Raw genomic sequence first — 57671 nt, 5'->3', positions numbered from 1 at the left:
AAGGCGCCGGCCACGCCATCCGTGCAGCAGGCCGCAATGAAGTGCTGACCGGGGGCATCCATCATTCGCCGCAGATCCAGCGGCGAAGTACGATAGTGAGCGCCGGAAAGCAGTTGATAGACGGCCTCCGGTAGCGACGACCGCTCGCGCCAGGCTCGCTGGTTCAGCGTTTCCAGTTGCGGTTCGCCCTGCGGCGCGTGGAGAAATGCCTCATCGCTAAACAGCAATAACCGGGAGATGGCCGACTCCAGCGGACAGCCCGGCGCCCAGCGAATCGGCGTCGTCAGGTGGTAACGGTATAACTGCGGAAAACCCGCGCAAAATTTCAGTAAGAAACCACGGCCGGTCCCTTCATACCCCTGAACGGTCGTCGTTAATAACGTGTGGGGAAAACGCGCCGCCAGCTGCCGCAACAGCGGCGCCGGGATCGCGGCGGCCTCATCGACGACCAGCCAGCCGGCCCTGGTCTCACTGGCCAGAAGCGCATCCGGCGCCATAAAACGCATGCGCTCACCCGCAAAAGCGGCAATCACCTCTGCCGCGCCGCGCGTCGGCGCGGTAACAATAGCATTGCCGGCAAGCTTAGCAATCAGCATGCCCGCCAGCGCAGATTTACCACGTCCGCGTTCGGCGGTGACGGCGGCAATCCCCGGCGGCGAGGTGATAAGCGCCGCGAGAATCGCCGCCTGCTCAACTTGCGGGTGACCATCGGCGGGGTGCCAGTCATCGCGCGGCGCGGCGCTCGGCAGCCGTAAGTCGCTTCCCTGTCGCCAGAGCGCAACCTCAGCGTCGGCAGTAATCTGCCGACAAAAACGGTGGACAAAGTTGGGGGTAGCGATAGGTTCCGCCGCATCGCTCCAGCGTAGCGAATCGGCATCCGGCTGCGTGGGCCAGCGCGTAAAATCGGCGACCATCAGCACCAGCCAGCTACCAGCCCGTAGCGTACCGCCTAACGCGGCGAATGCAGCCACGTCAAAACCATGCCGGGCGTCAAAAAAGGCGTGCTGGAACTCTCGTCCTAACAACGTTTTCAGCGCGCCTGGCGCCACACAGGGTTCCTGCTGCGGCTGCGGCCCAACCCACAGACCGTCACCGGCTAATCGTGCGCGTAAATCAAGCGCCTGCGCCAGACACCAGCGTTCGTCGCCGCTGAGCACCAGCAGGCGACGAATACCCTCGCGCGCCATCTGTGCGGTCAGGTGAAGCAATGATTCCATCGGCAAGCGTTAGCGAAGCGAACTGCCGAAGGTGTTGCACTGCGCCGGATCGCCGCTGTCGAAACCGCGTTTGAACCATGTATAGCGCTGCTGAGAGGTACCATGGGTGAAGCTGTCCGGCACCACGCGGCCCTGGCTCTGCTCCTGCAGGCGGTCGTCGCCAATCGCCTCGGCGGCGTTCAGCGCTTCCTGCAGGTCGCCCGTTTCCATGATGTCCTGCTTTTGCATGTTATTTCCCCAGACGCCTGCGAAGCAGTCAGCCTGCAGCTCCATTTTCACTGACAGGCGGTTCACTTCGGTCTGCGAGGCCTGCTGTTGCAGTTGGCGTACCTTCGGCTCGATGCCGAGCAGTTTCTGCACGTGGTGGCCGACTTCATGAGCGATCACGTAACCCTGCGCAAAGTCGCCGCCAGCGCCGAGTTTGTTTTTCATTTCATCGTAGAATGACAGGTCGATATAGACCGTACTGTCCGTCGGGCAGTAGAACGGACCCATCACTGATTGCCCGGTACCACAGCCGGTACGCGTCGCGCCGCGATACATAACCAGTTTCGGCTGGACATATTGACGCCCCATCTTCTCAAAGATAGGTCCCCAGGTATCTTCGGTTGTCGCCAGAATAACAGAGGTAAACTTCGCCGCTTCATCATCTTTCGGGCTGATGGAGCGTTGCGTCGACGTCTGCTGCTGAGGCATGGGTTCGCCGGTCAGCATGCCGGTTAAATCCACGCCGTAATAGCCCGCAACCAGCACGATAATCAGCAGGACAATACCGCCTTTACCGCTTGGAATACGGAAACCACCGCCACCGCCGCCCAGCGGCGAACCCGAATCACTACGTCTGTCTTCCACATTGTCGCTTTCGCGACGCCCTTGCCAGCGCATAAGCACCTCTAATCCATTATACCCGTCATACTTCAAGTTGCAGGGGATTCCCTGCGTCGCCGCGTGACTCGGCCTTCGGCCTCGCCCCTACGGGGCCAGCGCAAGCACTGTTCAAAACGGCTAGCCGTTTTGTCCTGCAACTCAAATTATTTAGGGTATATATTCACGAATAAGAGAGATCGTAGGCGGTTCAGCGCAGGATTACCACAGGAAACAACAAGAAGAGCGCCAGAAGATGCTGAATCTTCCGGCGCGGGGGGAATTAGTCCAGTTTAACGCCCAGGCGGTGGGCCACTTCTTCGTAAGCTTCAATCAGGCCGCCGAGGCTCTGGCGGAAGCGATCTTTGTCCATTTTATCAAGGGTGTTTTTATCCCACAGACGGCTGCCGTCCGGGGAGAACTCGTCGCCGAGCACCACTTCGCCGTTGAACAGACCGAACTCCAGCTTGAAGTCGACCAGGATTAGACCGGCGTCATCGAACAACTTTTTCAGTACGTCGTTGGCTTTGTAACTGAGCGCTTTCATGCGCGCCAGGTTTTCTTCGTTCACCCAGCCGAAAGTCTCGCAGTAGGATTCGTTGACCATCGGGTCGTGCATGGCGTCGTTTTTCAGGAACAGGTCGAACAGCGGAGGAGTCAGTTCGATGCCTTCTTCGATACCCAGGCGCTTAACCAGCGAACCGGCAGCGCGGTTACGGATCACACACTCAACCGGCACCATATCCAGTTTTTTCACCAGGCATTCAGTATCGGAAAGCAGCGCTTCCATTTGGGTCGGGATACCGGCTTCTTCCAGTTTGCTCATAATGAAATGGTTGAACTTGTTGTTCACCATGCCTTTACGATCGAACTGTTCGATGCGGGCGCCATCACCTGCTGACGTATCGTTACGGAATTCCAGTACCAGCAGGTCCGGGTTTTCGGTGCTGTATACCGTCTTCGCTTTACCACGATACAACTCAGCTTGCTTTTTCATCTTCACCACTCCAGTGATATTAAGCCAAAAAATTACGTTTCCGCCTGTACACAAGATCGTGAACATTGCCGGATTATGTGGCTACGCACACGTTTGCGTCACTATACATTAAAAAGGGCCGGATTGCTCCAGCCCTTTTTATTACTTGTTAAATGCGGCCTGGAATACGGCTACCAGGGCGTCATTTTGCGACTGCGTCAGCGTGTGGCCTTTCGGGTCGATAAACTGCAGGCTACTGCGGTTATCGAGGTCGCCGACCTGCAGTTTATAATCGCCAGACACCAGCTGCGGATCGCTTGCGCCCAGTTCCTGCCAGCTGCTGTCGGACAGCGGCTTGTAGGTCACGGCCATGCTGCCCTGAGAACGAGTGCTGTCGGTCACTTTCATGCCCACTTTTTCAAGCGTAGCCGGCAGCTTCTGCCAAACCATATTGAACGGCGCGCGCACTACCAGCATCGGCAGACCGGTATCATCCGCCGCACTCTGCACGTCGAAGGTCGCGCCAGCGCTTCTCTGCGCCGCGTTCTGCGCATTAGTCGCGTTGGTATCGAGACCGGAAGAGATCACGTTCAGCATGGAGGTGCTATAACGCTGCAGCGAAGCCGGGTCAGACACGGGTTTGCCCGCCTGCTCCAGGTTCACCAGTTTCACCACCACCGCTTGCTGATAGCCCTGCGGCTTAACGGAGATTTGATAGCGACCACGGTACTGCTGGTCTTCATCAAGGCGGTTCCACTCTATCCAATCGGTATTCAGCGTCTGGCCTGCATCGTCACGCTTGGTGATGGTGTAGTTTTTCGCCTGAACGATGCTGACAACCTGCGCCCACAAGGAACCGCTGCGGCTGTTTTCCACCATCAACGTGGCGGTGTCGCCATTAAACTGGGTACGCGCGCCGCTGACCAGAGCTAATGCCTGAGCCGGCGGACGAATATCCAGCGCTTTGCCTACCGCGCCGGTGCTGGTAGCGACCGGAATGTTGTAGTCGCCAGTCTGCAGCGGCAGGATCATCCCCGCCGGGGCGTGAAGTTCACTGAGCGGCGTCGCCTCTAAATAAACCTCATCGCCGCTAACCTGACGCTTATAGCGCGAGTCAGAACTACAGGCCGCGAGGAGTAAAACCAGCGAAACACCCGCAACCTTCGCCAGGCGCGACTTCTGTACTGAGTAAGCCATCAAATCTCCCTAAACTCTACAGCAAACCGGCATGCTTCAGCGCTGCGGTGACCGCCTGAGTACCTGTTTCGGTAATCGGCGTCATCGGCAGGCGCAGCGTGTCGGTCGCTACAAGTCCCAACGCCTTACAAGCCCATTTGACTGGGATCGGGTTGGGTTCGACAAATAATTTTGTATGCAGCGGCATCAGACGCTGGTTAATCGCACGCGCTTGCGCAAATTGCCCCGCCATCGCCAGCCGGCACATGTCAGCCATTTCACGCGCAGCGACGTTCGCCGTTACGGAAATCACGCCGACGCCGCCAAGCTGGATAAAATCCATGCCGGTCGCGTCATCGCCGCTCAGCAGAATAAAGTCGTCTGAAACCAGCTCTTTGATCTGGTGAACACGACTTAAGTTCCCTGTTGCTTCCTTAATGCCGACAATATTTTTAATTTCCGCCAGACGGCCGACGGTTTCCGGCAGCATATCGCAACCGGTACGGGACGGCACATTATACAGAATTTGCGGCAGGTCAGTATGTTCAGCGATAGCTTTAAAGTGTTGGAACAGGCCTTCCTGGGTCGGACGGTTATAATAAGGGGTGACCGTCAGGCAGCCGACAACGCCGCTATCGTTGAAACGCTTGGTCAGGCTGATCGCCTCTGCGGTGGCATTTGCCCCGGTACCTGCAATGACTGGAATGCGGCCATCGGCCAGCTCGAGGGTCATCATCACCACGTCGCCGTGTTCTTCATGGCTTAACGTTGCGGATTCCCCGGTAGTCCCTACCGAAACAATCGCCGAGGTTCCGTTGGCGACATGGTAATCAATCAGTTTTTTCAGGCTTGACCGGCAGACATTACCGTTATCATCCATCGGCGTAACAAGCGCTACAATACTTCCCGTGAACATGGGCCATCCTCAGAGCAGAAGTGGGACAAGATTCTCAATGTTACGTTTGGTGCTGCAATAAAAGCAAGAGACCCAACGCCATCTGGGATGTTGTACGCTGGTTTTTTTTATGCTTTCCTAATGTTACCTCACCTTTTTAAAGGAAGAACAGGTTTGACAGCCTCATTACAACACTATCTGGTGATTACCGCTCTGGGCGCAGACCGCCCCGGCATCGTAAACACAATCACTCGCCACGTCAGCAGCTGCGGCTGTAACATTGAAGACAGCCGGTTGGCCATGCTCGGCGATGAGTTCACGTTTATTATGCTGCTTTCCGGCTCGTGGAACGCGATTAACCTGATCGAATCAACGCTGCCGTTAAAAGGAGCCGAGCTGGATTTGCTGATCGTAATGAAGCGCACCTCCGCCCGGCCGCCGCAGGCGATGCCCAATACCGTGTGGATCCAGGTAGAGGTACCGGACTCACCGCACATCATCGAGCGCTTTACCGCGCTGTGCGACACGTGGAATATGAATATCGCCGAACTGGTCTCCCGTACCCAACCAGGGGATGATAAAGACGCCGCTCAGCTATTTATTCAGATTACCGCTCACAGTCCTGCCTCGCAAAACACGACAAATATCGAGCAAGCGTTCAAAGCGCTATGTACAGAACTGAGCGCACAAGGCAGTATTAACATCGTTAATTATTCACAGCATGAAGAACAGGATGGAGTTTAACTAATGACCCCACTGAAAGCCGGTGATATTGCACCGAAATTTAGCTTACCGGACCAGGACGGCGAGGAAGTAAATTTAACCGACTTCCAGGGACAGCGTGTTCTGGTTTATTTTTACCCGAAAGCCATGACCCCGGGCTGCACCGTACAGGCGTGCGGTTTGCGCGATAATATGGACGACCTGAAAAAAGCGGGCGTGGAAGTTCTGGGTATCAGCACCGATAAACCAGAAAAGCTGTCCCGTTTCGCCGAAAAAGAGCTGCTGAACTTTACGCTGTTGTCTGATGAAGATCATCAGGTCTGCGAACAGTTCGGCGTCTGGGGCGAAAAATCCTTTATGGGGAAAACCTACGACGGTATTCACCGTATTAGCTTCCTCGTCGACGCCGATGGCAAAATCGAACATGTGTTTGATAACTTCAAAACCAGCAATCACCACGACGTGGTGCTGAACTGGCTGAAAGAAAGCGCGTAACGGTTGAATGAAAGATGCCGGGGGGTCATACCTCGCCCGGCATCTTTTTTGATCCTACCCGCGCAACCCTGCGCGTCAGTCGTCTTCGATAACCATCCCATCCGGCCAGGCATGCACCACCGCTTTAATCAGCGTGGCGAGCGGAATAGCGAAGAAGACGCCCCAGAAGCCCCACAGCCCGCCAAAAATCACCACCGATAGAATGATAACCAACGGATGCAAATTTACCGCCTCCGAGAACAGCACCGGCACCAACAGGTTGCCATCCAGCCCCTGGATAATCAGATACACCGCAAACAGGCTCCAGAACTCGGTGCCAGCGCCAAACTGGAACAGCGCCACGCCAACGACCGGAATGGTCACCACAAACGCGCCGATATAGGGGATCAGCACCGAGAAGCCTACCAGCACCGCCAGCAGCAACGAGTAGTTGAGACCAAAAAGGATGAAGCCGATCCACGTGGCGACGCCGACGACAATCATCTCCAGCACCTTACCGCGGATATAGTTGGTGATCTGCTGGTTCATCTCCTTCCACACCTGCCCCGCCAGGCCGCGATTACGCGGCAGGATACGACGCACGGCATTCAGCATCTGCTGCTTATCTTTTAGCAGGAAGAAGACCATCAGCGGCACTAACACCAGATAGACTGCCAGCGTCAGCAACCCTACCAGTGAGGCGAGCGAATACTTCACCACCGAATCGCCGACGGTCAACATACGATTGCGCATATTGTCGGCCATCGCATCAATGATACCGGCGTCCATCAGCGCCGGGTAGCGTCGCGGCAGCGTGGCGGCGAAATCAGAAAGCTTGTTGAGCATTCCCGGCATATCGCGGATGAGATTAATCCCCTGCTGCCAGGCCACCGGCATCACAACAAACGCCATCAGCAGTAAAATACCGACGAACAGCACCAATACCAGCGACGTCGCCCAGGTACGCGACAAACCAATACGCTCCAGGCGAATAGTCGGCCACTCCAGCAGATAGGCCAGCACGATGGCCACCAGCAGCGGCGCCAGCAGGCCGCTGAAAAAGAACATAATGCCGAAGCCAGCCAGCAAAATCACCAGCAGCGCTATCGCCTCCGGATCGCTGAATCGACGGCGATACCACTGCATTAACATCTCAAGCATAAAACCTTCCCTGAAGCGCAAATCGCAACAATCCGAAGAATTGTATCTAAGTGTCACAAAAAAGACTTCGCTTTTTATTGGCTACGCCACAAACAGACACAACTGTGCGAATATCATATTTTCAACGCTCTCAACGACAGCTAAACTCGCAGAGTCTGCGGTCCGGGAACATTAGGCCGCGCAATCGGTCAAACTGGCACACCCACATTACAGGACAGAGGTTATGTTCAGGCAGTTAAAGAAAACGCTGGTGGCCGCCATCGTCGCATCGCTGACGCTGGGGACGATATTACCTGCTGCTGCTGACTCGGCGGATACCCTGCCGGATATGGGCACCTCGGCAGGAAGCACGCTTTCCATTGGTCAGGAAATGCAAATGGGGGATTACTACGTGCGCCAGCTGCGCGGCAGCGCGCCGCTGATTAACGACCCGTTGCTGGTGCAATATATTAACGGATTGGGCATGCGCCTGGTCGCTCACGCTAACTCCGTGCGCACGCCGTTCCACTTTTATCTGATTAACAACGATCAGATTAATGCCTTTGCTTTCTTCGGCGGCAACGTGGTGCTGCACTCAGCGCTGTTCCGTTACGCCGATAACGAAAGCGAGCTGGCGTCGGTCATGGCGCACGAAATCTCGCACGTTACTCAACGCCACCTGGCGCGCGCCATGGAAGACCAAAAACGTAGCGCGCCGCTGACCTGGGTTGGCGCGCTGGGCTCAATTCTTCTGGCGATGGCCAGCCCGCAGGCGGGGATGGCGGCGTTGACCGGCACCCTTGCCGGCACGCAGCAAGGGATGATTAGCTTCACCCGGCAGAATGAGGAAGAGGCCGACCGTATCGGTATTCAGGTGCTGCAACGCTCCGGGTTCGATCCCCAGGCGATGCCCGCGTTTATGGGCAAACTGCTCGATGAATCACGTTATTCTTCCCGTCCGCCGGAAATGCTGCTGACGCACCCCTTGCCTGAGAGCCGTCTGGCTGATGCCCGTAACCGCGCCAACCAGATGAGCCCGGTCGTCGTCCAGTCCTCCGCTGATTTCTATCTCGCCAAGGCCCGTACCCTCGGTATGTACAACTCCGGGCAAAATAAGCTCGGTAGCGACCTGCTTGATGCCTGGTCGAAGGGAAATATCCGCGAACAGCACGCCGCGCAATATGGCCGCGCGTTGCTGGCAATGGAGAGTAACAGCTACGATCAGGCGCGGAAAACGCTACAGCCTCTGCTGAGCGCCGACCCGCAAAATGCCTGGTATCTTGATCTTGCCACCGATATCGATCTTGGACAGAAAAAGACCACTGACGCGATTAACCGTCTGAAAAACGCCAAAGAGATCCGCACGGATCCGGTGCTGCAGTTAAACCTCGCCAACGCCTATGTGCAGGGCGGGCAACCCGCTGAAGCCGCCACCATTCTCAATCGCTACACCTTTAATAATAAAGATGACAGCAACGGTTGGGATTTGCTGGCGCAGGCGGAAGCTGCGTTGGGTCATCGCGACCAGGAACTGGCGGCGCGAGCCGAAGGGATGGCGCTGGTTGGAAGACTCGACCAGGCTATATCCCTGTTGAGTGGCGCAAGTGCGCAAGTGAAATTGGGCAGTTTGCAGCAGGCGCGCTACGATGCGCGTATCGATCAGCTGCGCCAGCTGCAGGAAAGATTCCGCCCCTATCAGAAATCGTAAGGAGACCTCATGTCTGACGCGGTAAAAATTTATCACAACCCACGCTGTTCAAAGAGCCGCGATACGCTCAGCCTATTGAAGGCTAACGGCATCGACCCTGAAGTGGTGCTGTACCTGGAAACGCCGCCGGATGCCGCGACGCTGCGTCAGCTGCTTAAGATGCTGAATATGGTTAGCGCTCGTGAATTGATGCGCCAGAAAGAAGATCTGTATAAGTCGCTCAATCTCGCCGACCCGCAGCTCAGCGAAGAGGCGTTGATTAAAGCGATGGTGGATAACCCGAAACTGATCGAGCGCCCCATCGTCGTCAGCCACGGCCAGGCGCGCATCGGGCGACCGCCGGAACAGGTGCTGGAAATCGTCAATTAAACCTCACGCGCCGCCGGCCTTGCCCGCGGCGCAATTTTTCTCGCGGCTGCTTCCAGAATTGGCGCGCAAATCCCCGACGCCAGAATAGCGGTGCTACTGTCCGTCCATCACCTCTATCCACTGGACGGATTGCCAATGAAAAAAGCCCCTTCCACGCCGCATGACGCAGTATTCAAAACCTACCTCTCTCATCCGGATACCGCGCGCGACTTTCTGCAGATTTATCTTCCTGAACTGCTTCAGGAAATCTGCGATCTGCATACGCTACATTTAGAATCAGGCAATTTTGTTGAAGAAGATCTGAGACCTTACTATTCCGATATTCTCTACTCGCTGCAAACCACCGCTGGCGAGGGCTATATTTACGCCCTGATCGAACACCAAAGCAGCCCTGATCGACACATGGCCTTTCGTCTGATGCGCTATGCCGTGGCCGCAATGCAACGTCACCTTGATGCCGGACACGATAAGCTCCCGTTAGTAATCCCTATTCTTTTCTACCACGGTCTGGTAAGCCCCTACCCGTTCTCCATGCGCTGGCTGGATGAGTTTGCCGCCCCGGAGGTGGCAACCCACCTCTACCACGGCGAATTTCCGCTGGCGGATATCACCATCATACCGGATGATGAAATTGCGACCCACCAGCGCATGGCGACGCTGGAATTACTACAAAAACATATTCGACAACGCGATCTCGCGCAGTTACTCGACAAACTGGGCGCATTATTATTGACGGGATTAGCAACAGAAACACAGGTGCAGGCGCTGATGCACTACCTGGTACTGGCGGGCAACACCCACGAACCGGTAAAGTTTATTCGCGAGCTGGCGCGCCGTACGCCGCAGCACAAGGAGACGTTAATGACGATTGCTGAATATCTTGAACAGCAGGGACTGGAACGCGGACTCATTCAGGGTCGACAAGAGGGTCTAACGGAAGGCCGTAAAGAGGAAGCGCTGCGCATCGCCGCCGTGATGTTAAACAACGGCCTCGCTCCCGCGCTGGTGGCACAGTTGACGGGTTTGGCGGAACAGGAGCTAGCGCAACCTTCGGCTTAGAGCTTAAGGATCTCTTTAACGAACGGGATCGTTAGCTTGCGTTGAGCGGTAATCGACGCATGATCGAGCTGATCGAGGGTCATAAATAGCGAACGCATCTCGCGATCCAGTCGCTTAAGCAGGAAACGACAAACGTCTTCCGGCATCTCGAAGCCGCGCAGTCTGGCGCGCAGCTGCAACGCCTGCAGCTTGTCTTCATCCGACAGCGGTTGCAGTTTGTAGATCTGCCCCCAATCAAGACGCGAGGCGAGATCCGGCAGGCCAAGGTTCAATTGCCGCGGCGGGCAGTCGCCGGTGATCAGCAGGCGAGTTTTTCCGGATTCGAGAATTCGATTATAGAGATTGAAGATCGCCATTTCCCAGGGTTCATCCCCTGCCACGCATTCGATATTATCGATACATACCAGCGCCAGTTGCTCCATGCCATCCAGCACTTCCGGCACGAACCATGTACGCTTATCCAACGGCACATAACCAACGGCATCACCGCGCTGGGATAGCTCGGCGCAGGCGGCATGCAGCAGATGGCTACGCCCCGCGCCCTCGCGTGACCAGATATAGATGTATCCGCTGTGTTCCTGCCGCAGCACATTCTGGAGAGCAGCAAGTAGGGAAGGATTATCACCCGGCCAGAAACTCGCAAAGGTTTCGTCGTCAGGAAGATACAGTGGCAAAGAGAGCTGTGCCGGAGCGTTCAGATGGACCTCAACATAGGCTTACAGAAAAACGCGATGAGTTTAACACAGTTTTAGGTCAGGAGAGAACCGGGCAGGATCGCTGCCCGCTCTCAGGATCGTTATTTTGCTTCTTCGCTATCCGCGGCATCCAGAACCACTTCTTCCGGACGCAGGACGTTGATCAGCTTGAAGATCAGGCTCAGACAGATGCCGACGATAGTCGCCAGCGCCATCCCTTTCAGCTCCGCCGCGCCAATATGCACTTTCGCGCCGCTAACGCCGATAATCAGGATAACCGAGGTCAAAATCAGGTTTTGCGCTTTGCTGTAGTCGACTTTCGATTCGATCAGCACGCGGATACCGGAAGCTCCGATCACCCCGTACAGCAGCAGAGAGACGCCGCCCATCACCGGAACCGGGATAATCTGAATCGCCGCCGCCAGCTTGCCGACGCAGGAGAGCAGAATAGCGATAATCGCCGCGCCGCCAATAACCCAGGTACTGTATACGCGGGTAATCGCCATCACGCCGATGTTTTCGCCATAGGTGGTGTTCGGCGTCGAGCCAAAGAAGCCGGAGACAATGGTCGACAGACCGTTGGCAAACATCGAACGGTGCAGGCCGGGGTCGCGAATCAGATCGCGCTTGACGATATTAGCCGTCACCACCAGGTGACCGACGTGCTCGGCGATAACCACCAGCGCGGCAGGCAGAATTGTGAAGATGGCGAACCATTCAAAACGCGGAGTATAGAAGGTGGGCAAGGCAAACCAGTGCGCTTCGGCGATCGGCGTGGTATCGACAACGCCCATCACAAAGGAGAGCGCATAGCCCACCAGCACGCCAATAAGAATCGGGATAATCGCCAGGAAACCGCGGAACAGCACAGAACCAAAGACCGTCACCCCCAGAGTGACCATCGAAATAATAATGGTTTTGCTGTCAGGCGACTGGCCGTCAGCGGGCAGCAGACCGGCCATATTCGCCGCGACGCCAGCCAATTCAAGGCCGATAACCGCAACGATTGCGCCCATCGCCGCCGGCGGGAACATCACATCCAGCCAGCCGGTACCGGCTTTTTTGACAATAAAGGAGACGATGCAGAACAGCACGCCGCACATAATGAAACCGCCCAGCGCCACTTCATAACCCAACGGCAACAGCAGCAGCACCGGGGAAATAAAGGCGAAGCTTGACCCCAGATAGGCCGGAATTTTGCCTTTACAGATAAAGAGGTACAGCAGCGTACCGATACCGTTAAACAGCAGCACGGTAGCCGGGTTGATATGAAACAGGATAGGCACCAGAACCGTTGCGCCAAACATGGCGAACAGATGTTGCAAACTAAGCGGGATTGTCTGTAAAAGCGGCGGTCTTTCACTCACCCCGATAGCACGGCGCGTCATAATGTTTTCCTCTGCGAGTCGTTTGTTATTTGTTGTGGGCGTGATTTATTCAAAAAAAAGCCGACTATCAAAGTCGGCTTTTTATCACTTCATCATTTACTTGGTACCAAAAATCTTATCACCGGCATCGCCGAGGCCCGGAATAATGTATCCGTGCTCATTGAGGCCCTGATCGACGGACGCGGTGTACAGCTCCACGTCAGGGTGCGCTTTCTCCAGCGCGGCAATGCCTTCCGGCGCCGCAACCAGAACCAGCACCTTAATGCTGGTGCAGCCCGCTTTTTTCAGCAGGTCGATGGTCGCGATCATTGAACCGCCGGTTGCCAGCATAGGGTCAACCACCAGCGCCATACGCTCATCAATGTTAGAAACCAGCTTCTGGAAGTAAGGTACCGGCTCCAGTGTTTCTTCATCGCGGTAGATGCCGACAACGCTGATACGCGCGCTCGGCACGTGCTCCAGCACGCCTTCCATCATACCCAGACCGGCACGCAAAATTGGCACCACGGTAATTTTCTTACCTTTGATCTGCTCAACTTCAACCGGGCCGTTCCAACCTTCGATGGTCACTCGCTCGGTCGCGAGATCGGCGGTTGCTTCGTAGGTCAGTAAGCTACCAACCTCTGAGGCGAGTTCACGGAAGCGTTTAGTACTGATGTCATGCTCACGCATCAGGCCCAGCTTGTGTTTGACGAGTGGATGTTTCACTTCCACGATCTTCATTCTCTTTCTCCTCTGAGGGGCAGCCACAAAAAAAATCGCCGGATTATACCGCTTTTTGCGGATTGCGCCATACCCATCTTGCTTGACGTATATCAAACAAAATGATTTAGAGACAAAAAAGCCGGAGACGAGCTCCGGCTTAGGATGAGGTGTCTTACCGGGCGGCGCTAACGCTTACCCGGCAATTATAGACGTTCGCCGTTACTGGCAATGACCTGCCGATACCAGGCAAAAGATTTTTTTCGGCTACGGGCCAGCGTGCCGTGACCTTCGTTATCTTTATCAACAAAGATAAATCCGTAGCGCTTTTTCATCTCGCCGGTGCCGGCGGAGACCAGATCGATGCAGCCCCACGGGGTATACCCCATCAGATCGACACCGTCTTCCACCACCGCCTTTTTCATCTCAGCGAGATGCGCGCTGAGATAATCAATACGATATGAGTCATCAACGCTACCGTCAGCTTCACGCACGTCGATAGCGCCGAAGCCGTTCTCAACGATAAACAACGGCAATTGATAGTGATCCCAGAACCAGTTGAGCGAATAGCGCAGGCCGACCGGATCAATTTGCCAGCCCCAATCGGATTTCTTCACGTACGGGTTGGAAACCAGGCTGGTGCTTTCGTCATAATCCAGCTGCGGATTATCCTCAGTCGCTTTAGTGGCAAACGACATATAGTAGCTAAAGCCAATATAGTCGACACCGCCCTGCGCCAGCGCCTGCCGGTCCTCCTCGGTAATATCCAGCTTAAATTCGCGACGCTCGAAGTAGTTGAGCAAATGCTGCGGGTAACGGCCGCGCACGTGAACATCGGTAAACCAGTAACGACGGTGCATGGCGTTCATCGCCATCATCATATCGTCCGGGGCGCAGGTCAGCGGGTAGATAGGACACATGGCGATCATGCAGCCTATCCGTAGGGCCGGATTGATGTCGCGCGCCGCCTTCACCGCCAGGGCGCTGGCCACCAGCTCATAGTGGGCCGCCTGATACATCACCGGCTCACGGTCTTCCCCCGGCTGATACTTCAGCCCGGAATTAGTAAAGGGGGCGAAATCTTCGTGGAAGTTGGCCTGGTTGTTGATCTCGTTAAAGGTCATCCAGTATTTCACTTTATGCTGATAGCGGGTAAACACCACCGTGGCAAAACGCACGAAGAAATCGATCAGCTTACGGTTACGCCACCCGCCATACTCGGTCACCAAATGGTAAGGCATCTCGAAGTGAGAGAGCGTAATGACTGGCTCAATACCGTATTTCAGACACTCATCAAACAGATCGTCATAGAATTGCAGGCCCGCCTCGTTGGCTTCCAGCTCATCGCCCTGCGGGAAAATACGCGTCCAGGCGATAGAGGTACGGAAACATTTGAAGCCCAATTCAGCGAACAGCGCGATATCTTCTTTATAGCGGTGATAAAAATCAATCGCCTCATGGTTAGGATAGTTATAGCCGGGCAACACGCCGTCGGTGATGGTTCGCGGCACGCCGTGGGCGCCAGCGGTCATCACGTCAGCCACGCTAATTCCCTTGCCCCCTTCCTGCCAGCCGCCCTCCAACTGATGCGCCGCGACCGCGCCGCCCCACAGAAAACCTTCTTTGAATCCGGACATATGCTCTCCCTATAGACGATCGCCGTTGGGCGAATGAGATTGCTGATTAAAGTGGTAAACCGCGCCGATAAGCCCGGCATCGTTGCCGTGGCTGACGATATCGAGATAGTCGGCGATGCCGAACCAACTCAGGTGTTCACGCAGCAGCGTCAGGAACCCCGGGCGTTCAACAATGCCGCCGCCGATAAAAATGGTCTGCGGATCGAAAATATTGACCAGGTTATACAGGCCACCGCCGAGACCGTTGAGGAATTCGGCCACCAGCCGCTGGCACACGGCGTCGCCGGTACCAAAGCGGTCGAAAATCTCCTCGCCGCTGACTTCCTCCAGCGCGCGGCCAAGGTGCTGCGCATAACGCTGACGCAATACGCGCAGGGTACAGTTTTCATTCATCGAGTAGCAGCGGGGATCGCGCGCGCCGGAGCGCTCGGTTTGCATATAGCCAAATTCGCCGGCGCGAAAACGCGCGCCGTGCACCAGTTGGTTATTGCAAAAGATGGCGCCGCCAATGCCGGTGCCGATGGTTAGCACCAGAAAGTTCGCCATCTCGGCGGCTTTTCCCTGCCAGCGCTCGGCAAGCAGCACGCAGTTGGCGTCATTTTCAATCGCCACCGGCAGCCCGGTTTTCGCTTCAAGCCAGCTTTTAATCGCAAAGTTATCGAACTGGCGGATAGCCCCGCCCATGGCGATAAAACCGGTATGTGGGTTAACGTAGCCGGGGGCGCTAATCGCGATCCCCTCACAGGCCGGGTGACTGGCGATCCACGCCAGCATCGCGTCCAGGATCTGCTTACCGTCGCTATGAGCGATCGGCTGCTTTCCCTTTTCCAGTATCGCGCCCTCGCGCGATAGCACGCCCATCTTTAGCGCCGTACCGCCAATATCGAATGCGGCGATATTCATTTTCGACTTCCCTCCCCCTCCCTATTTAAGGTCCTGAATTATCGCTTAACGATAAAAAGAAACCGGTTTCAGTGGCATGATGGACATTCGTATAAGGTGAGGCAAGCAGAAGACTGTACCCGGTTTCATTTTCGTGAACAGTATCAAATTTGTACATCTATAGGGTATTTTACGCCGACGCTAAAGCAGGCTCGCAAACGTTTGCTTTCCCTGTTAGAATTGCGCCGATTTTTCTTGCTACCGCAAATGTGTGGAGACTTCGCAGTGACCGATAAAACCTCTCTCAGCTATAAAGATGCCGGCGTGGATATTGATGCAGGCAACGCTCTCGTCGACCGTATTAAGGGCGTGGTGAAGAAAACCCGTCGCCCGGAAGTGATGGGTGGACTGGGCGGATTCGGCGCGCTGTGCGCTCTGCCGCAGAAATACCGCGAGCCAGTGCTGGTCTCCGGTACCGACGGCGTCGGCACCAAGCTGCGTCTGGCGATGGACCTTAAACGTCACGACACCATCGGTATCGATCTGGTCGCTATGTGCGTCAATGACCTGGTCGTCCAGGGCGCCGAACCCCTGTTTTTCCTCGACTACTACGCGACGGGTAAACTGGACGTCGACACCGCAGCCAGCGTCATCAACGGCATCGCCGAAGGCTGCTTACAGTCCGGTTGCGCGCTGGTGGGTGGCGAAACGGCAGAAATGCCGGGGATGTACCACGGTGAAGACTACGACGTCGCTGGTTTCTGCGTCGGCGTGGTAGAAAAATCAGAAATCATCGACGGCAGCAAAGTCGCTGACGGCGATGTGTTGGTCGCGCTCGCTTCCAGCGGCCCGCACTCTAACGGCTACTCGCTGGTACGTAAGATTATCGAAGTCAGCGGCGTTGACCCGCAAACCGCCGACCTCAACGGTAAACCGCTGGCCGATCACCTGCTGGCGCCGACCCGCATCTATGTCAAATCCGTGTTGGATCTGATTGCCAACGTTGACGTGCACGCTATCGCCCACCTGACTGGCGGCGGTTTCTGGGAAAACATTCCGCGCGTACTGCCGGACAACACCCAGGCGGTGATCGACGAGTCTTCCTGGCAGTGGCCGGAAGTCTTCAACTGGCTGCAAACCGCCGGTAACGTCAGCAGCCATGAAATGTACCGCACCTTTAACTGCGGCGTCGGCATGCTGGTCGCGCTGCCGGCAGCCGAGGCGGATAAAGCCATCGCCCTGCTGAACGAGAAAGGTGAAAACGCGTGGAAAATCGGTTATATCAAGGCATCCGATTCCGAACAACGCGTGGTCATTGAATGAAAAACATTGTGGTGCTGATTTCCGGTAACGGCAGTAATTTGCAGGCGATTATCGATGCCTGCGCCCGGAAGCAAATCAACGGCACCCTGCGTGCGGTATTTAGTAATAAGGCCGACGCGTTCGGCCTTGAACGCGCCCGCGAGGCCGGTATTCCGGCCTTTGCGTTGTCGATGAAAGCCTTCGATAGCCGGGAAGCGTTCGATCGCGAGCTGATGCAGCAAATCGACGCCTTCCAGCCTGACCTGGTGGTGCTGGCAGGCTACATGCGCATCCTCAGCCCGGCGTTCGTCGCCCGCTACCAGGGGCGATTACTGAATATCCACCCTTCTCTGCTGCCGAAGTATCCGGGGCTCTATACTCATCGTCAGGCGCTGGAAAACGGCGACGACGAACACGGAACCTCAGTGCATTTCGTCACCGATGAACTCGATGGTGGGCCGGTCATTTTGCAAGCCAGAGTGCCGGTCTTTGCGGAAGATAGCGAGGATGACGTCACCGCCCGCGTTCAGGCACAGGAGCACGACATCTACCCGCTGGTGGTGAGTTGGTTTGTTGATGGCCGCCTGCGCATGGAAGCTAACCACGCCTGGCTGGATAACCAAAAACTACCGCCACAAGGCTATGCCGCCGAAGAATAAGTTTGTCGCGCCCCGGAGACATCGCCGGGGCAATCCCCTGTTCCCCTTTTAGCTGACGCTATTTTCCAGACACAACGCCTTCGCATTCCAGCGTGTCGGCAGCGGCACAGGGCGCTGATAATCGAACTCACGCAACGTTAGGCCTGCCACACCGTTGGCATACAGTACCGGCAAACCGCCGGGATACGGTTCCACTCCCCAAGCGCGGCCGCTTTGCGGATTCAGACACCAGGCGTTATCCATCCCCATCCCGGTCGGCGACTGCGGATTGCACGGCGGGCGTACATCGTAAAACCCTTGTTCCGCCGCCGGATTCGCCTTCTGGGTAAGCTGCACGCCGTCAAACAAAATGCGCTGGATCCTGCCGGGTGTTTCACTGTGCAGATTTATCGCGCCTTCACACTCGCCAACCAGCCCGCGAAACTGGATCTGCGAGATCTCACCGGGCTCAATCGCCGGATCGCGACGGCGTGCGGAAAGAAATACCGGATCCGCCTCGCCCCAGTGACAGGCCGGCGCGCTGACGCAATCAAACGTAATGGCGCTAAAGACCATGCGCCGCAATCGCCCGCCGTCACGGGATATCAGACCGATTCCGCGATTGGAGTCAAAAATGGCGCAGTTACTCACCAGCACATCTTCTATATCCTGCCAGGTTTCAGTGCCGATTTTAAAGGCGCAGCTTTTCGAGCGCAGCGTACAGTTGACGATGGTCACCTGCCGCAGCGGGCGCTGAATCCGCGCAGGCTTGGCGGTCGTTTTCAGACAGATGGCGTCATCCGCAGCGCTGAAATAGCTATTCGCGATATGTACCTGCTGGCAGCTGTCGATATCCAACGCGTCGGTATTCGCCATCGTCAAATCGTTATCGACGGTAACGCCATCGATCGCCACGCCAATGCAAGAGACCAGATGGATAGTCCACATCGGCGCATGGCGTACGGTGATATTCTCCAGCCTCACCCGACGGCAGTCCTCCAGTAAAATAATGCGCGGGCGCGCCGCGATCGGCGTGCGATAGCCCATCTCATCGACGCTTTCGGAGAACCAGCCGTCGGCGCTACCGTAAATCTCGCCGCCGCCGCAGATCGTAATATTCTGCGCATCCAGGGCATAAAGAAAGGCGCGGTCTGAGCACTCTGCCCGGCTCAGCGCGGTTGCCTGCGCAAAGTCATCATAGTTTTCACTGACGATAAGCTCGGCCCCCGGCGACAGCCACAGACGGGTATTCGATCCTATCCGCAAACCGCCGAGCGCGTACCTGCCGCTATCAACGACCAGCGTGCCGCCGCCGGCCTGCGCCAGTTCGTCCAGCGCCTGCTGAAAGAGTTGGGTATCGGGAGTCACGCCATCCGCATGCGGATGACGGTGCGAAAGTTGAATGTTCATAGCATGTCCTGAGAAACAACGGAGACGCTATCTCAACATCCCTTCCGGGGACCGCGTAGGGTGGAAATCGGAGTCGCAAGAATATCTGCAGGCCGTTTCACATTCGCCTCTATGGCCGGCAATAAAACGTGATAGCACACGCAAATTTAATGTCCTGCCAAAACGAAAATCACGCTTTTATCACAATTCCGCGTCTCTTCAGTCACGGGAAATGTGAGAACTATCACGAGATTTATTTCATTTACTCGCCATTTCGCATATCGCTCGCAGATCGGCGCGAAAAGCGCTCAAGCAGGATTTTCACCTTCTTTCCCCTCTTTTACTGTGCAACCTCACTTTCCTTATACAAGAGAAATTCCAATGACGAGGACAGTAACCCCACAACGAGAAGTCAAAACCCGCAACATCCTCTGCTGGGGGATGGGCGATATTTTTGGCAGCGGCGCGATGACCATCACTGGCCTGTGGCTGCTCTACTTTTATATCGAGGTCGCCGGGCTATCGCCCGCGGCGGCGGCCTCTATTTTCGCCATCGCCAAGATTTGGGACGGTATCACCGACCCGGTAATGGGTTACATCACCGACAATATTCGCACTCGCTGGGGGCGGCGGCGGATCTTCTTTATTCTCGGCGCGCCGCTGTCGCTCTGTTTCGCTCTGATGTGGATAAGTGGTTTTGGCTATGCCTGGTATCTTGGCACCTACCTGCTGTTCAGCACCGTCTTCACGCTGCTGATGGTGCCTTACGATACGCTGCCAGCCGAGATGACGACACGCTACGATCTACGCTCGAAGATGTCCGGGGCGCGGATGCTGTTCGCTCAGGCGACGGCCTTTCTCGCCGCGCTAATTCCCGGGCAGATCATGGCTCATGTCGCCGATAAATCGCAGGCGTTTATCTATATCGGAATTATCTTTGCGCTGCTTTTCGCCCTGCCGTGGATCTTCGTCTGGCGAGGTACCTGGGAACGCGACAATCTACCGCCGCCGCAGACGCAACAGGGGTTGGGTAAAACCCTGCGTTCGCTGTATCGGGAAATGGCCTCGACCTTCCGCCTGCGCACCTTCCGCATCCATATCATGATGTACGTCGGCGGCGCGGTGGCGCTGGATATTTTCGGCTCCTTATTTATGCACTACATGACCTACGTGTTACGCGTCGGCACCTCGCTGGCCTCACAGGCGATGAGCCTGATGACGCTCTTTCAGTTCTTCGCTATCCCCTTCTTCACCTGGCTGTGCATCCGCATCGGCAACAGCAACGCCTATAAACTGGCCATCACGCTGATTATCTGCTCGTTGCTGTGGTTCAGTCAGCTCACCGCCGCTTTCAGCCACCTTTCCTGGTTGCTGCTTGGCGGTGCGATGGTGATGGGTATCGCTCGCGGCGGTACCTATTTGATTCCCTGGAACGTCTACAACTTTTTACCGGATGTCGATGAAGCCTATACCGGCGTACGGCGCGAAGGGATTTACGCTGGCGTCATGATGCTCACGCGCAAATTCTCCCAGGCGCTGGCGCTGTTTATCGTCGGTCTGGCGCTGGAAGCGTTTGGCTTCACGAAAGGCGCGGCGGCGCAGAATACCGCCGCCCTCAACGGCATCTGGTGGGTGTTCCTCGTCGGCCCCGGTCTGCTGGCAATCCTGGCGATGTACGGCGCTTTTCATTTCCGCTTAAACCAACCACGCCATCAGATCCTGATTAACGAACTGGAACGACTGCGCGCCGGCGGCCACCCGCAGGATGCCAGTCCGCAGACTCGCGACACCATTGAGTTGCTTACCGGTCACCCACACAACAACAGCCACTGGCAGCACGCTGCCGCCCGCTCACCGCAAGGAAGTCATTATGTCGCAGAAAATCAACCGTCCTGAAACCCTGCAGCTTATCGACGCGCTGATCGATAACCTAACCGCAATTACCGACGATAGCGGCCAGTATCTGCAGCGGCTGGAGGATGGACGGGTGATCGATACCAAAAGCTGGGAAGGCTGGGAGTGGACGCACGGTATCGGCCTGTTTGGACTGTTTCGCTACCAGCAGTTAACCGGCTCTCCCCGCGCCCGTCAGCTTATCGACGACTGGTTCAGCACCCGCTTCGCCGAAGGTACACCGGAGAAGAATATCAACACGGCTTGTCCGTTCTTAACGCTGGCGCTGCGCTATCAGCAGGAACCGCGCAGCGACTGGCGAGCCTACCTGGAATGCTGGGGAGACGCCATCTACCGCCAGATGCCGCGCACCGATGAAGGTTGCCTACAGCATGTCACCTACGAGAACACGCATCATCAGCAGATTTGGGATGATACGTTGATGATGGCGGTGCTGCCGCTGGCCATGCTCGGCAAGATGTTTGATAAACCACGCTGGGTAGAAGAAGCCAAATTTCAGTTTTTGCAGCATCTGCACTATTTGAGCGACCGCCAGAGCGGCCTGTGGTTTCACGGCTGGCATTTCGAGGGCAGACACCATTTCGCCGGCGCCCTGTGGGCCCGCGGCAATAGCTGGATCACGCTGGCAATCCCGGAGCTGCTGGAAATGCTTAATCTTGACGAACATGACGCTTTTTACCGCCAGCTGCAAAATACGCTACGGATTCAGGTCAGCGCGCTTGCCCGCTACCAGGGCGAAAACGGGCTATGGCCAACGCTACTCAATGACCCGGAGAGCTATCAGGAAGCTTCGGCAACGGCGGGATTCGCCGCCGGCATCTTCAAGGCCGTACGTCTCGGCTACCTCGACGAGACGTTTTTACCGGTTGCCGAACGGGCCTGGCGGGGCATTGTCGAACATATCTCGCCGCAGGGGGAACTGATGCAGGTGTCGTTCGGCACGGCGATGGGCAACGACCTCGACCACTACCGTAACATCACGTTGACCGCCATGCCCTACGGCCAGGCAATGGCGATGCTGTGTCTGGTGGAAGCGCTGCACCGTACCCTGTAGTATCGCTACCTGAGCGCCGTCAGCTCGGTGCTCAGGCTATTCGCCAGGCTGCGCACCCGACCCGGATCGAACATCACGTAGAACGCTGGCGACGCCTCGCTCATCTGCTGACAGAGCGTTTCCATTTCCGATGCGCAACGATACAGCGCCTGCACGTTGATATGGCAAATCTCCCGCATGCTCCAGCTGTTTTCCACCTCGCGAGCGAAATGCAAGGTGAAAAAGGCTTTCTGCGCATGAGTAAACAGCTGGCAATAGAGCGCTAAACCCTGCCATTCTTCACGCCACTGACGCGCCAGCGCGGCGGGGAAATCCGCCGTTTGAGCAAACGCCAGCGCCTCTTCGCATAAACGTTGCGCACTGCTTGCCACGTCATCTTTTTCTTGCGCAATTTGCGTGAGGTTAGCCATCGACTTTAGCGGATCGTCACGAGTGAAATGAATATCCTGCGCCGACCCCGGCAGCCAGTGGCTGCGCGCCAGTTGACCATACAGGCTCCATACCGCCTGGCCGTAGCTTTCCGGCAGTTGACTATGGCGATGGAAAACATGATCGCGTACATAAATCGCCTGATAAAGCGTCTGCGTCGCCTGCTCAAGGAACTGCTGGAACTGCCGAGCCATGCTTGTTTGCGGGCACCAGCCGTAGCGCTGCGCCAGCCACTGTCCGAGCAGTTGCTGCTGATTCTTTGCCGCCCCTTCCCCTAATAGCTGGCTGCAGGCAAACAGGTTGCATTCGCTTAGCGTACCGGGGATCCAGTGATTATCGATACTTTCCCAACTGGCTTTGCAGATAGCGCCGGTAATGCGCGGGTTCCGACTCTGGCACCACAGCAGCCTCCCCTGCAGTTCATCAATCCGCAGAAACGGCATTACCCCCCATCCCACTTCCTCGCCGGCAAGATCAATATCGACCCACACATCCCGCGCCTGCACCGCCAACAGCGCCGGATTATTGGGGAATGCAGGCCAGAAACGTTCCGGAGTGAGTTTAATCGATACCGATACCGCAGGCGGTAACGGCTCAATGGCGTCCAGTACCGTACCAAGATCGTCATTGCTGGCCGGGAAAACCCGCAGCACCAGATGCTTATTTTGCGCCGCCACCGCCTGGCTTAAGGCGTTAAAGCAGCGGCGATAGAGAACGAAACTTTGCGCCGGCTGGCGGCCATCGTTCTTTTGCGTGTCCCACTGCGGACGGGAGATCGGCAATAAACCGTCGGTGCTGGAGAGCGCGATAATCAGGCCGGTAAGCGCCGGGACGCCCAGGCATACCGCACGCACCTTGTCGGTCAACCAACGGCTCCAGAAATCGACATCGAAACGCACGCCGCGCGGATTATCCAGCAGCTCCGGATGCGCTAACAACAGTTCAGTGGGAAAACCGAGCTCTTTCGCCTGCAGATAAAACCGCAGTCCCTGCTCGCGACAGCGCAGCGCCAGGCGGTTGAGATAGATACAGCGCGCGCGTTGCTGGCTCGATAGCCGATCGTTGTAGTCGAACGGCGTATAACCTTGCGGAGAAACCAGTTTGCCAAACAACTCCGCCTGACCAACTACCACGGTATTAAAATCGTGCTCAATCGCGTATTCAATCAACCGACAGGCCGACGACCAATCCCAGATATCCTGATTGTTAAGCTCCAGCGCCCGCGTTTCCCACATCGTTTCGCCCTCCATTTTGCCGATGATTGAACATAACGTAAGCAAACGAACGCGTCCGCTTTTTCCGTACATCTTATTGAAAGAAAACTGTCACATTGCTTTGACATAGTTGGACATTCAATGGCAAAGCTCGCCATAATGAAAAAGCGACGTCAATGATCCGGAGTGTGAGTTGTAATGGGCCAGGAAAAGCTATACATCGAAAAAGAACTCAGCTGGTTGTCCTTTAACGAGCGCGTACTTCAGGAAGCGGCGGACAAAAGCAACCCGCTCATCGAGCGCATGCGCTTCTTAGGAATTTACTCCAACAACCTCGATGAGTTTTACAAAGTGCGTTTTGCGGAACTTAAGCGGCGCATTCTTATCAGTGAAGAACAAGGCAGTACCGCCCATTCCCGTCACCTGTTAGGTAAAATTCAGGCTCGTGTGCTGAAAGCAGACCAGGAGTTTGATGGTCTCTACAATGAACTGCTGCTGGAAATGGCGCGTAATCAGATCTTCCTGATTAACGAACGTCAGCTTTCCGTCAATCAGCAGTCCTGGCTACGTAACTACTTCAAACAGTATCTTCGCCAGCATATCTCGCCAATTCTGATTAACCGCGAAACGGATCTGGTCCAGTTCCTGAAAGATGACTACACCTATCTGGCGGTGGAGATTATCCGCGGTGATACCATCAACTACGCGCTGCTGGAAATTCCGTCCGATAAGGTTCCACGCTTTGTGAACCTGCCGCCGGAAACGCCGCGACGCCGCAAACCAATGATTTTATTAGATAACATCCTGCGTTACTGTCTGGATGATATCTTCAAGGGCTTCTTTGACTACGATGCCCTTAACGCTTACTCGATGAAAATGACGCGTGATGCCGAGTACGATCTGGTACACGAAATGGAATCGAGCCTGATGGAGCTAATGTCCTCCAGCCTGAAACAGCGTTTAACCGCCGAGCCGGTACGTTTTGTTTACCAGCGCGATATGCCGGATGCGATGGTGGAAATGCTGCGCGATAAGCTCTCCATTTCCAACTACGACTCAATGCTGCCAGGCGGCCGCTACCACAACTTTAAAGACTTTATCGGCTTCCCGAATGTCGGCAAAGCCAATCTGGTCAACAAACCGATGCCGCGCCTGCGCCATCTGTGGTTTGATAAATTCCGCAACGGCTTTGATGCCATTCGCGAACGTGACGTGCTGCTCTACTATCCGTATCACACCTTTGAGCACGTACTCGAACTGCTGCGTCAGGCGTCGTTCGACCCAAGCGTACTGGCGATCAAAATCAACATCTACCGCGTGGCGAAAGATTCGCGGATCATCGATTCAATGATCCACGCCGCCCACAACGGTAAAAAAGTCACCGTCGTCGTCGAACTGCAAGCCCGCTTCGATGAAGAGGCCAATATTCATTGGGCCAAGCGTCTGACCGAAGCTGGCGTACACGTCATTTTCTCGGCGCCAGGGCTGAAAATTCACGCTAAGCTGTTCCTCATTTCGCGCAAAGAAGGCGATGAGGTGGTGCGCTATGCCCACATCGGCACCGGCAACTTCAACGAGAAAACCGCACGTATCTACACCGACTACTCGCTGTTAACCGCCGATGCGCGTATCACTAATGAAGTGCGTCGCGTGTTTAACTTCATCGAGAACCCGTACCGACCGGTCAATTTCGATTATCTGCTGGTGTCACCGCAGAACTCGCGCCGCCTGCTGTATGAGATGATCGATCGTGAAATCGCTAATGCGCAGAATGGTCAACCATCCGGTATTACGCTTAAATTAAATAACCTGGTCGACAAAGGGCTGGTGGACAGGCTGTATGCCGCGTCCAGCTCGGGTGTACCGGTGAACCTGCTTATCCGTGGGATGTGCTCGCTGATCCCTGGTCTTGAGGGCATTAGCGAAAATATTCGCGTCATTAGCATCGTTGACCGTTTCCTTGAGCACGATCGGGTCTATTGTTTTGAAAACGGCGGCGATAAGCAGGTGTGGTTATCCTCTGCCGACTGGATGACGCGTAATATCGATTATCGTATCGAAGTCGCCGCGCCGCTGCTGGATCCGCGTCTGAAGCAGCGCGTATTGGATATTTTCGATATCCTGTTTAACGATACCGTAAAAGCGCGCTATCTTGATAAAGAACTGAGTAATCGCTATGTGCCACGCGGCAATCGCCGTAAAGTGCGCGCACAGATGGCGATTTACGATTACCTCAAATCACTCGAACAACCCGATTAACCTATGCCAATAAACGAAAAAACCCCTCGGCCGCAGGAGTTCGCTGCGGTCGACCTTGGTTCGAACAGTTTTCATATGGTGATCGCCCGTGTCGTCGACGGGGCAATGCAGATCATCGGTCGCCTGAAGCAGCGTGTACATCTGGCTGATGGCCTGGATGAAAACTCGGTGTTGAGCGAAGAAGCGATGACTCGCGGGCTGAACTGTCTGTCGCTGTTTGCTGAACGTCTGCAAGGGTTCTCCCCCTCCAGCGTGTGTATCGTTGGGACGCACACCCTACGCCAGGCGGCCAACGCAGCGGATTTTCTTAAGCGTGCGGAAAAGGTCATCCCCTATCCGATAGAGATAATCTCCGGTAATGAAGAAGCGCGTCTGATCTTTATGGGCGTCGAACATACGCAGCCGGAGCGCGGTCGCAAACTGGTTATCGATATCGGCGGCGGTTCGACTGAACTGGTGATCGGCGAAGACTTCGAGCCCCGGCTGGTAGAAAGCCGCCGTATGGGCTGTGTAAGTTTCTCTCAGGCCTACTTCCCTGGCGGCACCATCAACAAAGAGAACTTCCAGCGCGCGCGTCTGGCGGCAGTGCAGAAGCTGGAAACGCTGGCGTGGCAGTTCCGCATTCAGGGCTGGAATGTCGCGCTTGGCGCCTCTGGCACCATCAAGGCCGCGCAGGAAGTGCTGGTGGCGATGGGCGAGAAAGACGGTTTTATTACCCCGGAACGCCTTGAAATGCTGGTTAGCGAACTGCTGAAGAATAAAAACTTCGATTCGTTAAGCCTGCCGGGCCTGTCGGAAGACCGTAAAGCGGTATTCGCGCCGGGGCTGGCTATTCTGTGCGGCGTATTTGATGCGCTGGCAATTAAAGAGCTTCGCCTGTCCGACGGCGCGTTGCGCGAAGGCGTGCTGTACGAGATGGAAGGCCGTTTCCGCCATCAGGACATTCGCAGCCGTACCGCGCAAAGCCTGGCCAACCAATACAACATCGACCGCGAACAGGCGCGTCGGGTACTGGAGACCATCACCCAGATGCTGGAACAGTGGCAGGAGCAAAATCCGAAACTGGCTAACCCGCATCTCTCAGCGTTGCTGAAATGGGCGGTGATGTTGCACGAAGTAGGGTTAAACATTAACCACAGCGGCATGCACCGCCATTCCGCCTATATTCTGCAAAACAGCGACCTGCCGGGCTTTAATCAGGAGCAACAAACGCTGATGGCCACTCTGGTGCGCTATCACCGCAAGGCGATTAAGCTCGATGATTTGCCGCGCTTTACGTTGTTTAAGAAAAAACAGTTCCTGCCGCTGATCCAGTTGCTGCGCCTTGGTGTGCTGCTGAATAACCAACGCCAGGCGACCACCACGCCACCGAAGCTGACGCTGAAGACGGAGGCCCACCACTGGACGTTGGTTTTCCCGCACGACTGGTTTAGCCAGAACGCGCTGGTGCTGCTGGATCTGGAGAAAGAGCAACAGTACTGGGAAGGCGTGCCGGAGTGGCTGTTGAAAATCACGGAAGAAGAAGCATAGCGTTAATTCCCGTCAGCCGATAACAGCCGGACGTTCACTCGTCCGGCTGTTTTGTTTCAAGCGACAGCCGCTGCGCTGACAAGTTCTTCAATCGGCGCTGGCTCGCCGATGTCATATCCCTGCATATAGTCGATTCCCAGCGATATCACCGCCTGGCGAATCTCCGGCGATTCCACAAATTCCGCCACTACCTGCATATGTTTAATCTGCGCCAACCGGCAAATCGACGCCACCACCTGGTAATCCAGGCTGCTGATGACCAGATTGCGGATGAAACTGCCGTCAATTTTCAACATATCGACGTTGAGGGTTTTCAGCCGCGCATAGCTGGCATAGCCGGTGCCAAAGTCATCAATCGCCACCCGACATCCCAGCTCCTGCAACCGCGCCAGCGTTTGCCGCGCCTGTTCCGGGTTGCTCAACGAGTGGTTTTCCGTCAGCTCAAAAATCAGCTGCCACGGTTCGATATTGTAACGGCGCAGCAACTCTTCCACTTCATCCGGGAAGCGACTGCGGCTGACCGACACTGGCGACAGATTGATCGCCAGACGCATGCCCGGCAGCGCCCGCCGGTTTTCATTCATAAAGGCCAGCGTATTCTCGATGACCCATTGGTCGATGCGCGAGACCAGGCCAAATTCGTGAGCGGCGGGCAGGAAGTTATCCGGCGCAATTAACTCACCCTTTTCGCCGACCATTCTCAGCAAGACTTCATGGTAGCTGTCGCCGCGTATACCAATAATTGGCTGCGCCATCAGGCGAAAACGATTTTGCTCCAACGCCTGCTGGATCTGGTTCATCATCGCCACTTTATTTTTCAGCCCCTGCTGTACATGAACGGCGCCGCGCCGCTGCACGTTTTCCGGATGTCCGCTGGCCAATGACATATCGGCGATATTATTCAATTCGCCCAGCAACAAATACAGATGTTTGACCGGCGAACGCACATTACAGTAGCTGATCCCAACCGGTGGCTGTAACGGTATGCCGTCCCAGATAAAGCGAAACTGTTTAATCCTCTCATCCAGCATCGCAATACGCTTTTGATGATCATCGCTATTCAGGCGCATGACCAGGTCATGACCGGAAAGATGGTAAACCATTTCGTTTGGCTGCAGCACATCGCTCAGGTACTCCGCCAACTGCTGCTTATACTGGATCCGCAGCAACACGCCATAGTGCCGCCCGAGCAGTTCCAGCTCCGGCATACGCAGAAAACACAGTACCGACCAGGTTGAATGGTTCAACGCCCGGCTTAACGCGCGTAAATTCGGCATATGAACCACCGGGTCGAGAAACGCCATCCGCCGCACCCGACGGTGAATCGTCCTCTGCTGCGTCGCCAGCATCGCCATATAAGCGATAATAAAAGAGAACACCAGATAGCTCGAAGATGTAATCGCCAACTGGTTATTGTAGATCGGTGAAGAGGGCAAGTAGCTGTAATGAAAATGAATAACCAGAATGAGCACTAGCGGCCATATCAGGGAAATAAAACGGTAGCCAAAACGCATCGCGCCCCACAGCATCACCGGCATAAGTAATGACAATGTATAATTTGTGCTAAATATTGTGCTACTCGCATTTAACGGCATGAATAATAAAAAGAGTATTATTAACAATGCCATTAACCAAATAATAATTTCTGTCGGCTTTATTTTCTGCCCAATTTGCAAACACACCTGGGATATAAAACCGCGTAAATGTAGCGGGTTACGAATAACCCGTATCAAAAAATACCACAGCGGCACACCGGTCAGACAACCGACCATCAACGCCTGAAAAGTGATTAGCGAGCGTAAACTAAATGGGTTTGCCCCCACCAGATCCGCCGCACGGGGGTGCAGACCAAGATACTCGGCAATCTGCGAAATGATGAGGAAAATCACCGAAGGCAGCAACATTTGCCAGAATAGCCGCTGCGGCATCAGAGAGACATTACCGTGAGATATCTGCTGACGGCGCGGCACGAAAATACGATAACCGCCCCAACACAGTACGGTGGGGATCAGGAAGTGAAACAGCACGCCGATGGTTTGCTCCAGCGTCATGCCACGCGTGACGGTCAGCAGCAACCCGACAATGATCCCCGGCAGTGCCGCCCAACCGAAAAACAGCATCAGGCTCAACACTAGCGCTAACGGAAGATAGTAGAGGAAAACGGTATGACCGTTAAGACTGGCGAATGTATTGGCGGCCCGCGCCACCGGTAAAAGCAGTGTCGGCAAGATAAGCGGCAGCGCCCACCATTTGTCCTGACATCGTCTGTATTGTTTAATTATACTCATAGATGCTCTACAAATTACCCCAACTCCCGCGGAGTATATTCAGACAGGCATCCAACCCGACCAGGCAAACCGCGAAAGTCATAACGTCGCGGAACAGGGGAAAGATTTTAGTGACCAGCAAATTCAGTCAGTTGATATAAATCAATAAACTAATTAGCTAATATTAATAAATCTTATTTTTTTGCGGCAATGCGCGATAACTAAAACCAGTGTAAATACGAATATTATCTTACATAACATTAAGTAATGTTTTAACGCTAAGATTTTTACACCGACGACAATTGACCCCGCCGCTATACTATGACTTAATACCCCCATCGCCCGTCTTCGGGTATACTTCAAGGAACCTTTTGTGAGTCAGGCACCCAGTATGCGTAAACGACATCGATTTAACCGTCGCATGACCCGTATCGTACTGCTTATCAGTTTTCTCTTCTTCTTTGGACGCTTCGTCTACTCCTCTATCGGTGCCTGGTACCATCATCAGGGCAAGCAAGAGTCGCAGCAATCGACCATCACTATCGATACCCCCAATACACCTACCGCTCCCGCGCAGGAATAACCGTTACGCACGCACGCTAAGGTGTTGCAGCAGATAAAGCCCCCCACTGGCGCCACTTCCAACCCGGCGGCTCAATCAAGACCGTTTTCTTCCGCTGTGCGCGTAATATCTATCGTAGCTGGGTTATCGAGGGATTCGTTTTTGCTGCAGGCCAATGAAGTGCTTCGCGACAATATGTAAGGACGTGCCGCCACCAGCGGCAGATGACCTACGGCAAGTGACGGTAAAAGCAGGGCATAAAAAAACCCTCTGTAAAAACAGAGGGCTTTGTTCAGCTATCAGATGGGGTTATTCCCACTCAATAGTCGCTGGCGGCTTGCCGCTGATGTCATACACCACGCGGGAAATGCCGTTAACTTCGTTGATGATACGGTTGGAGACGCGACCGAGGAAATCGTACGGCAGGTGCGCCCAATGCGCGGTCATAAAGTCGATGGTTTCTACCGCACGCAGGGAGACAACCCAGTCGTACTTACGGCCATCGCCCATCACGCCAACAGAGCGTACCGGCAGGAACACGGTGAACGCCTGGCTCACTTTGTCATACAGATCGGCTTTACGCAGCTCTTCGATAAAGATAGCGTCGGCGCGACGCAGCAGATCGCAGTACTCTTTCTTCACTTCGCCGAGCACGCGAACGCCGAGGCCCGGCCCCGGGAACGGGTGGCGGAACAGCATATCGTACGGCAGGCCCAGCTCCAGACCAATCTTACGCACTTCGTCTTTGAACAGCTCTTTCAGCGGCTCAACGAGGCCCATCTTCATCTCTTTCGGCAAACCGCCAACGTTGTGGTGAGACTTGATGACGTGCGCTTTACCGGTCGCGGAAGCGGCGGATTCGATCACGTCAGGGTAGATAGTCCCCTGCGCCAGCCATTTCACGTCTTCCAGCTTCAGCGCTTCTTCGTCAAATACTTCAACGAAGACGCGACCGATGATTTTACGCTTCGCTTCCGGGTCGTTTTCTCCCTTCAGCGCAGTCAGGAAGCGCTCTTCGGCTTCGACATGCACGATGTTCAGGCCGAAACGGTCGCCGAACATGTCCATAACCTGTTCGGCTTCGTTCAGGCGCAGCAGGCCGTTATCGACAAAGACACAGGTCAGGTTTTTGCCGATAGCGCGGTGCAGCAACATCGCGGTGACGGAAGAGTCAACGCCGCCGGACAGGCCAAGGATGACTTTATCTTCGCCAACCTGCTGGCGAATACGCTCAACCGCGTCATCGATGATCTTCGCCGGCGTCCACAGCGCTTCACAGTGGCAGATATCACGCACGAAGCGTTCCAGCATACGCAGGCCCTGACGGGTATGGGTCACTTCCGGGTGGAACTGCACGCCGTAGAAGCGTTTTTCTTCATTCGCCATAATGGCGAACGGGCAGCTTTCGGTACTGGCGACGGTAACGAAGTCAGACGGGATAGCCGTGACTTTATCGCCATGGCTCATCCACACGTCCAGCAGCGGTTTACCGTCAGCGCTCAGCGCATCTTCGATACCCTGAATCAGCGCGCTGTCAGTCTGTACTTCAACCTGTGCATAGCCGAACTCACGCTCGTTGGAGGCTTCAACGTGACCGCCTAGCTGCATTGCCATGGTCTGCATGCCGTAGCATACGCCGAATACTGGTACGCCTGCTTCGAAGACGTACTGCGGGGCGCGCGGGCTGTTGTCTTCAGTCGTGCTTTCCGGGCCGCCGGAAAGAATGATGCCGTTCGGGTTGAACTCGCGGATCTGAGCTTCGGTCACGTCCCAAGCCCAGAGTTCGCAATAAACCCCTAACTCGCGTACGCGACGCGCAACCAGTTGGGTGTACTGAGAACCGAAGTCCAGGATAAGAATGCGATGTTTATGAATGTTATCCGTCATTGACGTTAATTCCAGAGAAGTAGCGATGATTGAATAAAAATCGCCCGGCGCGTAGCCGGGCGATGAAAATCAGGAGCCCATGCGGTAGTTCGGGGATTCCTTAGTGATCGTCACGTCGTGAACGTGGCTCTCCTGGATGCCCGCGCCGCTGATACGCACGAACTCTGCTTTGGTACGCAGGGCGTCGATAGTACCACAACCGGTCAGACCCATACAGGAGCGCAGGCCGCCCATCTGCTGGTGAATGATCTCTTTCAGGCGGCCTTTATAGGCAACGCGGCCTTCGATACCTTCCGGCACCAGTTTGTCAGCAGCGTTATCGCTCTGGAAGTAACGGTCAGAGGAGCCTTTGGACATCGCGCCCAGAGAACCCATACCACGGTAGGATTTGTAAGAACGCCCCTGATAAAGTTCGATTTCACCCGGGGATTCTTCGGTACCGGCCAGCATGGAGCCTACCATCACCGCGGCGGCACCTGCGGCGATCGCTTTCGCGATATCACCGGAGAAGCGGATGCCGCCATCGGCGATAACCGGAATACCGGTGCCTTCCAGCGCTTCAACCGCGTCGGAAACGGCGGTGATCTGCGGTACGCCTACGCCGGTGACGATACGGGTGGTACAGATAGAACCCGGGCCGATACCTACTTTCACCGCACTCACGCCAGCTTCCGCCAGGGCACGAGCGCCCGCGCCGGTTGCCACGTTACCGCCGATGATTTGCAGGTCAGGATATTTAGCGCGCGTTTCGCGAATACGCTGCAGAACGCCTTCAGAATGACCATGAGAGGAGTCGATCAACAGAACATCAACGCCGGCGGCAACCAGCGCGTCAACACGCTCTTCGTTACCCGCGCCAGCGCCGACTGCCGCGCCAACGCGCAGGCGGCCGTGCTCATCTTTACAAGCATTCGGTTTACGTTCCGCTTTCTGGAAGTCTTTTACGGTGATCATGCCGCGCAGGTGGAAGTTATCATCAACGACCAGCGCTTTTTCTACGCGTTTTTCGTGCATTTTTGCGAAGACCACTTCGCGGCTTTCGCCTTCACGCACGGTAACCAGACGTTCTTTCGGCGTCATATAGACGCTGACCGCCTGGTTCAGGTCAGTCACGAAACGCACGTCGCGACCGGTGATGATGCCGACCAGTTCGTTGTCTTCGGTCACCACCGGATAACCGGCGAAACCGTTACGTTCGGTCAGTTCTTTCACTTCACGCAGCGTGGTGGTCGGCAGCACGGTCTGCGGATCGCTTACCACACCAGATTCATGTTTCTTCACGCGCTTAACTTCTTCAGCCTGGCGCTCGATGGACATGTTTTTATGAATAAAGCCGATGCCGCCTTCCTGTGCCAGAGCAATTGCCAGGCGCGCTTCAGTTACGGTATCCATAGCCGCGGAAAGCATAGGAATATTCAGACGAATAGTTTTCGTCAGCTGGGTGCTGAGATCGGCAGTATTCGGCAGAACGGTAGAATGAGCGGGAACAAGGAGAACGTCGTCAAACGTCAGGGCTTCTTTAGCGATACGTAGCATGGGCAATATCTCGACCAGGGTGGATAAATATTGCCGTGGCATTATACAGAGCGTAACCGATTGCATCTACCCTTTTTTGAAAATAATACTTGCGATCCCCCCTCAGCACGTTACTATCGACTGAATAACCTGCTGATTTAGAATTTGATCTTGCTCACATGTTGCCATCTCAATCCCCCGCAATTTTTACGGTTAGCCGCCTGAATCAGACGGTTCGTTTACTGCTGGAACGCGAAATGGGTCAGGTATGGATAAGCGGCGAGATCTCGAACTTTAGCCAACCCTCCTCCGGCCACTGGTACTTCACCTTAAAAGACGATAACGCCCAGGTGCGCTGCGCGATGTTCCGCAACAGCAATCGTCGCGTCACGTTTCGCCCACAGCACGGGCAGCAGGTATTGGTTCGCGCCAATATCACGCTGTACGAGCCGCGCGGCGACTACCAGATCATCGTTGAAAGCATGCAGCCCGCCGGTGAAGGCCTGCTGCAGCAAAAATACGAGCAGCTGAAAGCGCAGCTGACGGCAGAGGGACTATTCGATCAGCTTCACAAGCAGACTCTCCCCTCCCCCGCGCACTGTGTCGGCGTGATCACCTCAAAAACCGGCGCGGCGCTGCATGACATTCTGCATGTCCTGAAACGCCGCGATCCGTCGCTGCCGGTGATTATCTACCCTACGGCGGTACAAGGCGAGGATGCGCCGGGGCAAATCGTTCGCGCTATCGAATTAGCCAACCAGCGCCAGGAGTGCGATGTCCTGATTGTCGGGCGCGGCGGCGGTTCGCTGGAAGATTTATGGAGTTTTAACGATGAACGAGTCGCGCGGGCGATTTTTGCCAGCCGCATTCCGGTAGTCAGCGCCGTCGGCCATGAAACTGACGTCACCATCGCGGATTTCGTCGCTGACCTGCGAGCGCCGACCCCTTCAGCAGCGGCGGAGATCGTCAGCCGCAACCAGCAGGAACTGCTGCGACAATTACAGTCCGGGCAGCTGCGCCTGGAGATGGCGATGGACTATTTCCTCGCCAATCGCCATCGCCGCTTTACTCAGCTGTTCCACCGTTTGCAGCAGCAGCACCCGCAGCTGCGCTTAGCGCGCCAGCAAACCGAGCTGGAACGCTTGCGTCAACGGATGCACTTTGCCCTGGAAAGCCAGCTCAAACGCGCCGATCAGCGCCAACAGCGCGCCATCCAGCGTTTGAATCAACACAACCCGCAGCCGCGCATCCATCGCGCGCAGTCGCGAATTCAACAGCTGGAATACCGGCTGGCGGAGAACATTCGCGCCCGCCTGAGCGAACAACGCGAGCGCTTTGGCAATATGGTCACCCATCTGGAAGCGGTCAGCCCGCTGGCTACGCTGGCTCGCGGCTATAGCGTCACCTCAGTTGGCGACGGCAACGTGCTGAAAAAGATTAAACAGGTACAGGCTGGCGATGTCGTGACCACCCGCCTGGAAGATGGCTGGATCGAGAGCGAAGTGAAAAACATTACGCCAGCGAAGAAAACCCGTACCCGCAAAAAAGCCTGATAATCGCCCCATCGCATACGAGGATAACTATACTGCTGTCATGCCCTTGTAAAACGGTTTATCCGGCTAAGGAGCGTGATATGTCCGATGCTTATCCTCGTTACGTTATTCCACCCTACATTCTGCGCCGCATTGTCGACCATGGTTCCCGCCAGCAGCAGCGCTGCGCACAGCAGACGCTCAGCCACGTACAGAGCTTAATGGCGCATGTGCCAGGCAGACCTGCCGCCGCGCATGTCACCACGCCAGGGCTGCTTGAGCGTGATATTTATGACGGCCAACAAACTCAAGAGCTCCCCGGCATTCAGGTTCGTTTTGAGGGGCAACCCTCCAATGGCGACGTTGCCGTGGATGAAGCTTATGCGTATCTCGGCATCACCCATGAGTTCTTTTGGAAAATCTATCGGCGTGATTCACTGGACAATCAAGGGCTGAAGCTGACCGGAACAGTCCATTATGGCCATGAATATCAAAATGCGTTCTGGAATGGACAGCAAATGGTATTCGGCGACGGTGATGGCGAGATTTTTAATCGCTTCACCATCGCCGTTGATGTGGTGGCGCATGAATTAAGCCACGGCGTCACCGAGAGTGAAGCGGGGCTTATCTACTTTGAACAATCCGGCGCGCTGAACGAATCGTTATCAGATGTCTTTGGTTCGCTGGTCAAACAATACCAACGCCAGCAAACGGCGGATAAAGCAGACTGGCTTATCGGCGAGGGGTTGCTTGCTAAAGGCATTCACGGCAAAGGTCTGCGCTCTATGGTGCATCCGGGAACCGCCTTTGATGATCCGGTACTGGGCAAAGATCCGCAACCCGCGCATATGAAAGATTTCGTTCATACGCAACAGGACAACGGCGGCGTGCACATAAATTCCGGGATCCCCAATCACGCGTTTTATCTTGCTGCCAGCGCACTCGGCGGCTTTTCCTGGGAGAAAGCGGGATATGCCTGGTACGACGCCGTGTGCGACCCATCACTGGCGAAAAATGCGGATTTTGCCGCTTTTGCCCGGATGACCATTCATCATGGGGAGAAGCGTTTCGACAAAGATGTTGCCGATGCCATTACCAACGCATGGAAAAGCGTCGGAGTCACGCCATGAACCTACTTAGCCTCAGCGATGATGCGATCATTGAACTGGCGCGCGAGGGCGGAGTCGCCTGGCTCCCAACGCTAAGCGGCATGCGTAAAATTGTCGTTTCCCAACTCAACGACCAACAAAAGCAGCGGATCGCCGAAATCCTCCAGCAATCGCTGCCGCTGGGTAAACCGCCAGGGCAGCCCGACTCGCCGGGCCGCGGCGACCAGCGTTTCTATCGTATTCAGATAATCAGCGAACAGCGCTATAGCCGTTTGATCGTCCTGATCCCTGAGGAGCGAGCGCCAGTCGCGTTGGTCAATCTCTGGCGCGACGGTGAAGACTGTACCAGCGATTAAGATTCAACCGGCACAAACTCAACGCGCTTTTTCGATATCAGGCCGTGACCGTGCTGGCAGAAATAATCCACCGCGCCGCAGGCCTTCAACACCTCCAGTAGCTGGTGACAATCCGGGCAACGTGCTTCCACGACAAAATCTTTCTTGCAGTGGGCGCAACGGGCGCTGTTGCCCTGCGCTTCCAGCGGGCCGTGGCAAACGGGACAATTGAGTTCCATAATGGCTCCTTCTTGCAGTCAATACCGCGAGTTTATCACGTCACGAGTGAGTGCGGTCCGCGCAGTTGCTGCTGTAGCTGCAACAGCAGTTCGACTTCTCTGATACGTCGCTGGGTGAGTCGGCTAATTTCCTGCGGCGCACGTGCGAATAAACTGTGCTCAGTTAAAATATATCCGCCAAGGCAATGTTCATAAATCGTTCCCGACCGCGTCCAGCGCTGGATTCGTTCACCTTCGATTAACTCAACCACTTCGCGATTGTCACGCCGATCGTGGTTTATCACCCGCCCATCGCGCAGCGTTATCCGCAACCCCTTCTGCCCGCCTGACGGACCGGCATATTTGTTCAGCCAGATATGCAGCGGGATACCGCCCGCTGCGCCCTGCAAATACGCTTCGCCTTCAGCGGTATGCTTATCGCCGCGTGCAATCGGCTGGCCCAGACGATCTTTCGCCTCGCAGAGCGACAAGCGCAGCTCATCGTCGCCTCCGCAATAACGCACCGTCTCACGCAGCATCGCCAGCACATGGGTGCCGATATCGAGAACCACACCATCCGGATGGCGCAGCTGCCGGGAGTCCGGCTCGCCGGTGGCGAAATTAAGCGCAATTGGCTCCCCCAGGGCATTAAAGCCGCTCTGCTCCTGCAGGAAACCGTCGATACGCGCAATATCCTGTAGCGCCGTCACTGGCGGCTGCACAAGCCGCGCGCCGTTATCCGGCTGCCAGTTAGCATCCAACTGGCCTAACGCCAGCTTAAAGGCGCCATCGCGCGCCATCCAGTGATCGAGCGCCAATACCCGTGCTGCGTTTGCCGGAACAGTCAGTAGCTGGCGTAATCGCGCAATCTGTTCAAGACTGGCGACAATCGGCTTTTCTACCACAATGCGCGGACATGACGTGGCCAGCGCCGCTTCCAGAACCGGCAGGTGTTGTAAAGAGACGGTGGTAATAAACAGCATCTCCAGCGGTTCAGCCAGTAATGCAGAAAGAGATGCCGCCCGGGTAACGCCCGGCAGGTTTCGCGCCGGATTGCTATCAAAACCACTGCAGGTTAGCGGCAGCGCCAGATGCCGCAGTGCCGGTAGGTATGCGGTCTCTACCACCGCGCCAAGTCCAACGAATCCTATAGACATTATTCTCCCCCTCGCGGTGGCAACGAATGATTTCAATAAAAAAACCCGCCTGGGGCGGGTTTTTGAATTACTTACTCTTCTTGATGTGCTTAATCAAGCGCTTACGCTTACGCATCTGGTTCGGCGTCAGGGTGTTGCGCTTATTCGCAAACGGGTTTTCCCCTTCCTTGAACTGAATGCGAATCGGCGTACCCATGACATCCAGCGATTTACGGAAGTAATTCATCAGGTAACGCTTGTAGGAATCCGGCAGGTCTTTCACCTGGTTGCCGTGAATCACCACGATCGGCGGGTTATAACCACCGGCGTGCGCATATTTCAGCTTCACGCGACGGCCGCGCACCAGCGGCGGCTGATGGTCTTCCGCCGCCATGGTCATAATGCGGGTCAGCATGGCGGTACCGACGCGACGGGTGGCGCTGTCGTAAGCTTCGCGAACGGATTCAAACAGGTTGCCGACGCCGCTGCCGTGCAGTGCGGAGATAAAGTGCACGCGGGCAAAGTCGATGAAGCCCAGACGGAAGTCGAGGGTTTCTTTCACCTGCTCTCTCACTTCCTGGCTCAGGCCATCCCATTTGTTGACCACGATAACCAGTGAGCGACCGCTGTTAAGGATAAAGCCCAGCAGCGACAGGTCCTGATCGGAAATGCCTTCACGGGCATCGATAACCAGCATCACCACGTTGGCGTCTTCAATGGCCTGCAAGGTCTTGATCACCGAGAATTTCTCAACCACATCGGTGATTTTGCCGCGCTTACGCACGCCTGCGGTATCGATCAGCACGTACTCGCGCTCGTCGCGCTGCATCGGGATGTAGATGCTGTCGCGGGTGGTTCCCGGCATATCGTAGACCACCACGCGATCTTCGCCGAGAATGCGGTTAGTCAGCGTGGATTTACCGACGTTTGGACGGCCGACAATCGCCAACTTGATAGGCAGATCCTGTGGGTTGAAGTCATCTTCCGGCTCTTCAATCTCTTCGCCATTTTGCTCGGCTTCGAACTGCGCCCAGTAAGCGGCGTCTTCATCGACTTCTTCTTGCGGATTAACTTCATCCACCCACGGTAGCAGGACGTGTTCCAGCAGGCTGGTTACGCCACGACCGTGCGAAGCGGCGATCGGATAAATATCGCCCAGACCCAGCGACCAGAAGTCGGCCATCGCCTGATCGACGTCGATGCCGTCGGTTTTGTTCGCCACCAGGAAAGTCGGTTTTTCGCGAGAACGCAGATGTTTGGCGATCGCGGAGTCCGCTGGCATCAGGCCCGCGCGCGCATCCACCATAAACAGCACGACGTCAGCCTCTTCAATTGCCAACAGCGACTGTTCCGCCATCCGGGTTTCCACGCCTTCTTCCGTACCGTCGATACCGCCGGTATCGATACAGATGAATTCGCGGCCTTCCACTTCAGCACGACCGTACTTACGGTCACGAGTCAGCCCCGGAAAATCCGCGACCAACGCGTCACGAGTGCGCGTTAAGCGGTTGAAGAGCGTGGATTTTCCAACGTTAGGGCGCCCGACAAGCGCGACCACAGGTATCATGTTAAATGCCTCATACAAATTGCAATACACCGTCGTTTTCACGAGGTTTTTAAAAAAGTCAAAACGGCCCCTGTCTGCCAGGAGCCGTTTATTAAAGCGATACTACCGCGCGACTTAACGCGTGATCGAATACAGCGTACCGTCTTTTGCCTGGATAAGCAGGCGGCCATCGGCAATAACCGGATCGGTCAGGAAGCCTGAGCTATCGACTTTCTGCTGCGCCACAAAGTGGCCGTCTTCCGGGTTAATCCAGTGCATGTAGCCTTCGCTATCACCCACCACCAGGCTGCCGTTATACAGCGCCGGAGAGGTCAACAGACGATGCAGCAGATCGCTCTGGGTCCACACCGTCACGCCGCCATCAGTGGTCAGCGCCAGCAGGCGGTCGTTCTGATCGACCAGATAGATACGGTCGCCGTCAACGATGAAATCGTTCACTGAACCCAGCTCGCGTTTCCAGATAATCTGGCCGCTGCGCAGATCCAACGCGGTCAGGTTGCCATTATAAGCCAGCGTGTAAACCACGCCATTAACGATAACCGGGGTGGTATCCACGTCGTTCAGACGGTCGATTTCAGTCGGACCCGTCGCTGTAGAAATACGTTGCTGCCAAATCATCTGACCCTGCTGCATCAGCACGGCGCTGACGCGGCCGTTATCACCACCCACAATCGCCGCGCCGTAGGCGGTCGCCGGAGCGGATTCACCGCGCAGGGAGAGCGCTGGCATGTCCAGGTTCACGGTCCATTTCACCGCGCCGTCGGTTTCGTTCAGCGCTTGCAGTTGGCCATTACTGGTATGTACCAGCACCATGCCATCGCTGACTACCGGACGAGAAATCGCTTCACCCGCAACGCGGCTCTGCCACGCGACGGTACCGTCGCTGGTATTCAACGCGAACAGCTGCGCTTTTTCAGTACCGATATAAACGTGGCCGCCAGAAACCGTCAGGCCGCCGGAGAGCAGCGCCGGCGCGCGCGAGAACCAGCCGTCTTTTTCCGCCAGATTCACCGACCAGACTTCTTTGCCGTCTTCAGCGTGCAGTGCTTTAACGGTGCCTTTACGGTCAGCCGCATAAACCACGCCGTCGGCAAAGGCCGGGTGCAGGTTGGAGTAGAAATCACCGATACCATCGCCAACGGAAGTGCTCCAGGACGTGGACGGCGTAAACTGGTTTTCCACCGTCGGCAGCGGCGACATTTTCACCACATCTTCTTCGCTATTAAACAGCGAGCAACCGCTCAGTAAGGTAACGGAAAGCAGCCCTGGCAAAAGTAATTTACGCAATTGCATCGAGTCCCTCTCAGATGGACAAATTATTTATTTTCATACGCATCATTTCGCTGAGCGCTGGCGACGCATCGCTTTTCGCGCCTGCTTCCCAGGCTGCGCGGGCGCCCTGCTTGTCGCCTTTGCTCAGCAGAATTTCACCGCGCAGATCGGCGACGATAGCGGTCCAGCCTTCGCCTTTAATGCCTTCCAGGGTTTTCAGCGCCGCATCCGGCTGCTTAAGCTGCAGCTGTACACGCGCCAGACGCATGTTGATAACCGATTTCAGATTATCGTCGGACGCGGCAGCCAAGCCCTGCTGCAGCTGCTTTTCAGCACCCTGCAGATCGTTTTTGTCGACCAGACGCTGCGCCAGCTCGAGGGACGCGAACGCGCCATAGGTAGTTTTGCTGTCGGCGGCGAATTTCTCCGCCGCGCTCAGCGCCTCAGGCTTGTCCGATTTGAGCGCAGAAATCGCATTCTCGTAGGCCAAAGAGGAATCCCGGGCCGTATCCAGCTGGTGGGAGGTCCAGTAGCGCCAGCCAACCAGGGCGCCGATCCCTAAAATCACCCCGACGGCCAACGCTTTACCGTTCTCGGCAAAGAAGCGTTTAAGGGCGTCGACCTGATCGTTTTCGTTGTTGAAAGTTTCCACGCAGTCCTTCTCCTGACTAATGGTTCCGGGAAATTAACCCAGAAGTGTGCGCAAATGCGCGGCAACGCTATCCTGCGTTACGGTAGTTTGCTCACCTGAGCGTAAATCCTTCACTACCACGTTTCCGTCAGCAATTTCTGACTCACCGACCACCAGTGCGACGCGCGCGCCCCACTTATCGGCGCGGGCGAACTGCTTCTTAAAGTTGCCGCCGCCGTGGTTGGTCATCAGCTTAACACCGGGCAGCGCATCGCGAACCTGCTCAGCCAGACGCATTGCCGCAGACTGAGTATCGGTACCGGAGGCTACCAGGTATATATCGACAACAGGATCGGCTTTAAATTCCGGATTGACTGCCTGAACCAATAAAACAAGACGTTCCAGACCCATCGCGAAGCCTACCGCCGGGGTCGCTCGGCCGCCCAGTTGCTCAACCAGACCGTCGTAACGGCCGCCGGCGCAGACGGTACCCTGCGAACCGAGGCTGGTGGTCACCCACTCGAACACGGTACGGTTATAATAATCGAGCCCGCGAACCAGACGCTGGTTGACGGTATAGCCGATACCCGCCGCGTCAAGCAGCGCGCACAGCCCGGCAAAGTGTTCTTTGGATTCCTCATCCAGATAGTCACCCAGCGCCGGCGCATCGTTCAGCAGCGCCTGGACTTCCGGGTTCTTGGAATCCAACACGCGCAGCGGGTTGGTATACATGCGGCGTTTGCAGTCTTCGTCGAGTTTATCTTTATACTGTTCAAGATAAGCGACCAGCGCATCGCGATAGGTCGCGCGCGCTTCCAGCGAACCGATGGAGTTTAATTCCAGAGCGACGTGGTTAGCGATACCCAGCTCACGCCACCAGCGCGCCGTCAGCATGATAAGCTCGGCGTCGATGTCCGGCCCCTGCAGGCCAAAGACTTCCACACCAATCTGATGGAACTGACGATAGCGGCCTTTCTGCGGACGTTCGTGGCGGAACATCGGCCCCACGTACCACAGACGCTGTTCTTGATTGTACAGCAGACCATGCTCGATGCCGGCACGTACACAGCCCGCCGTTCCTTCCGGACGCAGCGTCAGGCTATCGCCATTGCGGTCTTCGAAGGTATACATCTCTTTTTCAACCACGTCGGTCACTTCGCCGATCGCGCGTTTGAATAACGGGGTCTGCTCTACAATCGGCAAACGGATTTCGCTGTAACCGTAGCTACCAAGCACCTGCTTCAGTGAGCCTTCAATGCGCTGCCAGAGAGCGGTTTCGCCCGGCAGATAATCGTTCATGCCACGAATGGCTTGAATGTTCTTTGCCACGTTTATTCTCTTTATATATAAAAATGAACCCCGGCGCGTTGCGCCCGCAGGTTCAATCATACACGGGAAGCGTATTGCTTCCCAACACGTTATTTTGCTTCAACCTGCTGAACTTCAATACGACGTGCTTCATCCAGTATGGTTGCTTTCGCGCGGATACGCGCTTCCAACTGGTCGATCATATCGTTGTTGTCCAGTCGATCTTTGCGCACGCCGTCTTCGTACAGGCCGCTTTTCTTGTTGCCGCCGGTGACGCCGAGGGTGGATACCAGCGCTTCACCCGGACCGTTTACCACGCAGCCGATGATCGAAACATCCATCGGGGTGATGATATCTTCCAGACGCTGCTCCAGCGCGTTCACCGTACCGATCACGTCAAATTCCTGGCGCGAACAGGTTGGGCAGGCGATGAAGTTAATGCCGCGGGCGCGAATGCGCAGCGACTTCAGAATATCGAAACCAACTTTGATCTCTTCAACCGGATCCGCCGCCAGCGAAACACGCAGCGTGTCGCCGATCCCTTCGGAAAGCAGTAAGCCTAAGCCGATCGCTGATTTCACCGCGCCGCTACGCGCGCCGCCGGCTTCGGTGATCCCCAAATGCAGCGGCTGATCGATCTGCTTCGCCAGCAGGCGATAGGATTCGACCGCGAGGAAGACGTCGGAGGCTTTTACACTGACTTTAAACTGATCGAAGTTCAGACGATCGAGATGATCGACATGGCGCATAGCGGATTCGAGCAGCGCCTGCGGCGTCGGCTCGCCGTATTTTTCCTGCAGATCTTTTTCCAGCGAACCGGCGTTGACGCCGATACGGATGGGAATGTTTTTATCGCGCGCGCAGTCAACAACCATGCGGATGCGCTCTTCGTTGCCGATGTTGCCTGGGTTGATACGCAGGCAATCAACGCCGTATTCCGCGACTTTCAGCGCGATGCGGTAGTCAAAGTGGATATCGGCGACCAGCGGGACGTTAACCTGCTGCTTGATGAGTTTGAAAGCTTCCGCCGCGTCCATTGTCGGAACGGAAACGCGGACAATGTCCGCGCCTACGCGCTCTAAAGCTTTGATTTGATTTACCGTCGCTTCCACATCGGTGGTGCGAGTATTGGTCATCGACTGTACGGCGATGGGAGCCCCATCGCCAATCGGCACATTACCAACGTAAATTCGTTTGGATTTTCTACGTTGAATCGGAGCCTGGTTATGCATGAAAAATCTCCCGCGTTACCCGTCTATTACTGCGCCGGTGATTGTTCGGCATTAAGGGTCAGACGCGCAACCTGGTTAGTTCTGATAAAACGACTCAAATCGACGGGTTTGCCCAGATACTGGATTTGCACCGCAGCCGGCGCGCCGATTTTCAGTTTATACGGCGCCTGACCGCTCAGGTTCAGATTCCCGCCTTTACGCTGCAGGCCGCTGAACAGTTTTTTACCGGTCGCATCGCTCACTTCCAGCCAGCAATCGGCATTGAAGTTCATCACCAGATCCTGAGCGGAAGCCGCCGTCGCCGCGTTCGCCTGATCGGTCGGCAACGCCGGGGTCTGCGCTGGCGCAGCAGGCGCGGCGGCAGCGGTATCGACGTTAGCCTGAGAAGGGGCGACCACCGCGTTGTTATCAACCGGCGCTGGCGTTGCCGCCGGCGCGCTCGGCGCAGGCGCGGTCGAGGTATCAACCGGCGCGCTGTTGCTATTGGCGGCAGTGGTATCCGGCGCGTTATTCTCCGAACCGGTATCCAGCGGAATCGACTGGCTGCCGTTCAGATCGCTCGTGGATTGATCGGCCATGCTGGTGATCTCTTCCTGCTGCGCTTTATGGTCTTGCCACCACCATGCGCCGCTCAGGCCGACAACCACGAACAAAATCAGCCAGGTAAAGCTCATCAACCAGCCGTCGCGTTTTTTACGACGTTTACCCAGCGAGAAGTTCTGCATCGGCGCCACTTTGGCGGCGCGAATCGGCGTCTGTTTCGCCATCATCGGCAGCAGTTCTTCTTCCGGAATATGTACGAGGCGAGCGTAGGAACGGATATAGCCGCGCAGGAAGGTCGAAGCGAGATCGGCTGGCGCCTTATCTTCTTCAATATCACGAACCGTGGAAACCTTCAGGCATAAGCGCTCAGCCACCGCTTGCTGGCTGAGTCCGAGTTGTTCGCGGGCGTTACGCAGGCGCGCGCCCGTAGTGTTTGCTTCTTGATGGTCTTGAGTGGCTTCAGTATTCATTCGCTACAACTACTGGTACGTGAAATTTAAAGTTCAGCGCGGGAAAGAGCCTGCGCCGCGAGACACTGCTCAACGTCAGCCGACAGTATAAGACTGTCCGGGCGACTATCACAGAGACTTATCAATATTGAATGCTAAGCGGTTGTTGTACCGCTACATACTGCCTCAAAGTCGACAAAAACGCACCGTAATTATTAACCGAATCAGCGTATTTCGCCTGATAATTCGACATAAATATGCAGCGCACGACAAAAGCGGTGCGCTGCATAACTTATCAGACGGCTTTCACGTCGATCGCTTCACCCTGCATACGCTTACGCAGCGTACGCTTGGTACGGTCGATGACATCGCCCGCCAGCTGGCCGCAGGCAGCATCGATATCGTCGCCGCGGGTTTTACGCACGATAGTGGTGAAGCCGTACTCCATCAGTACTTTGGAGAAACGGTCGATGCGGCTGTTGGAGCTACGACCATACGGTGCGCCCGGGAACGGGTTCCATGGGATCAGGTTGATCTTACACGGCGTATCCTTCAGCAGCGCCGCCAGTTCGTGGGCGTGCTCGGTACCATCGTTGACGTGATCCAGCATGACGTACTCGATGGTCACGCGGCCCTGATTGGCGTTGGACTTCGAAATATAGCCGCGTACCGAGTTCAGGAAGGTCTCGATGTTGTACTTTTTGTTGATCGGTACAATCTCGTCGCGGATGGTGTCGTTCGGCGCGTGCAGGGAAATCGCCAGCGCGACGTCGATCATATCGCCGAGTTTATCCAGCGCCGGAACCACGCCGGAAGTCGACAGGGTCACACGACGTTTGGAAAGACCAAAACCGAAATCGTCCAGCATGATTTCCATCGCCGGAACCACGTTGTTAAGGTTCAGCAGCGGCTCGCCCATCCCCATCATCACCACGTTGGTGATCGGACGCACGCCGGTGGTCTTCACCGCGCCGACGATTTTCGCCGCGCGCCAGACCTGGCCGATAATTTCAGAAACACGCAGGTTGCGGTTAAAGCCCTGCTGAGCGGTGGAGCAGAATTTACATTCCAGCGCGCAGCCGACCTGTGAAGAGACACACAGGGTCGCGCGGTCGTCTTCCGGGATGTATACCGTCTCAACGCGCTGATCGCCAACGGCAATCGCCCATTTGATGGTGCCGTCGCTGGAGCGCTGCTCTTCGACGACTTCCGGCGCGCGGATCTCCGCCACTTCCTTCAATTTACCGCGCAGGACTTTGTTGATGTCGGTCATCTCATCAAAGTCATCGCAGCAGTAGTGATACATCCATTTCATCACCTGATCGGCGCGGAAAGGCTTTTCGCCCATGTTTTTGAAAAACTCGCGCATCTGCTGACGGTTTAAATCCAGCAGGTTAATTTTGGCATCTTTGTTCGGCACCGTCAGAGCGGCGGTATCAGGTGTGACAATTTGTTCAGACATAGTTAATTCCGGCCTCGTTATTACACGTTATGGCCCCAGGTGGGTTGAAAAAGAAACGCCCCGGAGAGCGGCTGCTCGTCCGGGGACGCTATATTCTACAAATTCTGGCGCATGGATGCCACTTCTGCACGCGGCATTCGCTAAATTTCGCTAAATAAAGTGTAAACGTGCCCTTAGCGGGTACGTGGGCACACTTCGCCTTCTGCGAAGAAGTAAGCGATCTCGCGCGCAGCGGATTCTACAGAGTCGGAACCGTGGGTGCCGTTCTCGGTGAAGCTGTCCGCGTAGTCAGCGCGCAGAGTACCTGCCAGCGCGTTGTCCGGGTTGGTGGCGCCCAGCAGGTCACGGTGACGCTGCACTGCGTTTTCGCCTTCCAGTACGGAAACCACGATCGGGCCGGAAGTCATGAACTCAACCAAACCGTCGAAGAACGGACGACCTTCGTGCTCAGCATAGAAACCGCGAGCCTGTTCAACGGTCAGATGCAGCATTTTGGTGCCGACGATTTTGAACCCTGCAGCTTCAAAGCGAGAAAAGATGCCGCCAATAACGTTTTTTGCCACCGCGTTTGGTTTAATGATGGAAAAAGTACGTTCAATAGCCATGATTACCTCTAATTAAATGTTCTGTTGTCGCGCATACGATCGTATGGCCTGGCGCGCATTATAATGAGCAACGTCGGCGATGCCTACGGATGAAGGTAACATTTTGTTAAAATAAGATGAGTATTAGCAACACAAACCGCCAACAATAGATTCACCCCGTTACTGTAGGGTGAAATTCGCCGCCGCCGTTTGCCCTGTTTCATCCATCACCACCAGCTGCCACTCGCCAGGTTTCTCCAGCGTAAGGGTTGTCCTCGCGCTGTCCGCGTCTAAGGGTTCGCCGTTAATAAACCACCAGCGGCGTCCCTCCCCGCCGGTCGTTTGCAGCGGCAACATCACCCGCGCCTCGCCCGGCAGACGTTTAATCACCGCGCCTTCACGGATGCCAGACAGCACCAGCGGCGCGGCATCCTGAGTTTGCAGCGGCGGACACGCCTTCGATGCCGGTCCCAGACGCGCGCGACGCCGTTCGCTGGCCGGTAGCCATGGCTCTAGCGGCAGCGGCCAGACATCGACATGCGCTTCCGTCGCGCCGGGGCAATCCGCTGCCACCCGCTCGCCTTGTTCATTACGCCATAGCGGGAAGCGGATCCCGCGCACGCCCTCCTGCCCCGGCAGCAGCAAGGTCGGCGGCTGGCTCTCTTCCAGTAGCCAGGTGGCTAAACGTCGGCGGCAGTTGCTATCACCAACCGGCAGATCCTGTCCGCCGGGCCAGCAGATGCTTCCACGGCTGACCGTCTCAGGGCGCGGGTCGACCGGTAACCCGCCGCGGCTCATTGCCGGGCGCGCCAGCAGCATATTGTTGACCTGATTCAGCAACGGTACGGCGCTGGCGAAACCAAACTGCCCCACCACCGGCGTGCCGTCTGGTCGCCCGGTCCAGATGCCAATCAGATAACGCGCGTTGAGACCCACCGCCCACGCATCGCGATAGCCATAGCTGGTGCCGGTTTTCCACGCCAACGGCACCGTTTGCGGCAACGACGCGTCAGGCAACGGCTGCGCCTCGCCAGCAAGAATGCGCCGGGTGATCCACGCCGCCCCAGGCGACATCAGCGCCCTTTCCACCAGCGGATCGTCGGGTTTAATACGCAGCCGCGCGGCCTTACCGTGACGGGCAAAAGCGCTATACGCCGCGACAATATCCTTCAGCCGCGCCCCTGCGCCGCCGAGGATCAATGACAGATTAGGCTCCGCGCCGGCAGGCAACATCAGCGGCAGCCCGGCATTATGTAAATTAGCCGCAAAGCGTTTTGGCCCATAGGCTTCAAGCACCTGCACCGCCGGAAGATTCAGCGAGCGTACCAGCGCTTCGCTGGCGCTCACCGGGCCATGAAAACCGCTATCAAAATTACCGGGTCGGTAGTCGCTAAAACGGCGCGGAACATCCTGTAATAACGAAGCCGGATGAATCAGCCCTTCATCCATCGCCATGGCGTAAACAAACGGTTTCAGCACCGATCCCGGCGAGCGGACCACCGAGACCATATCAATATGGCCAAAGCGGCTATCGTCGTTAATATCCGCCGACCCCACCCAGCCGCGAACTTTCATATCCGTATGATCGACGACGACTATCGCCAGCGAGCTGCGCGGCGGCAGGCGCGATTTCCAGTTCAGCGCCAGATCTTCGAGCTGGCGCTGAAGCCCGGCGTCCAGGGTCGTCACCACCTTTTCGCCGCGGCCAGTCGCCAACGCGCGGCGCGCGAAGAGCGGCGCCAGCTGCGGCATCTGGCGCGGAAACAGCCACACCGGTTCTTCAATGGCTTCTTTCACCGCTCGCTGCGGCCAGACGCCCTGGCTGAGCATGCGCTCCAGCACCTTATCGCGCGCGGCCTGCGCCCGCTGCGGCCAGCGGTCCGGGCGTAAGCGGCTGGGCGCCTGCGGCAGCACCGCCAGCAGCGCCGCTTCGCCATAGCTGAGCTGTGCGGGCGGTTTACCGAGATAGGCCCAACTGGCCGCGCCGATCCCCTGTAAAGTGCCGCCAAACGGCGCGCGATTCAGATACAGCGTGAGAATATCGCTTTTTGACAGATGCCACTCCAGTTGCAACGCCCGCCACAGCTGGCGCAGCTTGCCGCCGAAGGTTTTCGGATGCGGATCGAGCAGACGCGCTACCTGCATGGTGAGAGTGCTGCCGCCAGAGATGACCCGCCCGGAAGTGAGATCCTGCCACGCGGCGCGCATTACGGCGAAAGGGTTGACCCCTGGATGCTTCCAGAACCAGCGGTCTTCATACTGGATAAGCGCCTGCAGATAGCGCGGCGAGACGTCGGCGATGGTCACCGGGTAACGCCAGACGCCCTGCGCATCGGCAAAGCGCCACAGCGGCGTACCGTCTTCCGCTACCACTACGCGGGCGGGCGTGACCTCATGCAGCGGCAACGGCCACAGACGATCGGCCGTCAGCACCGCCAGCCACAGCAGAAAAATAAACGCCGCCAGCCAGCGCCAGCGGCGTTTTATCCGACTCAATAGCCGCATTTATGGCGTCACGGTCAGCGGGCCGCTGGCCGCTCCTGTTGCCCGCCACTGCGGCACATACATCGATTCGACTTGCGGCTGCGGTACCTGATAGGTACCCGGCGTCACCGCGCGCGCCAGATAGACCAGCGTCACCGGCTGGCCCTCATTGATGGCGACGGCGGCGACAAAACGGTCGTCGCGGAACTCAATATGCTGAATATCCGCCTGCTGCATCTGATTCAACAAGTTTTGTACCGCTTCGCCGTTTTCCTGCAGACTGGCGCTGCTGGCGGCCAGATTTTGGTTTTCCAGCTCCAGCCCAGCCGGCAGCAGATCCACCACCAGCGCATCAGGGACATTACGTTTGGCGGTCACTTCCAGCTTCACCAGCACCAATTCCCCGCTGCGCAACGCCGCAAGCGACTTCTGCTGGCCCTGGGTATCGAAAATCGTTCGTTCAATACCCAGCACGTTGCCGCCTGGCTGCGGCGCGCTTTGTGGGTAACCGCTGCTGTCCAGACGCAGCCACAGCGGCTGGTTACCAGTGTTGCTCACCTGCAACGCCGCCAGCCGATCGCCGTTAAGATTGCGGGTTTGCGCTTTATCGCCGGAAAGCGGTTCCGCCTGCAGCGACGTTTGCGCCTGCCAGTTGCCCGGCAGATCCGCGAGCGTGCGCCCGGCCAGGAACAGCGCGTTGGTTTCCTGAGTCGACAGCCAGCGCTGGCCGTAAGCCTCTTCCGACAAACTGCTCAACAGCTGATTTTGCACATCCGGCAACAGCTTGTTCTCTTCCAGCAGCGCCAGTTTCAACGCGTCATCGCGTAGCGCGCTGCCGTAATCGCCCAACCAGCGGTTCTCATCTTTACGCGGCGTCGCGACCGCCAGCTTCATGGCCTCATCGCCGCGCGGCGCGTCCCCCATGGTTTTCAGCGCAATACCGAGCTGTAGCAGCGGCAGGCCGGAACGCGCCTGATCGTGACGACCCCAGATTTCACGCAGCGCGCCAAGCGGCGCTTTTTGCTGACGCGCCAGCACCAGCGCGGCATAAGCCTGAGCGGCAAAACGGCTGGCCTGCGCATCATCGCTGTAGCGCACGGTCATCAAGCCCGGCTCCTGCAGATAGCGCAGCAGACGCTCGTTCCCCTTGTTGATGGCGTTAACCGGCACGCTATAGCCCTGCTCGCCCGCGCGGACAAGGAAATCCATGGCGTAGGCAGTCAACCAGTATTCTTCCGGACCTTCTTTGTCCCACAGCGCAAAACCGCCGTTTTCCAGCTGCATCTGCAACAGACGCGAGATACCGACATCAACCGCCGCACGACGTTTTTCATCGCTATCGCCGCTGATGCCCAACGCTTTTAGCTGCGCCGCGTTGGTGTACAGCGACGGGAACAGACCACTGGCGGTCTGCTCAAGGCAGCCGTAAGGATAGGCTTTCAGATCGCGGATATAGCGGGCCAGATTCAACGGCGGTTTGCCGCTGAACACCAGTTGGCCCTGCAGCGTTTCCGGCGCGAAGCCCTGGCTTTGCGCCGCTGGCGCCTGCCAGCTTTCTCCCGGCTGCAGCACCGCGCCGCTGTTGATGGTCTGTGCCGGGAATGCCGGACGTACGCCAATTTTCCACTGCTTTTGCAGCGGCGCGAAGGTTTCGCCCGGTAAGCTCAGGCCGCTAATGGTCGCGCTCACCTGACCATCGCCAAAGCCCGCTAACGCGCTAACCGGCACGAATAGCGTACTACGCGCGCCGGGCGCCAGCTGCACCGGCGGCAATTGACCATCGGTCAGCTTCAGCAACCCGCTGGCGGCAAGGTTAACCTGCAGGGTTTGCGGTTTATCCGTCAGGTTGCTGAGATCCAACGCCAGCCGTGTAGCATCGCCGCTGGCAAGGAAGCGCGGGGTATTCAATTCCGCGATAACCGGCGCGGCCACCACCACTTTATCTTCGCTGCTGCCGAAGTCGTCTGCCGTCCAGGCCTGCGCCATCACCCGCAGTTCACCGTTAAAATCACCGATCGGCAAAGTGACAGTCCCCTCGCCCTGATCGTTAAGCACCACCGGCTGCGCCTGCTGGGCAATAATCGTCAGGTGATTGACCGGCGGTTTCCCACCACGTTTTAGCTCATCGCCGTCGCCGCCGAAGCGCAGGTTGGCTAAACGCCCCTGCCCTTCAATCACCTGGCCGTAGATATCATAGATATCCGCGCCGTAGCGCTTCTGACCAAAGAAAGCGTTCCACGGATCCGGCGTGGCGTAATCGGTAATGTTCAACACCCCGCTATCCACCGCGGAGAGCAAGACGTTGACCTGTTTCGGCGCCTCACCCTCTTTGACGCTGGCTTTCACCTTCACCTTCACCGTCAGCGGTTGGTTCGGGCGCATTTTTTCCGGCGCTTCCAGCGCCAACGTCAGGCGGCGATTTTCATCGCCCAACGGTAGATGCAGTAGACCGACCGCGCGTTTCGGCGTCGCCGAGCGCGATTTATCACCCGGGCGGATCACCAGGGTGCTGAGATAAAGGTCGTGGCGATTCCAGGCTTTATCGACCGGAATCGACAGATCCATGCCGTCGGCCGGGACATCGATCTCCTGCCACCATAGCGGCCCTTCGCTCGATTCCACCATCGCATAGCCTTTACCCGCCGCCGGGGCGGCGATGTGCAGCTTGATAGTATCGCCCGGTTTATAGTTCGGCTTATCCAGCTTCATGGTCACCCGGTCCGGACGCGCCGCGCCGGTGCCTTCACTGTTATCCTGCCAGCTATAGCCCGCCCAGAATCGCACGCTACTGACCACATCGTCCGGACCTTTCACCTCCAGACGATACGAACCCCATTCCACCGGGAAGCTGACTTTGCCGATCTGCCCGGCCTGCAGGTCCAGCGACGCCTCGCCCTCCGGCAGATCTTTTTGATCGAACTGCGACTGCCAGCCTTCGCTATCGGACCAGTTCCAGTAGTAATCGCGGCGCTCGCGGATCAGCCGCACCTGCAGGCCGGAAACCGCTTTTTTCTCGCCTTTGGCATCGGCATAAACGATGTCAAAGGCGGCGTTGCTGTTTTCATCGACCACTGGCTGTTTTACCGTGGTATCGGTGCGGTAGTCGTAAACATCCTTCAACGTAAATTGCGGACGGATCCCCGGCAGCGCATCGGCAGGCCAGATCGGCTGCTGTACGGTACGGGTGACCGGGCGACCGCCGGACTCCAGTAGGCTGGCCTGCAGCACCACCTGCAGCGGCGAATGGCTATCCTGCCACTGACTGGCGGCCGTGACTTCAGCGTGACCTTTTTCATCCAGCGTCATCTGGACTTCATCGAGGCTACGGGAGAGATTCTCTTCAGCGATATCGCCAAACTGGAAGCCCGGCAGCGCGGCGACGGCATCACGCAGCGGGCGCAGGAACAATTTGCCCTGTAGCTGGTTGCCGCTGGCCGGCGCGCCGTAAAGATAGACGCCGCTGACGCCAAAAGTCACATCGGCATTCGGCGCAATCGGCGCAGCCTGCGGCGTCAGGTTCAGCGCCATGCGTTCCGGCATAAAATCTTCGACGTGGAAATCCCACTCACGCGGCTGGTTGTCGCCGGTGCTGGCGCGGATATGCCACATACCCGTCGCCGCGCCGCTATCGAGCGGGTAAGTAAACTGATACAGGCCGTTGACCGGCTTGCTCATCAGCGAACGAATCACCTGACCATCCGGCTGCACCACTTCCAGCTTCACCGGCTGTTCCGCCAGCGGCTTACCGTCGCCGTCACGCAACAGCGCGTTAAGGATCACCGTTTCGCCAGGACGATACAGATCGCGCGGACCGAACATAAAGAACTGTTTGCTATAGCCCGGCGCGCCGGCGATAGAGAATTCCGCCAGATCCAACGCCGGCAGCTTGAGGTCGAGCAGCGTAGTTTGCCCGTCTTTGCGCGCCAGCAGCAGCGCCGCGTCTTTATCGGTTTGCAGGGTGACATGACCCTGGCTATCGCTGTTCGCTTGCGCCAGGGTCTGCCCTTTGGCGTTGAGCAGTTGAACCTCAATCCCCGACTGCGCGGCGCCGTTTTCCAGACTCTGGGTGAAAACGTCCAGCCGATTGTGGTAGCGGTGCGCCGAGACGCCGATGTCGCTGAGGGTAAACAGCGTCGCCGCATTGCTGTAGCTGTAGCGGCCTGCCGGGTTCATCACCGCCACATACACACCCGGCTGCTGGAGCGGTTTAATGTCGCTCAGCGGCAGCAGCAGCTTTTCACGCGTATTACGCGCCGGATTCAGATCGAAACGCCCGGTATAAACCAGCTCAGCCATTTTCAGCAGTTCGTCAGATTCCCAGTTGCTTAATGAGTTACGGTATTCCCACTGGCTAACGAAGGCAGAGAGTGATTCCGGCTTAATACGGAAGAAATTGACGTCAACATTATCGACGTTGAGGGCCATCACCGGCAGCCCGGCGACGACGTTGCCCGGCAGCAGCGAGCCGCGGCTGGCGAAACCCACGCTTGGGGCAATATCGCGGGTGGCGATCGTTTTTTCAAAATGGCTGCCGAAAGTCGCCTCGTTTAGCGCCGTCAGCGTCGGATCCACAGAGACAATCAGCTCGCGCTTTGGCTCAAGATGGCGCAGGCGCAGCTCTTTCAGGTTCGGCGCCAGCTCCCACGCGCCATCCACCTTGCCGCTTTTCTTGTCGACCAGATGTACGCTGTGGGAAAAATCCTGATCCGGCTTCAGCGGAATAGAGAACGTAAGCACCAGCGTCGCCGCGCCGTCGAGCTGCACTTCGGAGGCGTCAAGCAGCGTCAGCGCTTTGCCCTGGCTTTTTTCTTTTAGCGTCGCCAGCTGTGCGCTATCCGGCTTTTCCGCTGCCGCGGTGCCTTTATCTGCGGCCGAAACGGCCTGCGGTTCGCCGCTGTTATCGCAGCCGGTCAATGATAGTGCGGTAAGGAGCGCCAACGATAGCGCCGCTAAACGAAATGGTTTCATCCTTCTAACCCCTCGGCCCAGAGCCTGATGTCATTCATAACGTTTTATTATGCGCTATGACGACGATTGCCAACAGCTACCAGTATAGAAATGGCCGATGAACCAGAAAACAGCGTGACGGCCTCCCCACTCCGGCGCCCTTAACTTGTCAGCCTGGGTTAAAACGCCGACAATTCATTGATGGATAATAAAACGGAGGCACTCATGTCCACCTCATTCTTTGTCGCTGCCGACTGGCTGGCGGAACATATTGACGACCCGCAGATTCAAATTATTGATGCGCGTATGGCGCCAGCAGGCCAGGAAGCGTTGCGCGATATGACGGCCGAATATCGCGCCGGACATATTCCCGGCGCGGTTTTTTTTGATATCGAAGCGCTGTCCGACCACACCAGTCCGCTGCCGCACATGATGCCGCGGGCGGAAACCTTCGCCGTCGCGATGCGCGAACTTGGCGTCAGCAGCGATAAACACCTGGTGGTGTATGACGAAGGCAATCTCTTCTCGGCGCCGCGCGCCTGGTGGATGTTGCGGACCTTTGGCGTCGAAAATGTGTCGATTGTCGCAGGCGGCCTTGAAGGCTGGCGCCGTGACGAACTGCCGCTGGAGCAAGGCGAACCCCAACTGGCGGAAGGCGAATTCGACGTCAATTTCGATCCTGAGGTGATCAAGCGTTTAACCGACGTACTGCTGGTCAGCCACGAAGGATCGGCGCAGATCGTTGATGCTCGCCCGGCGGCGCGTTTTAATGGCCTGGCCGATGAACCGCGTCCGGGCTTACGTCGCGGGCATATCCCCGGCGCGCTTAACGTGCCGTGGACCGATCTGGTGATTAACGGCGAGCTGAAAACCGTCGATGAGATGAACGATATTTTTATTCGCCAGGGTGTTGATTTTGAACGGCCGATTATCGCCAGCTGCGGTTCCGGCGTCACGGCGGCGGTCGTGGTGTTGGCGCTGACGACGCTCGGCGTGAACGGCGTCTGCCTGTACGATGGTTCATGGAGTGAATGGGGCGCGCGGACAGATTTGCCGATCGAGCCGGCGCAGTAGCCATGAACATGCCCGGGTAGTGGTTACGCCCTACCCGGGAAGTCTTTAAATAATGCGATTCTGCTTGAAATCACGCAGGAAGCTGCCCCAGCGTTTTTCATAAAACGGCGTGATGTGGGCAAGCATAAAGTGGCTGATGCCCTTCTCGCCTTCCACGACCTGGCAAATATCGATAGGTTCATCGCCGGGCAACGTATCCGTCGCCACGCTGCCGGTCGAGTGGATAATCGCTTCAATATCCCCTTCCGCTTCAATACCGATCAGCAGGTTGGCCGGCGCATCAGCGCTCTCTTTAATGGAGCACAGAAACGCGCGCTTCACCGTCTTCAGCGTTTTGAACAGCGTGGTCAGGGAATCCACCATCTGCGCCGGCGGTTCGGCGACTTCAGACAGCAACAGCGCTTCACCGCCTTCCAGCACCGTCTGAGTGCTAAGCGGGCTGCCTTCTTCCCCTAACAGATGGCTGATTTCACGCGGCGTAAATTCCTTGCCGGTCGGCAGCCGGGCATTGAGGAACAGCGATTCGCCGAGCGTCATCGCCATCAGCGTGCGCGCGGGCATCACCACGAAAGCCTGCTCATCTTCAACCGCCTGCTGCAGCGCGTCCAGCGAGGTGAAGAAAGGAATAACGGAGGTACCGTCATCTTTTTCCCAATGCTGTAGATCGAGAGCGCTATCTTCGACAATCTGCTCGCCATCCGCCGCCGCGCCCGGCACCCAAACGGTAGCCTCAAGCAGCGCGCTGAAAAATGCCGGGCGATGAGCAGGCTCCGTCGCCGCCTTCTCCAGCAAAGTTTCTAATTCGTTTTTAGTATCAGACATAGTTTCGCTACTTCAACATCGCCCGGCGGCGCCACGCCTGCACGGGCTTACGAATATTGTAAGCCGGGTAAGCGCAGCGCTACCCGGCAAGACCATTACTCAGCGGTAAGCAGGTTGGCAATGGTACGCACGCCAAGGCCCGTCGCCCCCGCAGACCACTGTTCCACCGCCGCTTTACGGTAGGTTGCGGAGCAGTCAATATGCAGCCAACCCTGATGGTAATTTTCCACGAAGTGGGACAAGAAGCCCGCTGCGGTGCTGGCGCCAGCCGGATAAGCCGCGCTGCCGGTGTTGTTCAACTCAGCAAAATTAGACGGCAGCTGGTTGCGGTGGAACTCGGCCAGCGGTAGGCGCCAGAAGGCTTCGTTTTCCGCCTGCGCGCTCGCCAGCAGGCGATTCGCCAGACCATCGTCAAAGCTGAACAGCGCGTGGTAATCGTTGCCCAACGCGGTTTTCGCCGCGCCGGTCAGGGTGGCGGCATCGATGATCAGCTCCGGCTTCTGCGCCGACGCATCAATCAGGCCATCCGCCAACACCAGACGGCCTTCGGCGTCGGTGTTCATGATCTCAACGGTTTTGCCGTTACGGTAATGAATGATATCGCCAAGCTTGAAGGCGTTGCCGCTAATCAGGTTGTCCGCGCAGCACAGGTACAGCTTCACGCGCTTATTCAGGCCGCGGGTAATGGCGAAAGCCAGCGCGCCGGTGACGGTGGCTGCGCCGCCCATATCGGATTTCATCGAATCCATAAAGGCGCTTTGCTTGATGCTGTAGCCGCCGGAGTCAAAGGTGATACCTTTGCCGACCAGGCAGGCGTAGACCGGCGCTTCTTTATCGCCGGTCGGGTTGTAGTCCAGCGCCAGCAGAACCGGCGGGCGCTCGGAGCCGCGGCCAACGGTGTGCAGACCGAGATAATTCTGCTCGCGCAGATCTTCGCCTTTGGTGATGCGATAAGTGACCTGGTCGCAGGCCACGCCGCACAGCAGGTCGACAGCGCGCTGCGCCAGCTGTTCCGGCCCCAGCTCTTCCGCTGGCGCGTTGATAGTGTCGCGCACCCAATCGATAATCGTCAGGCGGTTATCCAGTTCGCTGCGCTGCGCG

Annotated in this window: 46 protein-coding genes (2 of these 46 cut by a window edge); 16 read left to right on the top strand and 30 right to left on the bottom strand. The window is 56.6% G+C overall.

Features of this window, described 5'->3' with window-relative positions:
- The 5 genes from PYR66_06350 to dapA form a co-directional block, all read right to left on the bottom strand.
- Positions 1 to 1217 carry the 5' portion of a GNAT family N-acetyltransferase gene (locus tag PYR66_06350; protein ID WEF29334.1) on the bottom strand. Its footprint begins 784 nt before the window's first position, so only the first 1217 of its 2001 coding nucleotides appear in the window; the start codon lies at positions 1215 to 1217; its stop codon lies beyond the left edge, outside the window.
- 9 nt (positions 1218 to 1226) lie between these two features.
- The gene (locus tag PYR66_06345) at positions 1227 to 2102 is read right to left on the bottom strand and encodes a neutral zinc metallopeptidase (protein WEF29333.1); all 876 of its coding nucleotides are present in this window, start codon (positions 2100 to 2102) and stop codon (positions 1227 to 1229) included.
- A gap of 262 nt (positions 2103 to 2364) precedes the next feature.
- Complete coding sequence (locus PYR66_06340; GenBank protein ID WEF29332.1) at positions 2365 to 3078, bottom strand: phosphoribosylaminoimidazolesuccinocarboxamide synthase; 714 nt, start codon at positions 3076 to 3078, stop codon at positions 2365 to 2367.
- 141 nt (positions 3079 to 3219) lie between these two features.
- On the bottom strand, positions 3220 to 4254 hold the full coding sequence (gene bamC / locus PYR66_06335) for an outer membrane protein assembly factor BamC (GenBank protein ID WEF29331.1): 1035 nt from the start codon (positions 4252 to 4254) through the stop codon (positions 3220 to 3222).
- Positions 4255 to 4270: 16 nt separating this feature from the next.
- Positions 4271 to 5149: a 4-hydroxy-tetrahydrodipicolinate synthase gene (gene dapA / locus PYR66_06330; GenBank protein ID WEF29330.1), complete on the bottom strand. Its 879-nt coding sequence runs from the start codon at positions 5147 to 5149 to the stop codon at positions 4271 to 4273.
- A 153-nt stretch (positions 5150 to 5302) separates the two neighbouring features.
- Here dapA and PYR66_06325 point away from each other — a divergent pair, with 153 nt between their 5' ends.
- Entirely contained in the window at positions 5303 to 5872 is a 570-nt protein-coding gene (locus tag PYR66_06325; GenBank protein ID WEF29329.1) for a glycine cleavage system transcriptional repressor, read from the top strand.
- 3 nt (positions 5873 to 5875) lie between these two features.
- Complete coding sequence (bcp, locus tag PYR66_06320) at positions 5876 to 6346, top strand: thioredoxin-dependent thiol peroxidase (protein WEF29328.1); 471 nt, start codon at positions 5876 to 5878, stop codon at positions 6344 to 6346.
- A 75-nt stretch (positions 6347 to 6421) separates the two neighbouring features.
- Here bcp and PYR66_06315 read toward each other — a convergent pair whose 3' ends face one another.
- Entirely contained in the window at positions 6422 to 7486 is a 1065-nt protein-coding gene (locus PYR66_06315; protein WEF29327.1) for an AI-2E family transporter, read from the bottom strand.
- A 223-nt stretch (positions 7487 to 7709) separates the two neighbouring features.
- Here PYR66_06315 and bepA point away from each other — a divergent pair, with 223 nt between their 5' ends.
- From bepA to PYR66_06300, 3 genes are all read left to right on the top strand, one after another.
- Positions 7710 to 9173 (top strand): beta-barrel assembly-enhancing protease, encoded by a 1464-nt coding sequence (gene bepA, locus PYR66_06310; GenBank protein WEF29326.1) that lies wholly within the window; start codon positions 7710 to 7712, stop codon positions 9171 to 9173.
- 9 nt (positions 9174 to 9182) lie between these two features.
- Positions 9183 to 9542 (top strand): arsenate reductase (glutaredoxin), encoded by a 360-nt coding sequence (gene arsC / locus PYR66_06305; GenBank protein WEF29325.1) that lies wholly within the window; start codon positions 9183 to 9185, stop codon positions 9540 to 9542.
- 135 nt (positions 9543 to 9677) lie between these two features.
- Positions 9678 to 10601: an Rpn family recombination-promoting nuclease/putative transposase gene (locus PYR66_06300; protein WEF29324.1), complete on the top strand. Its 924-nt coding sequence runs from the start codon at positions 9678 to 9680 to the stop codon at positions 10599 to 10601.
- On the opposite strand, the gene PYR66_06295 is transcribed toward PYR66_06300, so the two are convergent.
- From PYR66_06295 to PYR66_06275, 5 genes are all read right to left on the bottom strand, one after another.
- Positions 10598 to 11299: a DnaA inactivator Hda gene (locus PYR66_06295; protein ID WEF30371.1), complete on the bottom strand. Its 702-nt coding sequence runs from the start codon at positions 11297 to 11299 to the stop codon at positions 10598 to 10600. The genes PYR66_06300 and PYR66_06295 overlap by 4 nt on opposite strands.
- 98 nt (positions 11300 to 11397) lie before the next feature.
- Positions 11398 to 12684 (bottom strand): uracil permease, encoded by a 1287-nt coding sequence (gene uraA, locus PYR66_06290; GenBank protein ID WEF29323.1) that lies wholly within the window; start codon positions 12682 to 12684, stop codon positions 11398 to 11400.
- Positions 12685 to 12780: 96 nt separating this feature from the next.
- Complete coding sequence (gene upp / locus PYR66_06285; GenBank protein WEF29322.1) at positions 12781 to 13407, bottom strand: uracil phosphoribosyltransferase; 627 nt, start codon at positions 13405 to 13407, stop codon at positions 12781 to 12783.
- 185 nt (positions 13408 to 13592) lie between these two features.
- Positions 13593 to 15023, bottom strand: coding sequence for a 6-phospho-beta-glucosidase (locus PYR66_06280; GenBank protein ID WEF29321.1), 1431 nt, complete (start codon positions 15021 to 15023; stop codon positions 13593 to 13595).
- Positions 15024 to 15032: 9 nt separating this feature from the next.
- The gene (locus PYR66_06275) at positions 15033 to 15926 is read right to left on the bottom strand and encodes an ROK family protein (protein WEF29320.1); all 894 of its coding nucleotides are present in this window, start codon (positions 15924 to 15926) and stop codon (positions 15033 to 15035) included.
- A gap of 264 nt (positions 15927 to 16190) precedes the next feature.
- On the opposite strand from PYR66_06275, the gene purM reads away from it, so the two are divergent.
- Positions 16191 to 17228: a phosphoribosylformylglycinamidine cyclo-ligase gene (gene purM, locus PYR66_06270; protein WEF29319.1), complete on the top strand. Its 1038-nt coding sequence runs from the start codon at positions 16191 to 16193 to the stop codon at positions 17226 to 17228.
- Positions 17225 to 17866 (top strand): phosphoribosylglycinamide formyltransferase, encoded by a 642-nt coding sequence (gene purN / locus PYR66_06265; protein WEF29318.1) that lies wholly within the window; start codon positions 17225 to 17227, stop codon positions 17864 to 17866. Before purM ends, purN begins: the two co-directional genes overlap by 4 nt.
- Positions 17867 to 17914: 48 nt before the next feature.
- On the opposite strand, the gene PYR66_06260 is transcribed toward purN, so the two are convergent.
- Positions 17915 to 19255 (bottom strand): glycosyl hydrolase family 28 protein, encoded by a 1341-nt coding sequence (locus tag PYR66_06260; protein ID WEF29317.1) that lies wholly within the window; start codon positions 19253 to 19255, stop codon positions 17915 to 17917.
- Between the two features lie 420 nt (positions 19256 to 19675).
- Between PYR66_06260 and PYR66_06255 the strand changes: the two genes are divergently transcribed.
- Positions 19676 to 21130: an MFS transporter gene (locus PYR66_06255; GenBank protein ID WEF30370.1), complete on the top strand. Its 1455-nt coding sequence runs from the start codon at positions 19676 to 19678 to the stop codon at positions 21128 to 21130.
- Complete coding sequence (locus tag PYR66_06250) at positions 21105 to 22202, top strand: glycoside hydrolase family 88 protein (GenBank protein ID WEF29316.1); 1098 nt, start codon at positions 21105 to 21107, stop codon at positions 22200 to 22202. Before PYR66_06255 ends, PYR66_06250 begins: the two co-directional genes overlap by 26 nt.
- Positions 22203 to 22207: 5 nt before the next feature.
- Here PYR66_06250 and PYR66_06245 read toward each other — a convergent pair whose 3' ends face one another.
- Positions 22208 to 23866 carry a hypothetical protein gene (locus tag PYR66_06245; GenBank protein ID WEF29315.1) on the bottom strand — a complete coding sequence of 553 codons (1659 nt, stop codon included), beginning with the start codon at positions 23864 to 23866 and terminating at the stop codon, positions 22208 to 22210.
- A gap of 177 nt (positions 23867 to 24043) precedes the next feature.
- Here PYR66_06245 and ppk1 point away from each other — a divergent pair, with 177 nt between their 5' ends.
- Together ppk1 and ppx are read left to right on the top strand one after the other, a co-directional pair.
- Positions 24044 to 26104, top strand: coding sequence for a polyphosphate kinase 1 (gene ppk1 / locus PYR66_06240; protein ID WEF29314.1), 2061 nt, complete (start codon positions 24044 to 24046; stop codon positions 26102 to 26104).
- Positions 26105 to 26107: 3 nt separating this feature from the next.
- Positions 26108 to 27634: an exopolyphosphatase gene (ppx, locus tag PYR66_06235; GenBank protein WEF29313.1), complete on the top strand. Its 1527-nt coding sequence runs from the start codon at positions 26108 to 26110 to the stop codon at positions 27632 to 27634.
- A 56-nt stretch (positions 27635 to 27690) separates the two neighbouring features.
- On the opposite strand, the gene PYR66_06230 is transcribed toward ppx, so the two are convergent.
- Positions 27691 to 29922 (bottom strand): EAL domain-containing protein, encoded by a 2232-nt coding sequence (locus PYR66_06230; GenBank protein ID WEF29312.1) that lies wholly within the window; start codon positions 29920 to 29922, stop codon positions 27691 to 27693.
- A 370-nt stretch (positions 29923 to 30292) separates the two neighbouring features.
- Here PYR66_06230 and PYR66_06225 point away from each other — a divergent pair, with 370 nt between their 5' ends.
- A complete protein-coding gene (locus PYR66_06225; protein WEF29311.1) occupies positions 30293 to 30484 on the top strand; it encodes a YfgG family protein in 192 nt (63 codons plus the stop codon).
- Positions 30485 to 30772: 288 nt separating this feature from the next.
- Here the strand turns inward: PYR66_06225 and guaA are convergent, their stop codons facing one another.
- Positions 30773 to 32350 carry a glutamine-hydrolyzing GMP synthase gene (gene guaA, locus PYR66_06220; protein WEF29310.1) on the bottom strand — a complete coding sequence of 526 codons (1578 nt, stop codon included), beginning with the start codon at positions 32348 to 32350 and terminating at the stop codon, positions 30773 to 30775.
- A 69-nt stretch (positions 32351 to 32419) separates the two neighbouring features.
- Positions 32420 to 33886, bottom strand: coding sequence for an IMP dehydrogenase (gene guaB / locus PYR66_06215; GenBank protein ID WEF29309.1), 1467 nt, complete (start codon positions 33884 to 33886; stop codon positions 32420 to 32422).
- A gap of 158 nt (positions 33887 to 34044) precedes the next feature.
- Here guaB and xseA point away from each other — a divergent pair, with 158 nt between their 5' ends.
- The 3 genes from xseA to PYR66_06200 all read left to right on the top strand — a co-directional run bounded on the left by xseA (position 34045) and on the right by PYR66_06200 (position 36862).
- The gene (gene xseA / locus PYR66_06210; GenBank protein ID WEF29308.1) at positions 34045 to 35418 is read left to right on the top strand and encodes an exodeoxyribonuclease VII large subunit; all 1374 of its coding nucleotides are present in this window, start codon (positions 34045 to 34047) and stop codon (positions 35416 to 35418) included.
- Between the two features lie 80 nt (positions 35419 to 35498).
- A complete protein-coding gene (locus PYR66_06205) occupies positions 35499 to 36527 on the top strand; it encodes a M4 family metallopeptidase (protein WEF29307.1) in 1029 nt (342 codons plus the stop codon).
- Positions 36524 to 36862: a hypothetical protein gene (locus PYR66_06200; GenBank protein WEF29306.1), complete on the top strand. Its 339-nt coding sequence runs from the start codon at positions 36524 to 36526 to the stop codon at positions 36860 to 36862. The genes PYR66_06205 and PYR66_06200 overlap by 4 nt, the downstream gene beginning before the upstream one ends.
- Here PYR66_06200 and PYR66_06195 read toward each other — a convergent pair.
- From PYR66_06195 to PYR66_06140, 12 genes are all read right to left on the bottom strand, one after another.
- Positions 36859 to 37080, bottom strand: a complete 222-nt coding sequence (locus PYR66_06195) for a zinc ribbon domain-containing protein (protein WEF29305.1) — start codon at positions 37078 to 37080, stop codon at positions 36859 to 36861. The genes PYR66_06200 and PYR66_06195 overlap by 4 nt on opposite strands.
- Positions 37081 to 37115: 35 nt before the next feature.
- On the bottom strand, positions 37116 to 38216 hold the full coding sequence (locus tag PYR66_06190) for a Gfo/Idh/MocA family oxidoreductase (GenBank protein WEF29304.1): 1101 nt from the start codon (positions 38214 to 38216) through the stop codon (positions 37116 to 37118).
- Between the two features lie 67 nt (positions 38217 to 38283).
- Positions 38284 to 39762: a ribosome biogenesis GTPase Der gene (der, locus tag PYR66_06185; GenBank protein ID WEF29303.1), complete on the bottom strand. Its 1479-nt coding sequence runs from the start codon at positions 39760 to 39762 to the stop codon at positions 38284 to 38286.
- Between the two features lie 114 nt (positions 39763 to 39876).
- Positions 39877 to 41055, bottom strand: a complete 1179-nt coding sequence (gene bamB, locus PYR66_06180; protein WEF29302.1) for an outer membrane protein assembly factor BamB — start codon at positions 41053 to 41055, stop codon at positions 39877 to 39879.
- A gap of 10 nt (positions 41056 to 41065) precedes the next feature.
- A complete protein-coding gene (locus tag PYR66_06175) occupies positions 41066 to 41686 on the bottom strand; it encodes a YfgM family protein (protein ID WEF29301.1) in 621 nt (206 codons plus the stop codon).
- A gap of 33 nt (positions 41687 to 41719) precedes the next feature.
- Positions 41720 to 42994 (bottom strand): histidine--tRNA ligase, encoded by a 1275-nt coding sequence (hisS, locus tag PYR66_06170; protein WEF29300.1) that lies wholly within the window; start codon positions 42992 to 42994, stop codon positions 41720 to 41722.
- A gap of 89 nt (positions 42995 to 43083) precedes the next feature.
- Positions 43084 to 44205, bottom strand: a complete 1122-nt coding sequence (gene ispG / locus PYR66_06165; GenBank protein WEF29299.1) for a flavodoxin-dependent (E)-4-hydroxy-3-methylbut-2-enyl-diphosphate synthase — start codon at positions 44203 to 44205, stop codon at positions 43084 to 43086.
- 26 nt (positions 44206 to 44231) lie between these two features.
- On the bottom strand, positions 44232 to 45218 hold the full coding sequence (gene rodZ / locus PYR66_06160; GenBank protein ID WEF29298.1) for a cytoskeleton protein RodZ: 987 nt from the start codon (positions 45216 to 45218) through the stop codon (positions 44232 to 44234).
- Positions 45219 to 45492: 274 nt separating this feature from the next.
- Positions 45493 to 46659, bottom strand: a complete 1167-nt coding sequence (locus PYR66_06155) for a bifunctional tRNA (adenosine(37)-C2)-methyltransferase TrmG/ribosomal RNA large subunit methyltransferase RlmN (GenBank protein WEF29297.1) — start codon at positions 46657 to 46659, stop codon at positions 45493 to 45495.
- Between the two features lie 173 nt (positions 46660 to 46832).
- Complete coding sequence (ndk, locus tag PYR66_06150; protein WEF29296.1) at positions 46833 to 47264, bottom strand: nucleoside-diphosphate kinase; 432 nt, start codon at positions 47262 to 47264, stop codon at positions 46833 to 46835.
- 159 nt (positions 47265 to 47423) lie between these two features.
- Entirely contained in the window at positions 47424 to 49748 is a 2325-nt protein-coding gene (gene pbpC / locus PYR66_06145) for a peptidoglycan glycosyltransferase PbpC (protein WEF29295.1), read from the bottom strand.
- Positions 49749 to 54695, bottom strand: coding sequence for an alpha-2-macroglobulin (locus PYR66_06140; GenBank protein WEF29294.1), 4947 nt, complete (start codon positions 54693 to 54695; stop codon positions 49749 to 49751).
- Between the two features lie 204 nt (positions 54696 to 54899).
- Between PYR66_06140 and sseA the strand changes: the two genes are divergently transcribed.
- Entirely contained in the window at positions 54900 to 55748 is an 849-nt protein-coding gene (gene sseA / locus PYR66_06135; GenBank protein ID WEF29293.1) for a 3-mercaptopyruvate sulfurtransferase, read from the top strand.
- 45 nt (positions 55749 to 55793) lie between these two features.
- Here sseA and sseB read toward each other — a convergent pair whose 3' ends face one another.
- Both sseB and pepB read right to left on the bottom strand, forming a co-directional pair.
- On the bottom strand, positions 55794 to 56570 hold the full coding sequence (gene sseB / locus PYR66_06130) for an enhanced serine sensitivity protein SseB (protein ID WEF29292.1): 777 nt from the start codon (positions 56568 to 56570) through the stop codon (positions 55794 to 55796).
- A gap of 95 nt (positions 56571 to 56665) precedes the next feature.
- On the bottom strand, positions 56666 to 57671 hold the 3' portion of the coding sequence (pepB, locus tag PYR66_06125; protein ID WEF29291.1) for an aminopeptidase PepB. 281 nt of this gene lie beyond the right edge of the window; 1006 of the gene's 1287 nt are visible here — the last part of the coding sequence; its start codon lies off the right edge, out of view; it ends in the stop codon at positions 56666 to 56668.

This window comes from Klebsiella aerogenes, assembly GCA_029027985.1.
Taxonomy (GTDB): domain Bacteria; phylum Pseudomonadota; class Gammaproteobacteria; order Enterobacterales; family Enterobacteriaceae; genus Klebsiella; species Klebsiella aerogenes_A.
Note: the sequence above shows the minus strand (reverse complement) of the source record. Positions and strands in the feature narration are given on the sequence as shown.

Bases quoted from the DNA above. Each gene is read 5' to 3' on its own strand.
- PYR66_06345 (WEF29333.1), bottom strand. From the start codon at position 2,102: ATGCGCTGGCAAGGGCGTCGCGAAAGCGACAATGTGGAAGACAGACGT.
- PYR66_06340 (WEF29332.1), bottom strand. From the start codon at position 3,078: ATGAAAAAGCAAGCTGAGTTGTATCGTGGTAAAGCGAAGACGGTATAC.
- bamC (WEF29331.1), bottom strand. From the start codon at position 4,254: ATGGCTTACTCAGTACAGAAGTCGCGCCTGGCGAAGGTTGCGGGTGTT.
- dapA (WEF29330.1), bottom strand. From the start codon at position 5,149: ATGTTCACGGGAAGTATTGTAGCGCTTGTTACGCCGATGGATGATAAC.
- bcp (WEF29328.1), top strand. From the start codon at position 5,876: ATGACCCCACTGAAAGCCGGTGATATTGCACCGAAATTTAGCTTACCG.
- PYR66_06315 (WEF29327.1), bottom strand. From the start codon at position 7,486: ATGCTTGAGATGTTAATGCAGTGGTATCGCCGTCGATTCAGCGATCCG.
- bepA (WEF29326.1), top strand. From the start codon at position 7,710: ATGTTCAGGCAGTTAAAGAAAACGCTGGTGGCCGCCATCGTCGCATCG.
- arsC (WEF29325.1), top strand. From the start codon at position 9,183: ATGTCTGACGCGGTAAAAATTTATCACAACCCACGCTGTTCAAAGAGC.
- PYR66_06300 (WEF29324.1), top strand. From the start codon at position 9,678: ATGAAAAAAGCCCCTTCCACGCCGCATGACGCAGTATTCAAAACCTAC.
- uraA (WEF29323.1), bottom strand. From the start codon at position 12,684: ATGACGCGCCGTGCTATCGGGGTGAGTGAAAGACCGCCGCTTTTACAG.
- upp (WEF29322.1), bottom strand. From the start codon at position 13,407: ATGAAGATCGTGGAAGTGAAACATCCACTCGTCAAACACAAGCTGGGC.
- PYR66_06280 (WEF29321.1), bottom strand. From the start codon at position 15,023: ATGTCCGGATTCAAAGAAGGTTTTCTGTGGGGCGGCGCGGTCGCGGCG.
- PYR66_06275 (WEF29320.1), bottom strand. From the start codon at position 15,926: ATGAATATCGCCGCATTCGATATTGGCGGTACGGCGCTAAAGATGGGC.
- purN (WEF29318.1), top strand. From the start codon at position 17,225: ATGAAAAACATTGTGGTGCTGATTTCCGGTAACGGCAGTAATTTGCAG.
- PYR66_06260 (WEF29317.1), bottom strand. From the start codon at position 19,255: ATGAACATTCAACTTTCGCACCGTCATCCGCATGCGGATGGCGTGACT.
- PYR66_06255 (WEF30370.1), top strand. From the start codon at position 19,676: ATGGGCGATATTTTTGGCAGCGGCGCGATGACCATCACTGGCCTGTGG.
- PYR66_06250 (WEF29316.1), top strand. From the start codon at position 21,105: ATGTCGCAGAAAATCAACCGTCCTGAAACCCTGCAGCTTATCGACGCG.
- PYR66_06245 (WEF29315.1), bottom strand. From the start codon at position 23,866: ATGTGGGAAACGCGGGCGCTGGAGCTTAACAATCAGGATATCTGGGAT.
- ppk1 (WEF29314.1), top strand. From the start codon at position 24,044: ATGGGCCAGGAAAAGCTATACATCGAAAAAGAACTCAGCTGGTTGTCC.
- ppx (WEF29313.1), top strand. From the start codon at position 26,108: ATGCCAATAAACGAAAAAACCCCTCGGCCGCAGGAGTTCGCTGCGGTC.
- PYR66_06230 (WEF29312.1), bottom strand. From the start codon at position 29,922: ATGAGTATAATTAAACAATACAGACGATGTCAGGACAAATGGTGGGCG.
- PYR66_06225 (WEF29311.1), top strand. From the start codon at position 30,293: ATGCGTAAACGACATCGATTTAACCGTCGCATGACCCGTATCGTACTG.
- guaA (WEF29310.1), bottom strand. From the start codon at position 32,350: ATGACGGATAACATTCATAAACATCGCATTCTTATCCTGGACTTCGGT.
- guaB (WEF29309.1), bottom strand. From the start codon at position 33,886: ATGCTACGTATCGCTAAAGAAGCCCTGACGTTTGACGACGTTCTCCTT.
- xseA (WEF29308.1), top strand. From the start codon at position 34,045: ATGTTGCCATCTCAATCCCCCGCAATTTTTACGGTTAGCCGCCTGAAT.
- PYR66_06205 (WEF29307.1), top strand. From the start codon at position 35,499: ATGTCCGATGCTTATCCTCGTTACGTTATTCCACCCTACATTCTGCGC.
- PYR66_06200 (WEF29306.1), top strand. From the start codon at position 36,524: ATGAACCTACTTAGCCTCAGCGATGATGCGATCATTGAACTGGCGCGC.
- PYR66_06195 (WEF29305.1), bottom strand. From the start codon at position 37,080: ATGGAACTCAATTGTCCCGTTTGCCACGGCCCGCTGGAAGCGCAGGGC.
- PYR66_06190 (WEF29304.1), bottom strand. From the start codon at position 38,216: ATGTCTATAGGATTCGTTGGACTTGGCGCGGTGGTAGAGACCGCATAC.
- der (WEF29303.1), bottom strand. From the start codon at position 39,762: ATGATACCTGTGGTCGCGCTTGTCGGGCGCCCTAACGTTGGAAAATCC.
- bamB (WEF29302.1), bottom strand. From the start codon at position 41,055: ATGCAATTGCGTAAATTACTTTTGCCAGGGCTGCTTTCCGTTACCTTA.
- ispG (WEF29299.1), bottom strand. From the start codon at position 44,205: ATGCATAACCAGGCTCCGATTCAACGTAGAAAATCCAAACGAATTTAC.
- rodZ (WEF29298.1), bottom strand. From the start codon at position 45,218: ATGAATACTGAAGCCACTCAAGACCATCAAGAAGCAAACACTACGGGC.
- PYR66_06155 (WEF29297.1), bottom strand. From the start codon at position 46,659: ATGTCTGAACAAATTGTCACACCTGATACCGCCGCTCTGACGGTGCCG.
- ndk (WEF29296.1), bottom strand. From the start codon at position 47,264: ATGGCTATTGAACGTACTTTTTCCATCATTAAACCAAACGCGGTGGCA.
- pbpC (WEF29295.1), bottom strand. From the start codon at position 49,748: ATGCGGCTATTGAGTCGGATAAAACGCCGCTGGCGCTGGCTGGCGGCG.
- PYR66_06140 (WEF29294.1), bottom strand. From the start codon at position 54,695: ATGAAACCATTTCGTTTAGCGGCGCTATCGTTGGCGCTCCTTACCGCA.
- sseA (WEF29293.1), top strand. From the start codon at position 54,900: ATGTCCACCTCATTCTTTGTCGCTGCCGACTGGCTGGCGGAACATATT.
- sseB (WEF29292.1), bottom strand. From the start codon at position 56,570: ATGTCTGATACTAAAAACGAATTAGAAACTTTGCTGGAGAAGGCGGCG.